The organism is Pelodictyon luteolum DSM 273 (genome assembly GCF_000012485.1).
Classification (GTDB): Bacteria; Bacteroidota; Chlorobiia; order Chlorobiales; family Chlorobiaceae; genus Chlorobium; species Chlorobium luteolum.
The window spans coordinates 125001-179759 of the sequence record NC_007512.1; the positions used below are offsets into that span (position 1 = coordinate 125001).

Below are 54759 nucleotides of genomic sequence, written 5' to 3' on the forward strand. Positions count from 1 at the left end.
TACCCATGAGGGGCTTGCTGTGTTTGGCGCCGAGGGTATCTTCCGTACCTATCGCTTCCCATACGTGCCGCGAGAACTAGCGGTGTCTGCAGACAGTTTTCATACCAAGCCGCTGCTCCGGGTGATGCAGTCGACTGAGCGCTTCCACCTGCTCTGTCTCACGCGCCAGAATATCAAGTTGTATGATGCAGATCGGTACGCCGTTGAAGAGATAGAGCTACCGCCGGATATGCCCCGGAACATGCTGCAGGTACTTGGCAGCGAAACGACGGAACCTGAGATAACTATCGCTTCATTCGGTTCCGCCGGTGCCGGTGGGGTTATCCGCCACGGGCACAGTTCGAAGAGGGATGAGGAAGAGGTGGATAATGAAAAGTTTTTCCGGGCGGTTGATACGGCGGTGCTTGAGCGCTATTCAATTCCTTCCGGCCTGCCGCTCATGCTTGCTGCGCTTCCCGAGCATCAGGGGTTGTTTCGCAAAATCAGCCGTAACGCGTCGCTGCTCGAAGGGGGGATTTCTGCAGACCCGCAGAGCATGACGACAGATGTCCTCAGGGTAAGGGCCTGGGATGTCATGGCTCCGAGTATTGCGGCCCGGATCCGGGCGGCGGCTGAATCCTGCGCGGCTGCCATCGCTTTAGGGACGGGCACCAGCGATCCAGAAGACGCCGCAGTGGCCGCTGTCGGCGGTCGGATTGAACGCCTGCTCATCGACAGGGAGACACTCATTGCAGGAACGGTAGACCCCGTCACCGGCGCCGTGCGGTTTGTTCCGCTGGAAGATCCTGCAGTGGACGACGTGCTGGATGACATTGGCGAAATCGTTCGCCAGAAGGGCGGCGAAGTGCTCGTCCTCTCTGCAACCGAGATGCCATCCGAAACAGGGCTTGCAGCCATTTATCGTTACTGAGCCTGTTTCGGAATCCATCGGGAGTGGGAATTGAGGGAGGACTGTGTTATTTTGTGGCAGTCAGCTCCATGTGGGGCTTCTTTTGCAATCCATGGCCGGGATGCCCGGCCGTGTTGTTTCATGAACAGGAACCGATGTACTGATGCAAAGAGAGCACCATTCGTTCACCCTTGAGATGGACGTACGGGACTATGAGTGCGACATGCAGGGCATCGTCAACAACAGTGTCTATCAGAATTATCTCGAGCATGCCCGGCACGAGTACCTCAAAAGCGTAGGCATCGATTTCAGCGAGTATGCCCGGATGGGGGTCAACCTCGTTGTTGTGCGGGCCGAGCTTGATTACCGCTCCCCCCTCAAGAGCGGCGACAGATTCCTGGTCAACCTCCAGCTTCAGAGAGAATCCACGCTCAAGTTTGCATTCTATCAGGATATCCTCCGTCTTCCCGACATGAAACCGGCGCTGAACGCAAAAGTAATCGGCACAGCCCTTAACGGCAGGGGTCGTCCTGAAATCCCGACGGCGCTTGCTGCTCTCATGAGCGCTGGAGACGCATAATTCAATAACAGTCCGTATTCCCCCTGAAGCATATGAAACCACTGCGTTCGGTCGCTGATGCCTATCTGGCGCTCAGTGTGGGTGAGCGTCAGCTTCAAGACGGCCTCCATGCAGAATCGGCGGCAAGCTGCCGTAGCGCTATGGATGCTGCTCGCTCGATTCCTGCCGAGGAGGCATTTGATCATGCAGGGTTCGATGCATTTGTCCATGCTGTGCTTGCCGGGGCTCTCACTGGACTCGGAGACTATGGCACAGGACTGGAGTCGGCAGACCTTGCGCTGTATTATTTCAATCGTCGTGGCGAATTGGAGGAGGATGGCGGCAAGTTATGGATTCGGGCAGTGTTTTCACGCGGCGCAGCCCTTGAGGGGCTCGGCAGGAGGGATGAAGCGTTCCAGTCGTTCAGGATGGCCTGTGAGATGCTCGACGAGCGGAATGGAGGGATGGGTGGGCTTGAGGCGCTTCGAAACGCCGCCGCCGAGGCCCTGACAAGGCTCGGCCGTGCCACTGAACCCGAAAAACCCGCAGGCTATCGCGCCTGGTGGGAATTCTGGTCCTGAGAGAATGGAGGCTGTGCGCTCGATCTTGGTTGTCCGCTTGAGTTCCATCGGCGACATCATCCTGACCACGCCGGTGGTGCGCTGGCTAAGGGTCCGGTGGCCGGAGGCAAAAATCGATTTCTGCACCAGAGCTCCGTTTCTCCCCCTGCTGGCCGGCAGCCCTCGGCTTTCGGGGGTCTATTCCCCCGAAAGCCTCCCGGCATCTTCGTCTTATGACCTTGTGGTGGACCTTCAGAACAACAGGCGCTCGCATGCGCTCCTAGGGAGGGTCGGGGCAAAAAAAACGGTCCGGTATCATAAAGGCAACTGGAAAAAGTGGATCCTCGTTCACTGGAAGATTGATCTATACGGAGAGGCGCCCTCAGTGGTGGAGCGCTACGGTTCTTCGCTGTTGGGGCTCGGCATCAAGGTCGATGATTCCGGATGTGAGCTTTGGCCTTCAGCATCTGACACGTCTTTAGCTGACGGGATTCTGCCTGGTGAGGGCAAGGTGCTGGCGGTCTGCTTCGGTGCCCGCCATTTTACCAAACGCTGGCCCCCTCGCCGGTTTGCCGAGGTGATTCTTGGTATACTCAATGCTGTCCCCTCTTTACGGGTAGTACTCCTTGGAGGGGAGGATGACGCTGCCCATGCAGAGGAGATCATGGGACTGCTGCCAGCCGGGGTTGCCGGTTCGGTGCGGAATCTTGCCGGAGCCTGCTCCCTCATGGAGACTGGAGCGCTGTTGCAGCGCTCCGATGCAGTCCTGACAAACGATACGGGACTGATGCATATGGCCTCTGCGTTCCAGAAGCGCCTCTTTGTGCTCTTCGGATCCTCGTCGCTGGCCTTCGGATTCCTGCCTTACCGGTCCACGTTTGAACTTTTCGAAGTGTCAGGTCTCGGCTGCAGGCCGTGCTCCCACATCGGCAGGGAGCGCTGTCCGAAAGGTCATTTCCGTTGCATGCTGGATATCCCGCCGGAGCGGGTCTCCGACAGGATAATTGCGTTTCTCGGGGGGGCACAGCGGTGATTGTCGCTTCATGGAATGTCAATGGCATCAGGGCACGTGAGGGTGCGCTCGAATCATGGGTCAGGCAAAGTTCCCCGGATGTCCTCATCCTGCAAGAGGTGAAAGCCTCAGTAGAGGAGATCCCCCTGAGTATCATGTCACTTGACGGCTACCGTTCGTTCTGGAACGACTCTTCTATCAGAAAGGGGTATAGCGGGACAGGAATTCTCATGAAGGAGACCCCCGCACTTGAGGGTGCAACGTTCGAAATCCCGCCCTTCGATATTGAGAACCGGACGGTGGTGCTGCACACCGGAGAGTTGTCCATCATAGGTACCTATGTGCCGCGGGGGGACTCTGCTCAGCATTACGTCCTCAAACTCGGCTACCTTGAGGCCATGCATGAGTATGTTCGGGAACTGCTTGCCTGCGGAAGACAGATACTCGTGACCGGCGACATGAACGTGGCTCACCGCCAGGTCGACCTTCACCGCTCAGAGAACAGGCCCGGAGCAACAGGTATTCGGCCGGAGGAGCGCTCTGCGATTGATCGGCTGATTGCGCTCGGGCTTTCCGACGTGATGCGCGAATTGAACCCGGAGCGGGATGACCTGTTCACCTGGTGGCCTTACTGGCGAATGGCCAGAGAGCGCAACATCGGTTGGCGGATAGACTGTTTTTATCTTTCCGGATACAGAAAAGACCGGATTCTCCGGGCAGCGGTCGACATGCCGGAGAAAAGTTCAGACCATGCACCGATCATTCTTGAATTCGTTCCGGAGTCCGGTTTGCATGAGGATACCCGGTCATTTTCTCGGTGAGTTGCGGCGGTTGGAAAAAAGAATGCAATTCCTTACATTTAAGGTCCAAATTTGCACGCGGTGTTCACGTCTGAACGCGTGAAGCCGTGGGGCCGGTATGCGCAATTCCGGACCCTCGCCGCATGCAAGCAGCTGAGTACTCTCAATCATTATTTACATTGCGCTATGGAAACAAACAAACTGTACGAATGTACGGTCATCATCGATGGCGGGCTTCAGGATGAAGCTATTGCTGCCGCGATGGAGATGGTACAGAAGGTCATCACCGAAAAGGGCGGAAGCATCAGCAGCGTCCTTGATATCGGCAGGCGCAAGACCGCCTATCCGATCAAAAAGAAAACCATCGGGTCCTACGCCCACATTGAATTCACCGCAGCCACTCCTGTCATCGCAGAGATCGAACGGGTACTGCGCTACGAGGAAGTCCTGCTTCGTTATCTCATCGTTCACCTGACGTCCCCTCTCCTCGAGATGCGCAAGCGCGTCGAGAAATACAGCGTGGTCATCGGTAGCCCTGAAGACAACGTAGCCAGCGAAACAGATGCAGCCGACAAGGTTGCCAAGTGAGAATTGTGACTGAGGGTTCGACGCAGTAGAGGATTGATTGGATTTATTGAGAAACAAACGGAGAAGATGTTATGGCTGAATTGAAAATGCCTGAGATTAACAGCGTCATCATTGCTGGCAATCTTACAAAGGATCCTGTTTTCAGGCAGACTGATTCAGGCGGGACTCCGGTTGTCAATTTTTCAATCGCCTGCAACCGCAGGTTCCGCGACAGCAACCACCAGTGGCAGGAAGACGTTTGCTACGTCGGCGTGGTTGCATGGAACAAACTTGCCGAGAGCTGCAGGGACAATCTCAGAAAAAGTTCAGCGGTCCTTGTCGACGGCGAATTGCAGAGCCGGACATGGAAAGCGCAGGACGGAACATCAAGGACAGTGGTCGAGATCAAGGCCAGACGGATCCAGTTCCTCAACAAACGCAAAAAGGACGACGGCGAGGACGATCACGACGGTTTCATCGAGGATGATTTTCATGATGTCCATCATGAAGATGCACACGGTGAGGACAACGACCACATTTATGAATACAAATACCTGTCCTCCGACTGAGAGGCGGGGGCAAGCAAAATCTGCACATGAAACCAATGAGACAGAAAAACACAAGGGCGCAGGGCAATAAGTCCATCAGCAACGCTCTGGCTTCAAAGAGAAAGGTGTCGAAGAATCAGGTCGTGTTCTTTGACTACCGCGACGAGCGCAAGCTGAAAAGATTCATCAACGATCAGGGTAAAATCATCCCCCGCCGCATCACGGGCCTCACCGCAAAAGAGCAGAACCTCTTGACCCATTCAGTGAAGTGGGCACGGTTCCTCGCGGTCATACCCTACGTTGCTGACGAGTACAAATAAAAAATTTCGCAATCCATTGAAACAAGGAAGCTAGACGTGAAAGTCATTTTAAGAAAAGATGTGGCTGCCCTTGGCGATGCAGGTGAAGTTGTTGCCGTGAAGAACGGTTATGCCAACAACTACCTTATTCCGCAGGGTATGGCCACGAGGGCTACCGAGGGAACCCTCAAAGCTCTTGAGACCGAGAAGAAGCAGCAGGCAAGAAAAGTCGAGTTGCAGAGAACGAGTGCTCGTGAACTTGCCCAGAAGATTGAGCAGATGGTGCTGAAGGTGCAGGCCAAGGCCGGCGAATCCGGCAAGCTGTTCGGCACCGTCACCGCCGGTGACATCGCCGATGCCCTGAAGGCAGTTGGCGTAGAGATCGACAGGCGCAAGATCACCCTGGAGGCTCCCGTCAAGCTGCTCGGCAAGTATGAGGCCGAGGCGAAGCTGTTCTCGGACGTCACCGTAAAGGTCACCTTCGAGGTCGAAGCCGAGGGTACCGAGGCTTAAGGACCTCCTCCCGCAGCAGGTTCCTGATGCAGGCATAGCCCTCTCTGGATCCACAATTCGTTCGTTGAAAGCTCCGCATCCCTTGGGACTGCGGAGCTTTTTTCTTTCTGCCAGTCAGTCACTATTATATTGGACAAGAGCATCACTGCGTCAACCCCCCATGCCATGATCCAGACCCTTCTCCAGGAAAAATATCCTGTTTTTACTACGAAATTCGATCGCAGCGAGACCAGCTGCCGAAGCGTGGATGATATCATCGCCCATTTCAAAAGCTGCATCGATGCAAACCCTGCAGTCGCCTATATTGGTGAGTTTGACCATTATGCTCACACGGCAGCGCTGCCGGGTGGGGTCATCGGTAAGGGGATCAAGGCCGCAAGGAATCTTCTGTTCTGCTTCGGCAAAGAGATGCCCACACCTTACGTTCTGGCGGTTCGTCCCCGTTCAATAGGCGTTGGCGAAGTGGAAGACGGGTTTGTGGTGACCTTTCTCGAGGCTCCAAACCCTACAGCCAATGAGGCTATGGAGTCATGGACGAAAGCCCTTCGGGACAGAGTCGTAGATGCGTAAGGGGTTGTTCTTCAGGCCGGGAACTGGCGAAGCATGCGCAGATCGTTCTCGAAGAGGAGCCGGATGTCGTCGATCTTGTATTTGAGCAGGACGGTCCTGTCTACACCCATTCCGAATGCGTAACCGCTCCATACTTCAGGGTCGATGCCTGCGTTCTTCATGACGTTTGGATGTACCATGCCGCAACCCATGATTTCAAGCCAGCCGGATTTCTTGCAGACACGGCACCCTTTGCCACCGCAGAGGTAGCATGTGACGTCTACCTCTGCCGAGGGCTCGGTGAACGGGAAAAAGCTGGGTCTGAAGCGCAGCTGGACATCGCTGCCGAACATCTGACGTGCAAAGGAGTAAATGGTGGCTTTCAAGTCGGCAAAGGTTACCCCTTTATCGATATACAGGCCCTCAAGTTGGTGGAAGACACAGTAACTGCGTGCGCTGATGGCTTCGTTGCGATAGACTTTTCCGGGGCAGATTACCCTGATGGGAGGCTTGCGGTCAAGCATTACCCTGACCTGCACCGGGGAGGTGTGGGTCCGGAGGAGAATGTCGTCTTCCGTGCCGTCGCGTTTGACGAAGAATGTATCCTGCATGTCCCTGGCCGGATGGTCGGGGGGGAAGTTCAGCATATCGAAGTTGTAGCTTCCGAGCTCAAGCTCTGGGCCGGTGGCGACAGTAAAGCCCATGTCGGAAAATATCTGCTTCATCTCACCGAGCACCTTCTGGACCGGATGTTCGCTCCCGGTGAAATGTCGCCGGCCGGGGAGCGAGAGATCGATCGTGGGGGCCGCAGGCGATGTCGTTTTTTCCAGCGACAGGGCAGCTTCTTCTACTCTGGCTTCGGCCTCGGCTTTCAGCTGGTTGAGCATATTGCCGATTTCGGGTCTCCGGGCGGGATCGACCGACTTCAACTGTGAAAAGAGTCCGGCAATCAGTCCCTTGCGAACGGTGTACCGGAGGCGGAACGCCTCAAGTTCATCGGCTGAGCTGATCCTGAATCCGGCGATCTCCTCCCGGAGGCTTCGAATGCTGTTTTCCATGTACTGCTGCGGATCTCAGTCAATGATGGTTTTTACGAGCTGGGTGAACGCCTCGGGGTCCCTTACGGCGATTTCAGCCATGGTCTTGCGGTCAATCTCCACGTTCTTTTTGATCATTGCATCCATCAGCCTGGAGTAGGTTGTGCCGTTCAGGCGGGCAGCTGCATTGATGCGAATGATCCAGAGCGAGCGGAAGCTTCGCTTTTTTGCGCGACGGTCACGGTAGGCGTACTGTTCGCCTTTGTCGACCGCATGCTTGACGACGGTCAGGATATTGCCGCGTGATCCCCAGTATCCCTTGGCTTTCTTTAATACTCTTTTCCTGCGGGCCTTTGAGGCGACAGCGTTATTTGCTTTAGGCATCGTTGTGTAAGGTTAATGTTTAAATGTGTCAGGCAAGGATCATCCGCTTGATCTGTTTCTCCTTGGTCGCGTTGTCCAGCATGGTCGACTGGTGGAGGCGGCGGGTACGTTTCCTGTTCTTCTTCTCCAGGTTGTGCGATCCGTTCATCCGTTCACGCTTGATTTTTCCTGATGCGGTGGCCTTGAATCGTTTGCATGCACCGCGGTGCGATTTCATTTTAGGCATGACTGTCGTTGTTTTTTTATCAAAAGAATGTGCAAAGTTCCTGTCTAGTCCTCGGCATCGGCCGATTCTTCGAGCGGGGCCAGCGGTGTCCCTGTTTTCGAACGGATACGCTCGTAGGCGTCGATCTTTTTCTTGTCGGGTTCGAAGTAGACGAACAGCTTCTTGCCTTCGAACTTAGGTTCTCCTTCACGGTTCCCGACGACGCTGAGCCGTTCCGTCAGGCGGTCGGCCAGTTCAAGTCCCTTGTCCTTGTAAATGATCGAACGGCCAAGGAAGACGATCGTGGCCCGTACGCGGTTCCCTTTGCGGAGGAACTCCTCGAGGTGGGCCGTCTTGAAATCGAAATCGTGCTTGTCGGTGTTCGGATGGAAGCGCAGCTCCTTGAGCGTTGTGGTTTTCTGCTTCTTCTTCAAGTCCTTGTCCCGCTGCGCCATCTTGTAGAGCAGCTTGCCGAGGTTATCGAACTTGCATACGGGCGGTTCGGCGTTCGGCTGCACTTCGATCAGGTCCGTGTTGCGGTCCTCGGCCATCCGGCGGGCATCTATGGTTTTCATGACCTGCTGCGTTCCGTCCGGGAAGATGATCCGGACTTCGGGCACGCGGATCTGCTCATTGACCCGATAGGTGATTTTCGGTTTCTGGGATGTCGCCTTCTGTTTCTTCATGCGTTCTGGTTTGGTTTGTGGTCAGGCTTTTCGGTCGATCTCCTCCCGGAGTCTCTCAATCATGTCCTGAATGCTGAGGGTGCCTTCGTCGCCCTTGCGGTGGCGGCGAAGCGAGACCGCTCCCTTTTCCTCTTCCTTCTGGCCGACAACGACCATGTAGGGGATTTTCGAAAGTTCCGATTCGCGGATCTTCTTTCCGATCTTTTCGCTACGCAGGTCGAGTTCCGTACGTATACCTGCTGCCAGCATAGCATTCCTTACTCCCGCTGCGTAGTCGTGCACGTCCTCAGCGATCGGAAGGACGACTGCCTGAACCGGCGCAAGCCAGAGCGGGAAGTTGCCGGCGGTATGCTCTATGAGCACGCCGATGAAGCGTTCCATGGAGCCGAATGGTGCCCGGTGGATGACGACGGGACGGTGTTTCTGACCGTCGTTGCCGACATAGGTAAGATCAAAGCGCTCCGGCATGACATAGTCAACCTGGACGGTGCCGAGCTGCCATTTTCGGCCGAGCGCATCACGGACGATGAAGTCGATTTTTGGTCCGTAGAAACTGGCCTCGCCAATGCCGATGAAGTACTTGATGCCCATGCGGTCCGCGGCTTCCTTCACATCCTTTTCAGCCTGTTCCCAGACCTCAGGGGTGCCGCCGTATTTTGTCTGATTCTCCGGATCGTGCATGGACAGGCGGGTTTCCACTGCATCGAATCCAAGCGTGCGGAAGACAAACTGCGTGAGGTCGATTGCGTTGCAGATCTCGTCGACCAGCTGGTCGGGGCGGCAGTAGATGTGCGAATCATCCTGCGTGAACCCTCTTGCGCGCACCAGTCCGTTGAGCTCGCCGGACTGCTCATGGCGGTAGACCGTGCCGAACTCCGTCAGCCGGATCGGCAGGTCGCGATAGCTCCGCATTTCGGAGCTGTAGATAAGGTGGTGGTGCGGGCAGTTCATGGGCTTGAGCAGATACTGCTCCTGCTTGCCGTCCTCGTCATGGTATGTCAGCGGAGGGAACTGTGAGTCGCTGTAGTATGGGTAGTGGCCCGAACGCTTATAGAGTTCAATGTTGCCGATGTGCGGCGTATAGACCGGCAGATATCCGCGCCGGCGCTGTTCGTCCTTCAGGAATGTTTCTAGCTCCTGGCGGATGATGGCGCCCTTGGGGAGCCATACCGGAAGGCCGCTGCCGATTTCGGGGGAGAGCATGAAGAGCTTCAGCTCCTGGCCGAGCCTGCGATGGTCGCGTTTTCTGGCCTCTTCGAGGCGCTCCAGATGCTCCTTCAGAAGCTTTTCCGAAGGGAATGCGATGCCATAGATCCGCTGCATGCTCTCGCGCGAGGAGTCTCCGCGCCAGAACGAGGATGAGATGTTGAAGAGCCGCACTGCCTTGAGCCGGGACGTCGAGGGGAGATGCGGGCCGGTGCAGAGGTCGGTGAACCCGCCTTCATGGTAGAGCGATACGGTCGGGACGTTTTTGAGGGTATCCTCAAGGATCTCGACCTTGTAGGGATCGCGGCGGACCGTTTTGAAGAATTCGATGGCAGCCTCGCGCGTCATCTCTTCTCGGACGATCGGGGTATCGCGGCCTGCGATCTCAAGCATTTTCTTCTCGATACTGCGAAGGTCGTCTTCATTGAAGCGGTGGCTGGAGGCTATGTCGTAATAGAAGCCCTGCTCGACTGCAGGCCCAGCACCGAAGCGCGCACCGGGGAAGAGCTCCTCAACGGCCGAGGCCATGATGTGGCTTGCGCTGTGCCAGAACACTTCGTGACCTTCAGCTGAATCGAAGGTGATGATGGAGAGCGTACAGTCCATCCCGATTGGCATGGACAGATCCGCAGCTTTGCCGTCTATCATGACGGCAAGTGCGGCGTCAGCGAGCCTGCGCCCGATGGAGAGTGCTATGTCGAGGCCCGTGCTTCCTTTCGGGAACAGCTTGATGGTTCCGTCGGGCAGGGTGATGGACAGCATAACCTGCGATTCCAGATTGTCAGACATGGTGTGTCTAGTCGTTTCAAGTCCATGGCGGTGCGGCCTCCTTCCGGTTGCCGTCCTCATGGGAAGATATCAATGCAGCCTCTTGTTGATGGTATATCCAGGCCGGGAGGGCTACGGGGCTCTTTGGCCCCTTTTCCCCGGTTCCGTAAAGTGGACTTGAATGGTACGAAGAATTATTTGGATTTCCAAATATGCCAGTCCCTAAGGGCGGCCGTTTGCTACCGGGGCTCCCGCTTAGTGCAGGAGCTGTATGATGTCGGGGGTGACCGTCTCTTTTCCCTGTTTTGCGGCAAGTGCTTCGGCTTTTTTTCTCAGCTCGCGGCCTAAGGAGATCTGGCTGATGAAGGGTGCTTTTGCGACTATCCGGTCGAGGAGTTCACCGGCCTCCGGGCTCCAGGGGATTTCCGGTGCGGGGGCTTCGCCCGATGCAGCGACACGGTTGATTGGCAGGAAGTTGAAGAGCATGTCATAGAGTGCGTTAATGATCTCCTGCAGGATATACACTGCTCCACTGTGGCCCATGAAGGGTGTTCCGAGGGCGCGGCGGACGATGGGTCCCGGAAAGCCAGCAGGGATGAACCGGGTTTTTGCGTCCAGTTCGGCCAGATAGATCTTGTCGATGATCCTGCCAAAGAAGAACTGCGGCTGATTTGCTGCAATCTCCTGTCGAAGTGATGTGTTGTCGGCAACGGCGGAGTCAAGGCTGAACATGCACTGCATCCCCATTTCCCGACCGAGGAACCGCTCGAGTCCTTCCGCATAAGTCCGGGCGGCGGCCACTCCGAAACGCACGGTGGGGAACCACTCCGCCTGGGGGCCGCGCCAGAGGTCCCAGAGCGGTCTGAGGATGGTGCGTTTTTCTTCGAGCAGGAAGGCCGCGGCTTGCTGTTCTTTCTGGATATGGCGCCCGAGCTCCATGATGAATGTGGCGGTGTCGTCAAGGCCCATCGGAGCATAGAGTACCGGCCGCTGGAGCGCTTCAGCAAGGGCAAGCCCGAATTCCCGGTACATGACGATGATGACGTCGGAGTTTTTCAGATCCGAAATGTCTCGAAGAGAGCTTTCAAACGGAAAGACATGCTGCAGGCGGCCGCCCGTTCCGGCAATGAGTCGTTTGAGTTCGGCGAGGTCGGAGGGGCTGTTGAAGCAGCCGTAGGTGGGGCCGATGATGCTGACGGTTCCAGGCTCGATTATCGCGGGTTTAGCGTCGTCGAACTGGCTGTGGAGCCAGAGGAGGGCCCTGTCCCGCCCCTGCCACTCGTTCTCGCCGAGCGAGTCGGAAGGGAAGAACCGGACCTCGGGGAAGTGCATCTGGAGCATATGCTCGTGGTCGCTGCCGATCATTTCGCTTTCGGCGCTTGAGACGAGGATGAGTTGCCGCCCGTTGCCCCGAAGCTTTTCAATGGTATCCCGAACAACTTCAGTGGTGCCTGACGATGCGATCTCTTTTTCGGTGAGGCTTGTCGGGGTGAAGTTTTCCAGGTAGGGGATCGCGTCAGTGTAGTCCATGACCGCCACGCCGACCAGATTGTAGCACCCTACCGGCGCATCGGCGATGACGTGTATGTCGCTGAGCGGGCAGAAAGTGTTGACGGCTGCCCAGTAGGCGCTTGCGGTTGATTCGTCACGAATGGTCTTTCCCATGGGGCGGTGGTTATGGTGTGGTGATGTCCCCGGGTGCATCCATCCGAAGCACGACGGGCAGTTTTCCTTTTGGTTCCAGCCGGCCGGTAAGCACCTTGAGGGCGTTTTGTTCACTGGTTTTTTCAGCATCGTAGGTGCAGATGCAGTTTTCCAGCCCGGGGAAGCTCCGGAGCATGTAGGGAGAGCCGAACGCCACAAAGACGACAGGCCGTTTTCCCCGGGAGAGTTTCTGGATCGAATGGATGAATGCCAGCTGAGGGGCGGTGAGCTTTGAGGGGGCCGTAATGTAGGCCGCAATGACGATTGCCGGAGCGGTTTCGGCGAGGCGTTCTGCCTCGATGAACTTTTCCGGGTCGGTGTCGGGTGTTATCCGGAGGTGGTGCGATTTCCAGGTGCTGTCAATTCCCGCCATGAACGCACTGCCGACATCCGGATCTGTGCGGTCCTGCAGAATGATATGAAGCATGGACGGTCCGGCCTTTTTTATGCGGAAAGGGATGATATGGCGATCTTTTCCGGTGAATGTGACGGAGCGGGCGGCAATTGCTTCCGCCAGTTCGATGTGCCGGGCAGGTGAAGCCATTTCGGGTACCCGGTTCAGGTCGACAAGGCTCTTGGGCCGGAGGCCCGCCCAGCGCTTTGCCTGCAGGATCCTGCGCACCGATTCATCAATGCGTGCTTCACTGATGACACTATCCCGAACGGCATTCACAATGGCATGGAACGATCGCTCGGGATCGGGCGAGAAGAGCAGGACATCGTTGCCCGCAGCTACGGCCCGGACAGAAATCTCTTCGACGTTATGTCCGTCATAGAGGGCCTTCATGTTTAACGCATCAGTGACGATGAGTCCCTTGAAGCCCAGCCTTTTTCGCAGGAGTCCAGTCACGATGGGGGCGGAGATCGATGCCGGATCCATGGTACCGGTCAGTTTCGGAACGGCGAGATGACCGGTCATTACCGCCATGACGCCGCAGCGGATGGCGGAACGGAATGGTTTGAGCTCGTATTCCTCAAGCCTGAGGCTGTCGGCTTCGAGTACGGGAAGGGCGAAGTGGCTGTCGACCGTCACATCGCCATGGCCGGGGAAGTGTTTTGCTGTGGCAAGAAGCCCCTTTGACTGCATTCCTTCGATGAGGGCATCGGCCATTCGTGAAGCGCCCTCGGAGGTATCGCCGTAAGAGCGGGTGTTGATGACCGGGTTCAGGGGGTTGCTGTTCAAGTCCGCGCTCGGAGCGAAGTTCCATTGCAGACCGGCGGCTTTGGCCTCAAGAGCAATGGCTTCCCCCATCTTGCCTGAGAGTTCGCTGCTGCCTGCCGCAGATACCGCCATGGCGGATGGGAACCGGGTGGCGCCTTCAAGGCGCATGGCCAGGCCTCGTTCCATGTCGGCGCTGATGAGAAGCGGGTTTGGGGCGATGGACTGGAAGTGGTTGGCCAGCATGGCGGCGCTGAACATACTGCCTTTGAGGAACATGATGCCGCCGACCTTTCCTTCCGAGACAAGCCGGTCAAGTTTCATGCGGGCAGGGTCGTCTTTTTCCGTATAGGCGCCGGGGCTGTCGGCCATGAGCATCTGGCCGACCTTTTCTTCAAGGCTCATCGCCTGAAGGGCCGCATCGATGCCGGAGTCTACTTCTCGGAAGACGGCTTCGGCATGCCAGGGCGGCAGGGCAGGTTCCGCATGGAGACTTCCGCCCGCAAGCGCCGAGAGAACGATGAGGGCTATAAGCCAGCGGGCAGGGAGACGGGGCTGTTCGGGTTGCATGCAGCGGGTCCAGAGTTCTTCAGGTGAAACGGCATTGTTTCTTGAAAGTAAAAAAAATCCCGTGAATATGTCCGCTTTCAGGGTGGCGTGAAGCGATGCGTGTCAGCTCATGTAGAGGTAGGGTTTCCAGTCTTCGGAAGCTGAAGCGGTGAGCAGCTGCATGAACATGAGGTGATTGGGGCGTTCGGCCTGCTTCATGAGGGGCATGCCGGCCTCTTTCGGGGTGCGGCTCCCTTTCTTTGCATTGCATTTTCTGCAGGCGGTAATGAGGTTTTCCCATGAATCCTCGCCGCCACGGGAACGGGGGGTAATGTGGTCTATGGTGAGCTGCTGGTCGGTCCTGCCGCAGTACTGGCACTGGAAGCGGTCGCGGCGGATGATGTTCTTGCGGTTCAGCATGATGCGCTTGTAGGGGACGCGGACAAAGACCGTGAGGCGGACGATGCTCGGCATGGGGTAGCTTTTGCTGACAGTGCAGATGAAGCGTTCAGGGTGATGGGTGACCGGGACGGCTTTGCCGCCGAAGAGGAGGAGGATGGCTTTCTGGGGATCGCAGATGCTCAGGGGCTCATAGCTGCTGTTCAGCACCAGGACTTTCGATCGGGTCATTGCTCTCTCCCTGATGGTTAGTTGCGGCGCGGGCCCGCTGTATAACTATACACGCATTGCTGGGTACTTCAAAAGGTGTTGTGTAAATTTTCTGTAAAGATCGCCGCAGCAGCAGTCCACTGCAGCTGCGGCGATGAGTATGGCATCTAGATACAGCAGATATTGAGCTGGCGCGACGCCATGGCTTCGTCAAGCCGTGAGACCGGGGTGGTCACTGGAGCTCCCTTGACTGTCTCAGGGCTCTTTTCCGCCTCATCGGCAATTTGCAGGAGCGCATCGGCGAAGAGATCAAGCGTCTCCCTGGATTCCGTTTCCGTCGGCTCGATCATGAGTGCTTCGCTGACGATGAGCGGGAAGTAGATGGTCGGTGCATGGAACCCGTAGTCGAGCAGCCGTTTTGCGATGTCGAGCGTCTTGACCCCGTGCGATTTCTTCTGCCTGTCTCCTGAAAGACAGAACTCGTGCAGCACCTGTTTCGGGAAGGGGAGTTCATAGGCTCCGGTGAGGCGGCTGAGCAGGTAGTTGGCGTTTATGATGGCGTTTTCCGACACTCGTTTGAGCCCTTCTGCGCCAAGCATCCGGATGTAGGTGTAGGCCCGCACCAGAACAGCGAAGTTTCCGTAGAAATTCATCATCCTGCCGATGCTTTCCGGACGGTCCGAAACGAGCCGGTAGACGGGGCCGTCGGCGCCCTCCGTCTTTTCGACGACGGGAACGGGGAGGAACTCAACAAGCTTTTCCGAGACTCCGACCGGTCCGCTGCCGGGTCCGCCTCCTCCGTGGGGTGCCGAAAAAGTCTTATGGAGGTTGTAGTGGACTACATCGAAGCCCATGTCGCCGGGGCGGGCAATGCCGAGCAGGGCGTTCATGTTGGCGCCGTCCATGTAGAGAAGACTGCCGTTCCTATGCACCATTTCAGATATCCTGACAATCTCCTTTTCAAAGAGGCCGATGGTGTTCGGGTTGGTGAGCATCAGCGCGGCAACCTCACCGTCAAGCTTTGCTTCAAGGTCCTGAAGGTCGGTGCGTCCGATCTCGTTGCTTTTCACCGAGACGATCCGGTATCCCGCGAGGGCTGCAGATGCAGGGTTGGTCCCGTGGGCGGAATCGACAACGAGAAGTGTGGAGCGTTTCGAGCCCCGCGACTCATGGTATTTCTTGATGAGAAGAATGCCGGTCAGCTCTCCGTGGGCACCGGCGGCGGGCTGGAGGGTGACGGCCTTCATGCCTGCGATTTCAGCAAGCATAAGGGAGAGCTCGTACATCAGCTGGAGCGCACCGCCGGCAGTTTCCTCCGGCTGGAGCGGGTGCAGGGCGCTGAAGCCCGGAAGGTCGCAGGTATAATCGTTGATTTTCGGGTTGTACTTCATCGTACAGCTTCCTAACGGGTACATGTTCTTGTCGACATGGTAGTTCATGTTCGACAAGCGGATGAAGTGGCGCACCACTTCGCTTTCGGGAACCTCCGGAAGCATGGCAGGCTCCTTTCGCAGGAACTTGGAGGGCAGGAAGCTCCCTGGTGCTGCCCCGGGCATGTCTTTTCCGGAGAAGCTGTAGCCTTTGCGGCCGCTTGCCGAAAAATCGAAAATCAGTTTTTCTTTCATGGTGATGCTGTGCGACGGTGATGAACTGTCTCTCTGGCGAGTGTGCTGTTTATCCAATATAGCAGACATCGCCCATATGCTCAAGCGCCGCCCGCTTAATTTGTTCAGCCCCGTCCTGTCTCTTCCGGTGCTGGTGTGTCCTCAGCCACATCCCCGGTAAGTGCCCTCTCCAGGGCGCCCATGGCTTCTTCAGCGGCCAGCTGTTCTGCATCCTTTTTCCTTAGGGCCGTGCCACGTCCAAGCCGACGACCGTTGCAGGAAACTTCGATGGTGAAGGTCTTTTCGTGCTCGGCCCCCTCTTCCGATAGGACGGTGTAGACGGGAGGCGGAAGCTGATGTGACTGGGTATGCTCGATGAGGCGGCTTTTGTGGTTGTTTTCTGTGCTGACCATCGCCTCAAAAGCGGGGCTGTCGATGATCTGCTCCTCTATGAACTCACGGACGGCATCAAGCCCCCTGTCGAGGTATATGGCACCGGTGAGGGCTTCAAAGGCATCGGCGAGCGTTGAGGTGCTGGTGCGGATGCGCTGCTGGTCTGCAGATTCGCCGATGATGAGGTGAATGCCGAGATCGAGGTTTCGCGCGAAACCGGCCAGGGACTTGCCGTTCACGATCTTTGCCCGGTAGCTTGACAGCTCACCTTCGGTCCCCTCGGGGAATCGGCGATAGAGGTATTCGGAGATGATGAGTCCGAGGACGGAGTCTCCAAGGAACTCAAGGCGCTGGTTGGAGCGGGTGATTTCTGGTGCGGTGGTGTCATGCACCATCGAACGGTGGGTGAGGGCTGTGGCGTAAAGCTCCAGGCTGAGCGCTTTTCCCTTGAAAAGGCTACGGATGAATGCTGTGAGAGATGGGGGGGCTCCCGACCCCTCCCATTTTTCGGGTCTGCTGCTGAAAAATGGGAGAGCGGAGAGTTTATGCCAGAGTGGCTCCATGGCCGAAGGGCTCAGAGTGAGGCGCCGTTGCGGAAGATCAGCGATGCGTTGTGGCCGCCAAAGCCGAACCCGTTGTTGAGGGCGTACTCGATGCTGCGTTTTTTCGGCTCGTTCGGCGTGACGTCCACATCGATTTCCGGGTCGAGGTTCTCGCAGTTGATGGTCGGCGGTACTGTCTGGTTCTGCATTGCAAGAATGCATGCGATCGATTCCACTACGCCGGCTGCGCCGAGCAGATGTCCGGTCATCGACTTCGTGGAGCTGATGCTGAGCTTGTAGGCGTGTTCTCCGAACAGCTTCTTGATGGCTGTGACCTCCGCAATGTCGCCAAGCGGGGTCGCTGTGCCGTGGGTATTGATATAGTCGATCTTCTCGGTGCCGATGCCGGCGATCGAGAGTGCTGTCTTCATTGCGTTGAGTGCACCCTTTCCTTCAGGATGGGGGGCGGTGAGATGGTGCGCGTCGGCTGTTGCGCCGATGCCGACCAGCTCCGCATATATCTTTGCGCCGCGGGCTCTGGCCGAGTCGAGGCTTTCCATGATAAGCGATCCGGCACCTTCGCCCATGACGAAGCCGTCGCGGTCACGGTCGTAGGGACGCGATGCTTTCGTAGGGATGTCGTTTGCTGTTGAAAGTGCCCGTGCGGAGTTGAAGCCTCCGACACTCATCGGGGTGATCGGAGCTTCCGATCCGCCGCAGACCATGTAGTCGGCCAAGCCGGTCTGGATGAGCATGTAGGCGTCTATGATGGCGTGCAGCGAGGTCGCGCATGCCGATGCTGTGGCATAGTTAGGTCCCATCAGCCCGTGCCGCATGGATATCTGTCCTGCTGCGATGTCGGGGATGAGCATGGGGATGAAGAAGGGGCTGATGCGCCGTGGCCCGCGGTTCAGGTACTGCCTGAACTGCTGGTCGTACACGGTCATTCCCCCGATGCCCGAGCCGTGCACGACGCCGATCCTCAGGGGATCGATCGCCTGCAGGTCAAGGCCGGAATCTTTGATTGCCTGGTCTGAAGAGACGATGGCATACTGGCAGTAGGGGTCCATGCGGTCGGCCGTTCTCTTGTCGATATAGTCTTCGACAACGAAGTCCTTCAGCTCGCATGCGAAGGTGGTTGCAAAATCAGCAGTGTCAAAGTAGGTGATCGGTGCCGCACCGCTTTTTCCTGCGATGAGTGCGCTCCAGAAATCCTCTTTTGTCTGGCCTATGGGGGTGAGCACCCCGATGCCGGTAATGACAACCCTTTTTCGTTCCTGACCCATCTGTAGTGGTTTGATTTATTGCGTCTGTCAACTGCATGTACCTGCTGCCGGCGTTCTGCTTGCAGCAGGTACGCAGTGTTTCCGTCTGTGTCGTATATCCCTCTTCGGAGGAATTACTTCTTGACGATGTAGTCGATTGCCTGCTGAACGGTGCCGATCTTTTCTGCGTCTTCGTCGGGGATCTGCACGTCGAATTCATTCTCGAGTTCCATGATCAGTTCAACGGTGTCGAGCGAGTCGGCGCCGAGGTCGTCGGAAAACTTGGATTCCGGCTTGATCTGGTCTTTGTTGACGCCCATCTTGCTGACGATAATATCGTATACTTTGTCTCTGATTTCTGCTTCAGTCATGTTCTTTCTCCGGTGTTGATTGTTGATAAAAAAAAATGAAAAAAATGTCGTGCAATATACAAAGAAAATGAGCTTGCCCAAATCACATCACCATGCCGCCGCTGATGTTGATGACTTCACCCGTGATGTAGGCTGAGCGGTCGCCGGCAAGGAATGAGACCACGTCGGCCACGTCCTCGGGATTGCCGAAACGGCTGAGCGGAATGGCTTCGAGCATTTTCTGGCGCACATCGTCGGAAAGGGCATCGGTCATTTTCGAGGAGATGAACCCCGGCGCGACGGCGTTGACGCGGATATTGCGCGAGGCAAGCTCCTTGGCGACTGATTTGGTGAAGGAAATGACCCCGCCTTTCGAGGCGGCGTAGTTGGCCTGGCCGGCATTGCCCATGAGGCCGATGATTGATGCGATGTTGACAATCGAGCCGGAGCGCTGCTTCATCATGATGCGGCTGACCGCCTTGGTGCATGAGAAGGTTCCCTTCAGGTTGACGGTGAGCACCGCGTCCCAGTCCTCTTCGCTCATACGCATGAGGAGGCCATCACGGGTGATGCCCGCGTTGTTGACGAGGATGTCGATGGTGCCTGTTGCAGCTGCGATGTCGTTGAATGCCTTCTGGACTGCATCGGTGTTGGTGACGTCAAGCTCGAAGCACCAGACCTTTCGGCCGGCTTTCCGGACCCCTTCGGCCGTGTCCTGGAGCCACTCTTCCTTGATGTCGCAGAGAACGATGTCGGCTCCGCCGGCGGCGAGGTTCCAGGCGATGGCCTGTCCAATCCCCCTTGCGGCTCCGGTGATGACTGCGATTTTTCCTTCAAACATGGTTGCTCTCTTTTAAAGGGTTACGGTAATCTCTCTTGGTTCTTTTCATGCGCCCTGAATGTCGGCGGCGGTATCTTTGCCTTCGAGCTCTGCACCTTTGCTGATCCTCTTGATCAGCCCCTGCAGCACTTTCTGCGGACCGACCTCGACGAAACGGGTGATGCCGGCTGTTGTCATTTCTTCTATGGACTGGGTCCAGAGGACTGAGCTGGTGAGCTGGAGCACCAGATTTTTGCGGATTTCAGCAGCATCGGTCACAGTTCGTGCAACAGCGTTCATGCAGACCGGGATTGTAGCATTTTTGATGTCGACGGCCTCCAGTGCCGCAGCAAGCTTTTCCTCTGCAGGCTTCATGAGCGGTGAGTGGAAGGCTCCCGAGACTACCAGTTCTTTAGCCATGCGGGCTCCGTGAGCGGGGGCAAGCTCGACTGCTTTTTTTACTGCCGCGATATCGCCTGAAATGACGATCTGGCCCGGAGAGTTGAAGTTGGCTGCCTGAACAATGCCTTCAGCGCCGGCTTCAGCAAGCAGCGCGTCGAGTGCGCTGTCCTGCATGCCGATGATGGCTGCCATCGTGCCGGGTTTTTCTGTGCCGGCCTGCTGCATGAGGCGTCCACGTTCGGCGACTATCTTTACAGCATCCTCAAAGCTGATGGCGCCTGCAAAGCAGAGTGCGCTGTATTCTCCGAGGCTGTGGCCTGCCGTCATTGCAACACCTTCCGCATTCAGCTGCGAGGCTGCCGCCATGCTGTGGAGGAAGATGGCCGGCTGGGTATGCATGGTCTGGCGGAGCTCCTCCTCGCTGCCGAGGAACATGATGTCGGTGATGCGGTAGCCGAGGATGTCGTTGGCCTGCTCCATGAGGGCTTTCGCTGCGGGGAATGTATCGTAGATGTCTCTGCCCATGCCGCAGTACTGGGATCCCTGCCCGGGAAATACAAATGCTTTCATTGCTGTTTGATCTTCGTCCGTTGTTCGCCTGTCTGTGCCACTCAGATTCTTACTGCCATTTCACATAGACGCCGCCCCATGTGTAGCCGGCACCGAAGCTGACGAGCACAAGGTTCGAGCCGTGTTCGAGGTGGCCGCCGTCATCGAGTTCGGAGAGGCAGATCGGGATGGTGCCGGCTGTCGTGTTGCCGTAGCGGCCCACATTGGAAATGACCTTTGATTCATCAATGCCCATGCGCTCAGCCGTTGCGCTGATGATGCGCTGGTTTGCCTGATGCGGGACGAGCCAGGAGACGTCGTCGGAGGTGAGGCCGTTGCGCTCCATGATTTCTGCTGCAACATCGGCCATCGAGGTGACTGCCGACTTGAAGACCATGCGGCCGTCCTGATAGATGTAATGGAGGTGCTGGTCCACGGTGTCGTGGGTCGCGGGGTGGAGGCTTCCGCCTCCTTTCATGAGGAGGTGATCTTTGCCGTTGGTTCCATCGCTGTACATGCGGGCGTCAAGAACCCCGAAGCCTTCGCTTTCAGCGGCTTCAAGAATGACGCCGCCGGCGCCGTCGCCGAACAGGATGGCTGTCGAGCGGTCGGTATAGTCGATTATGGAGGACATCTTGTCTCCGCCAATCACCATGACGTTTTTATGGGTCCCCGCCTTGATGAACTGCGATGCAGTGTTCAACGCGTAAAGAAACCCGGAGCATGCGGCGTTGATGTCGAATGCCCATGCGTTTTTCGCTCCGATGATATCCTGCACGAGGCATGCGGTCGAAGGAAACATCATGTCGGGCGTCATGGTTGCGACGATGATGAGTTCCAGCTCCTCAGCCGCGAGTCCGCGTTTCCGGAGCAGCTGGCTGGCGACCTCGCCGCACATGTATGATGTCGCTTTCTTCGGGTCCCTGAGAATCCTGCGTTCACTGATGCCCGTCCTCGAGCGGATCCACTCGTCGTTCGTGTCGAGCATACGCTCAAGGTCCAGGTTGCTGAGCACGCCTTCAGGAAGATATCTGGCGGTTGCGGAGATTGCAGCGTTCATGCGGTTGGGTGGGGTTATAGTGTGGTTTGCGGTCCCCGTCCAAGCAAGAGGAGGGGGGGGCGCCGGCGGCTACTTGTCCGCCAGAACCTCGGCAATGTGTTCGTTGACCTTTCTCTCGACCATATGCTCAGCCATGTATATCATGTTCTTGATCGCCCGTGAAGATGAGCGGCCATGGCCGACGATGGAGATGCCATCGACACCGAGGAATGGGACGCCTCCGAATTTCTCGACATCGAAGGGTTCGAACATGCCTTTGAACATGGCGGTTGCCGCGGCTGCAGCGTTTTGGTCCAGGCTGCCGGATGCGACGTTTTTTTCGAGGGCCTGCTTGAAGAGTACGCCGAGGAATTCAGGGATGCTTTCGCCGAACTTCAGAATGGTGTTTCCGACAAGCCCGTCGCAGACCACCACGGTTGCCTTGCCTTTGAGAATGTCGTGGCCTTCGATGTTGCCGATGAAGTTTATTTTGCCTGCAGCGTGGGCCGCTTTCAGGAGCGGATGGGTCTGCTTGAGAGTGTCCGATCCCTTGCCTTCTTCCTCGCCGATGTTGAGGAGGCCGACCTGCGGGTTTTCGATGCCTGCGCCGTAACGCTGATAGATGGAGAGCATTTCGGCGAACTGCACCAGATGTTCCGGCTTGCAGTCCATGTTTGCGCCAACGTCGACCATGTTGGTAAGCCCTTCCTGCAGGCGCGGGAGATAGGCGTAAATGGTCGGGCGGAGCACGCCGGGGATGCGGCCGAGAATGAACAGCGATGCGGCCATCTGCGCGCCGGTGTTGCCTGCGCTGACAAATGCCTCGGCCTCTTTTGCCTTGCAGAGCTGCAGGCCCTTGACAAGGGATGAGTTCTGTTTGGTTTTTACCGCTGTGGCGGGGACATCGTCCATGGTGACGGTCTCAGGGGCGTGCATGAATTTCAGGTTCAGGCCCGCAGTGTCATGCTTGCCGAGCAGGGGCTCAACCTTTTCCGACTGCCCGATGAGGATGATTTCAAACCTGTTGCCGCTTTCCCGCAGGGCCTCCAGGGCCCCGTCTATGACACATGCCGGGGCATGGTCTCCGCCCATGGCATCAACAGCAATGGTCAGCATTGTGGAGTGGTCTTGGAGGTTGTCGGTCAGCTGTTCGCCGATTTGGTGACGACAGCGCGTCCGCGGTACTGTCCGCAGTGACGGCAGGCGCGGTGCGGCAGTGTCGGTTCACCGCAGTTCGGGCATATGACGGTGGTTGCCGCCTTTGTCCGGGCGTTGAACTGGGCACGCCTTTTGTCGCGCCGTGATTTGGACATTTTGGCTTTCGGGTTTGCCATGGTTGTCTCTCTATGTTATAGTCGGTTAACGATACTTCTTTTTCAGTTTCGCCAGGCTGTCCTTCCAGGAACTGCCGCTCCCTTCCGGTTCCTGTATATCCAGCTCTTCCTTTGCTCCGCTGTACAGTCTGCAATCGGGGTTGCCGACGCAGGTCACCTTCATCGGGACCGAGAGGAGCAGTGTTTCTCGAACGTCTTCAGTCAAATCAATCTCTGTCGCATTACTGTCGAGGATCCGGTATTCGTCGTCATCCGCGTCCGGCGTTGCTTGCACTCCACTGTCGCTGCAGTCGAAAAAGACCCTGTAGGATCCGTTGAGTTCCCTATGAATGGGTGCAAGACAGATATCGCAGGCGAAGTCGCACCCGGCCACCGTCTCGATCAGGAGTGCGATTTCGCTGCCACCCCTCTCTGCGGTCACCTTTACCCGGATTGGCCCGGAAAAACCCGCGGCCTCAATTTCCGGATCATTGAAATCGCCTGCCGTACAGGTAATCTCAAAATCCCGGGTCTCCTGCATAAGGCCCGTAGTGGGGATCGCTATCAGCGCGTGTTCTTTATGCATGCCTACCCATCATTTCTCAATAAAAGAACACCAATGTACAAAAATTCCGATGGAAAATGAAAAAGCAGAAGAGCCGCGGATCTTCTGCTTTTTCATTTGCTCCGCGAGTAGGACTCGAACCTACAACCCTGCGGTTAACAGCCGCATGCTCTACCATTGAGCTATCGCGGAATGCGATCTCTGCATCGAGGCAGATGGGTGGTAAATATACACCGGTTTTCATTAAATCCAAGTCCCGTGAATGTTTTTTTTGAGGTCCCGAAAACGCCGCGCTGGGGGGCTGCAGTTTGATTCGGGCGGTAGAGGTGTTACCATAGAGAGGGAGCCCTGCTGTTACGGGGGGCGGATGTTTTTCAGTTGAATCAGAGATGAACGGGGAGGAAGACTATGATTATGATGATGAAGATGAGGATGATGATGTTCGGGGGGCGGATGTTCATTGGCATCCTGATTGTTGCGGCGTTTGCAGGCTGTGCCCGCCACCGGGCGGCGCTTCTTCCGGACGTACGACTACAGGGGACGCAGTGGCGGGCCATTGAACTCGATGGGTCAAGGGTGGAGTTCATTCCGGGCCAGAAGCTTGATGTTTCTCTTGTCTTATACCGGAGTGGCGCCTTCCGGGCAGCTTCGGGGTGCAGCAACCTGTCCGGGTCCTACACGATGACTGCCGCGCGGATGGCATTTGCTTCGATCAAGGTCGACCGGCGGCCGTGCCCGCCAAAGATCAAGGCCCGCGAAAAAGCCTTCCTCTCAGCCCTCTCGAGGACGGCAGGGTACCGGAAGCGGGGAGGGAGTCTCTCGCTCTTCGACCGTAGCGGCCGGAGAGTGGCCGCATTCATGGCGGTGCAGACCCGCTGAATATGTGGGAACGGCCTCTTTTCGGCCGGTGTTGTAAGAAAAGAGAGTGAATTGATTGCTTTGTGCATTTTATTATATTTTGACGGGTACGGCGCCACTGACTGCCGCATGAACTTCTCTTATTATATAGACTGATGACCGCCACCCAGCACATCCTGTTGCTTCTTCTTGCCAAGCCCCTTCAGCTTCTCTGCAGGGCTTGGGGTGTTGGAGGGGCGTTTTAGTCTGTCTCTGCCGCTTGTTTGGCAGGACCGTTTTGAAGCCGCCGCCCTCCGGGGAAAGGCGGCTTTTTCTGCTTTAAAGGAAAAAGGAGGTACACAGCTGTTATGAAAACGATGAACTTCAACAAATATTCGGCTTATCCTGCTGTCGGGCTTACCGACCGAACCTGGCCCGACAGGACCATCAACGAAGCACCGGTATGGTGCAGCGTGGACCTGCGCGATGGCAACCAGGCACTTCCTGTCCCGATGAGCGTGGACGAGAAGATCGCCATGTTCCGCCTTTTGGTGTCTGTCGGTTTTAAGGAAATAGAGGTCGGCTTTCCCTCGGCCTCGGCCACCGAGTTCGCTTTCGTCCGGCGCCTTATTGAGGGCGGCCTCATTCCTGACGACGTTACTATCCAGGTACTGACCCAGGCCCGCGAGCACCTCATCCGAAAAAGCTTCGATGCAATCAGCGGGGCAAGGAGCGCCATCGTCCACCTTTATAATTCAACCTCCACCCTGCAGCGCGAAGTGGTGTTCCGGAAGAACATGGAGGAGGTGAAAGCGATCGCCATCGAGGGCACCCGTCTTGTCAGGCAGCTGAAGGACGAAAGCCGAAACAGCGGCATCCGTTTCGAGTACAGCCCGGAAAGCTTCACCGGCACGGAGCTTGAGTATGCGCTCGAGGTATGCCACGCCGTGATGGACACCTGGGGGGCATCAAAGGATGAAAAAATTATTCTCAACCTGCCCTCCACGGTGGAGATGTCGCGCCCGAACCTGTATGCCGACCGCATCGAGTGGTTCTGCAGGAACATCAAGGACCGTGATGCAGTTCTGATAAGCGTCCACGCCCACAACGACCGCGGTACAGCTGTCGCTACGGCTGAGTTTGCCGTGATGGCAGGTGCTGACAGGGTAGAGGGTGCACTCTTCGGCAACGGAGAGCGGTGCGGGAACATGGACATCGTGACCATGGGGCTGAACCTCCTGACTCAGGGGGTCAATCCCGGTCTTGACTTTTCAGACCTGCCCCGGATCCGCGAGGTATACAGCCGCTGTACCCGCATGGATGTGCATCCCCGTCACCCTTATGCGGGTGAACTGGTCTATACCGCGTTTTCCGGGTCGCATCAGGATGCCATCAGCAAGGGGATGAAGGCCCGCGGCCAGAAAGGCGACGGACTCTGGGCGGTGCCCTACCTTCCGATCGACCCGGAAGATGTGGGATGCACCTATGAGGCGATAGTGCGCATCAACAGTCAGTCTGGCAAGGGTGGGGTGGCCTATGTTCTGGAGAAGGAGTATGGCATCCAGATCCCGAAATGGATGCAGCCCGATTTTGCCGAAGCGGTCCAGGCGGTAGCAGACCGGACGGGCGAAGAGCTTTCTGCAACACAGATCCATGACCTGTTCCACTCGGAGTATGTCAGGCTTCAGGGTGCGCTCGCATTGAAGAAGTGCAACATCAGCTGGGCTGAGGGCGACGGGGAGTCATCCGGCGCTGCAACCACCCTCATCAGCAGCGTAGTCGCCTATGGTGACAGAGAACTGTCATTCAAGGCCGAAGGCAATGGCCCGCTCGACGCGTTCGTCAAGGGGTTCATTCGGGAGGGCGGCCTTGAGTTTACGGTGGAGGAGTATGCCGAGCACGCCATCGGCCACAGTGCCGGGGCAAGTGCCATCGCCTATGTCCGTATCTGCTGCCCCGACGGCAGGATCTCATTCGGAGCGGGCATCGACTCCAACATCAGTCTGGCTTCCATCCGTGCCACCCAGAGTGCACTCAACCGTCTGCACTGATGAAGAGGGTGTTATGGATCTTTCTGGCCTCCCTTCTTGCCCTCACGTCCGGGTGCAACACTCAGCCACCAGATGAGCGCATGCAGGTTGTTGTGTCCATCCAGCCGCTTGCATGGTTTGCCGGCAGGATTGCCGGCAGCCGTGCTGTGGTGCAGGTCATGGTGCCGCCGGGCGGAAGTCCACATACCTATGAACCCCTTCCCCGGCAGATGGCCTTGCTCAGGCATGCGGCCCTCTTTCTGAAGGCCGGTTCGGGCGTGGAATTCGAGCTTGACTGGATGCCGCGTTTCCTCAAACTCAATCCCGCCCTCATGGTATGCGATGCTTCGGAAGGCGTGCAGCTGCTGGAGATGGGCGGCGAGGGGCATGATGGCAGTAACGACCATACCCACAACCACAGGATGGATCCGCATTTCTGGCTCGACCCGTCCAACGGCCTCATGATTGCAGACAATGTCGCCCGCTGCATGGCTGAGGCGGACCCGGAGCATGCCGGGGAGTATCTGGCCAACGCCGGGGTTCTCAAGGCGGAGCTCCGGGAGCTTGATGCTTCGATCCGCACTATCCTCGGCCCTTTTCAGGGATGCAGCTTCCTTGTGTTCCATCCTGCCTGGGGCTATTATGCCCACGCCTACGGGCTGAGGCAGATCGCAGCTGAATCGGGGGGAAAGGAACTCACACCCCGCCAGATGCAGCAGGTCATCGACCAGGCCAGAAGTGAAGGCATCCGGGTGGTATTCGTCTCGCCCGAATTCAGTTCGTCACAGGCTTCGACCATCGCTACCGGGATCGGTGGACTCACCCGCAGTGTCGATCCGCTTGCATTGGACTATCCGGGGAACCTCCGCCTTGCCACAGAGTCGTTCCGGGAGGCGCTCAGGTGAAGGACCCTGTCATTGCTTCTGAGGGCCTCATGGTCCGCCTCGGTGGCGTCGACGTGCTGAAAGGGTTGAGCCTTTCGGTTTATGAGGGGGATTTCATCGGCATCGTTGGTCCGAACGGCGGGGGGAAGACAACCCTGCTCCGCTGCATTCTCGGGCTTGTTCGTCCCTCGTCGGGCAGCATCCGGGTGTTCGGAGGCCGACCGGGCGCTTCGCCAGGCAGGATCGGGTATGTGCCGCAGCGCCTGTTCTTCGACCGTGATTTTCCTCTGGACGTCGCCGGTCTGGTGCTGATGGGCAGGTTGTCGCGGAAACGCCTGCTGGAACGCTACGGAACAGCCGATAGGCTGAAGGTGGATGAGGTGCTTGAGCTTACCGGGCTCAGTGCCATCCGCCGTCGGGCTGTCGGTGCGCTCTCGGGCGGGGAACTGCAGAGAGCCCTCATAGCCCGTGCGCTTGCCGGCGATCCCGAACTGCTTCTGCTCGATGAGCCGACCGCCAGTGTCGATCCCGACATGAAGATGAGCGTCTACGATCTCCTGGACCAGCTACGCAGGCGGATGACCATCATGCTGGTCAGTCATGACATCGGGGCCATCAGCCGGCGGGTGACGAGAGTCGCCTGCCTCAACTGCACCCTTGACATGCATGAAGATGGTTCGTCCCTCCCGCGCGGGGCTCTTGACGACCTCTACTGCTATCCTGTCGACGCCATCCACCATCATGAGCCGGTTTCTCCGGACAGAAGAGGAGACTGAACCCATGCTGCACGACATCCTTACTTATGAGTTCATGCAGAACGCGCTCCTTGCCGCCCTTCTTTCAAGCGTGGCCTGCGGCATCATTGGGAGTTTCGTGGTTGTGAAGAAAATCGGGTTCATCAGCGGAGGTATCGCACATACGGCGTTCGGCGGCATAGGTCTCGGCTACTGGCTCGGGGTGAACCCGCTCCTCGGCATCATTCCATTCAGCCTTGCCGCAGCGCTCGGCATCGGCCTGCTCAGCAAAAAGGCGAAGGTGCCGGAAGACACTGCCATCGGGACCTTCTGGGCAGCGGGCATGGCCATCGGGGTGATCCTGATCGGGTTGACGCCCGGGTACGCCCCGAACCTGTTCAGCTACCTGTTCGGCAATATTCTCACCGTGCCATCCTTTGATCTCTGGATGATTTTTCTGCTTGATGTCGTGATTGTCGGTACGGTGTTTCTCTGCCAGAAAGAGCTGCTCGCCATAGCCTTCGACGAGGAGTATGCAGCCGTGTCGGGGGTGCCTGCACTGCTGTTCTACCTGCTTCTTCTCTGCCTGATTGCCTTGACGGTGGTGGTGATGGTGCGGGTGGTGGGGATCGTGATGGTCATAGCGCTCCTGACAGTGCCGGCAGCCATCGCGCGGAACTTCAGCCGAAGCCTGCCCGCCATGATGGCCATCGCTACCCTGCTTTCTCTTGTGTTCAGCACCCTCGGCCTCATGCTCTCTTATCTTTTCAACCTCGCATCAGGCGCCACCATCATCCTCGTTGCAACCACTGCATTCATGCTGGTTCAGGTGGCGCAGATATTCATGAGGTCCGCCGCGGCACGATGAGGACCGGACAGGGGGCCTTTTTTACGACCCCTTCCGAGACGCTGCCGACCAGCAGGTGGAAAAGCGAACCGTGGCCATGGGATCCGACGATAATCATGTCGGCCTTGATCCGACGCCCTTCGCCGACGATTCCCTCGACTTCATCGCCCTCAATTGTTGACCCCGTGGCGCGGATGCCCTCCCGGCGAAACTTATCCGCCATAGTCTCAAGTTTGTCCTTTCCGTTGCCCTGCCTGCCGTCGGGCAGTGCTGCTCCGCCGGCAGGCAGGGGGATGACCTCGGTTTCCGGATAGAGGTCGAAAGCCGGAGAGGCTGGAGGATGTACGTGGAGCAGTACGGTTTCGGCTGAGAGTGCCTTTGCCAGCTTCGCCGTTTCCTCAAGGACCGACCCGGTCAGTTCGGAGAAATCGATGGCGGCGAGAAGTTTCATTGTCGTGTGTTCTTTGTTCCTGAAAACGCCATTGCTGCACGGGAGCGTTCCCCGGGGGTATTGATGTTTTTCATGATATCTGGTTCCGGCGATTCCAGTTCCTCTATACCGGTGGTTGCCAGAAAGCCGGACAGCGCGTTGAGGCCCGCGGCATGGCGGAGAAGCAGGGGTTCGCGTGATTTCGGTTCATAACAGGCCGCAAGCGGCTCGAACCTCCCCGACAGAGGATCGCGCCACGCGGTGGCGAAGCGAAACGGGTTACGGCCGGCTACGAGTTTCCCAAGAGTCCCGGCATCAAGAAATGGAAGGTCGCAGGCAACGACGAGGAACGCCCTTTCCGGCAGCGCCCGCTGGGCGGAGAGCAGCCCTCCGAGCGGACCCATGTCGAGGTAGCTGTCGGGGATCAGAGGAATGCCTGATGCTGCATACTTCTCCGCCTGCTCTATGCGGCAGGAAAGATGGACTTCACGGCAGAACGGGGCGAGCAGGTTTCGGGCATGCAGTATCTGACTGGTGCCGTGGTAGTCTATAAGGGCCTTGTCTTCGCCCATTCTGGAGCTTTTTCCGCCTGCGAGCACGAGGCCTGTCAGCGGCGCCGATACAGCAGCGCGCTCCATGAGGTGCTGTTCAACAAAGGATGCAACGGCGGCAGTCTCGTCGCGGTGGAAGACGGGGACTCCGGGCAGAGATGGCAGGCGGTACGATGAAGGGTCGTCGGGGACGGCGAGCGCCGCAACCATGGATACACTGCCCTCCTCGATGCGTTCGAGGATCTTTTTTCCCTCGTCGACGAGGATGATTTTGGGAATGGGGAGTTCCTTGAGGCCTTCGACGATCAGGATGTCGCAGCTGCTGAAGGCGAAACGCTCAAAGTCAGCGGGTTCAGGCGGTGCGTGCGAAATAACGGCCTTTTTGCCGGGTCCCGACACCATGACGGTTACAGCTCCGGCACTGGCGGCAAGGTCGGAGTCTTTCCCTTCACGGTCGATATCGAAATGATGGCAGCCGTGTTTATAGTAGCCGACGGTGTGCTTGCCCGCAAGGTGACGAACCACCGCGGTGGCGAGCATTGTCTTTCCTGAGCCGGAATAGCCGCAGAATGCAAGTTCGTAGGGATGGAAAAGCATGGCTGCAGCTTCTCTGGCGGTGCGGTTCAGGCTTTCACTTGGCGCTGTTCCTGCGCCATCATCACGAGAGCCGCGACCACTCCCGGCACCCAGCCGAATACCGTAAGAATGCCTGTGAGCATAATCGTGCCCGCTTCCTTGTTCATGACAGCTGCGGGAGGAAGGACGAAGGCGAGGATAAGTCTTTTGGTGTCCATAAAGCGCTCCGTGATTGTTTGTTGTTCGGTGAAGGGTATGTGCCGGTAATATATGAAGCGGGGGTCTGCAATGCAAAATTGCCGGGGGCCGGGGCGCTTCTTGCAAATTGAGTTGAAAATGGTAAATTAGACTCCCTTCAGCATAATTCCTGGCGTCAACAGGCATGCTTTCGTTCTCTTGAACATAAATTGCAATCAACTTGGTGAATACAGTTCATCCCGACATTGTGTTGGATGATTTCGACGAGGCTGTCGACGAGCCGAATTTCAACAACCCCAATACCTCGCCAGACCCTCCCAGTCCTTACGCCGACCTTGAAAAAAAGTATCGCAAGAACCGTTTCAACAAAAGCAGGAACCGGACATCGGCCGGAGCACCGGGCGTGAACGGCCAGACATCCAGAACCGCACCGGGCGGCGCTGAGGGCAACCGGGTCCAGAAACGAAAGCCGAAAAAGAAGTCCGCCCAGAAATCCTTCCGATCCCCTTCAGGCCGCCGTAACGCCTGACTTGGAGCATAGCAGCGGTTGTTCCTTCCCCGGCTTGGGGGGCCCTCTCCCTATGGATTCATTCCCCCGGTTTTATTTGAACTCTTCACGGAAGATGCGTAGCTTTTAGATGTAGGCGGGTTCATACCTGCATTCATCATAAAACGCGATCGCCATGCTGCTCATCAACCGTTTCATCCGCCTCATCGAAAACCATGCCGAAACCCTTTCGGCCAAATGGGTTGAGGCTGTCCGTACCAGCCCCCTGACGGGCGGGTATGCAAAGCTCCCGAAACAGGAACTACACGATATTGTCTACAGTCGTTTCCGCAAGCTGGGAGAGTGGGTGGAGAAGAAAGAGGGGCAGGACCGGCAGATTGCCGGGCATTTTCTCGAGATAGGCGCCCGGCGTGCAGCTTCAGGCATCAAGGTGAGCGAGATGACTTACTCCCTCTTGCTGGAGCGCGATCTTATCTGGCGTTACATTCTTGATGAGGGCATCATTACCGAGGGCATCGATTTGAATCGGGCCATCGAGTTTTCGCACCGCCTGAACCACTTCTACGAAAAAGCGGTCTATTTCGCCCTGGTCGGCCATGAGAACTACGGCGATCCGGAGCCCCGGACGAAGGATGAGGGCTTTTTCGAGAGCATCTTCGAAGGCTTCCGCCACTGGCTGGTGGTCGAGTAGTTTCTTCTGCCATGACTGTTGTTCCTGCGGGGCCGCCGGTCCCGCGACCGCTTTCGGGTTCCTTTGAAATACAGGCGCACCGGGGGGCCCGTTCTCTGTTCCCCGAGAACACCATTGCGGCATTCATCGGCGCGGCAGATCTCGGCATCCGGGTTGTCGAACTTGACCTCATCGTGTCTGCCGACCTGCAGCTTGTCGTTTCCCATGACCCGTGGATCAACGTTCACGGTGGCCGCCGACCCATTTACGCCATGCATTCGGAGGATGTAGCCGGATACGACTGCGGTGCCCCCGATCCCCGTTTTCCCCTGCAGCAGCGAATCAGGGCATCACGCCCCCTGCTCTGCGACGTGTTTCGTGCAGTCGATATCCACCTTGCCGGTGCTGGGCCGGGGGAGCTCATGGCCTACAATCTCGAACTGAAGTCGTGGCCCTCGAGGGACCGGCTGTTCCATCCACCTCCGGCCCTGTTCGCCCGGCTGGTGCTCGATGCCGCCCTCTCCGCCGGAGTGCTGGGGCGGATCCGCATCCAGTCGTTCGACTGGCGCGTGGTCCGGGAGGCCTGGAAACGCATGCCTGCCATCCCATACGGCATACTGGTTGAACGGGCCGGGGCGATCCGTCCGTCTCTGCGGCATCTGGGTTTCCGGCCTCAGTGGCTCAACCCTCATTACTGCCTTGCCACCCCGGCTCTTGTCCGCCATCTCCATGCCAGCGGCATACAGACGGCGCCCTGGACCGTCAATGACCCCGGCCTTATGCTTCGCCTGCGGGACATCGGAGTTGACGGCATCATCACCGACCATCCCGAACGGGCTCTCCGCTTTGCATCTGAAGGGGGCAATCGCTATCTATACTCCAGCTCAGGCCAGACCGAAGGCCCAACCAACCTGCACCCTTATGGCATTCACCCATCTTGACGACGACGGAAACGTCGCCATGGTCGACGTTTCCTCCAAGCCCGGAACGCTCCGCACTGCACGAGCAGAGGGCCGCATTTCCCTGCACCCCGATACCCTGCTTCAGTTGCAGGGGGAGGGCATGCCGAAGGGCAATGTACTGACGGCAGCCAAGATCGCCGGTATTCAGGCGGCCAAGCAGGCCTCCGCCCTTATTCCGCTCTGCCACCAGCTCAACCTCTCCTGGGTCGACCTTTCTTTTTCGGTCGGGCCGGAAGGGATCGACATTACGGCTACGGCAAGGACGAAGGAGGCGACCGGCGTCGAAATGGAGGCACTTACGGCGGTTTCGGTCGCTGCCCTGACCATCTACGACATGTGCAAGGCTGTCGACAAGGGGATGGAGATCGGCGGTATACGGCTGGTGTCGAAGACCGGAGGCAAGAGCGCGGCCCCGGGCTACAGGCCGCGGACAGCCATCCTTGTTCTTTCCGATTCGATTGCTGCCGGCACTGCCCGGGACCGATCCGGAGAGATCCTTCGGGAGGGGTTTATGGCTGCAGGGTGCCGGGTGGAGGGTGTGCGGATCATTGCAGATGACCCGGCAGAACTCGAGGGGGCCGTCGATGCCTTTGTGGCTGAGGGTATGGAGCTCATCGTCACCTCTGGCGGTACGGGTCTCGGCCCGCGCGACATCACCGTCGATACCCTCACACCGAAGTTTTCGCGTCGTCTCCCCGGTATAGAGCAGGCTCTCTTCAGCTGGGGGCAGGGCAAGACCCGCACGGCGATGCTGTCGAGGCTTGCTGCCGGAGTGATAGGCGACTCCATCGTGGTATGCCTGCCGGGAAGCGCGGGTGCTGCTTCCGATGCACTTGAGGTCCTCGTGCCGAGCATGTTCCATGCATTTTCAATGATGAAGGGGGAGGGACACTGATGCTGACAAGCGTAGATGATGCCCGCCGCATCGTTATGGAGTCACTTCCTCTGCCACTGATCGAGGAGTGCAGGCTCAATGCTCTGCAGGGCCGGGTTCTGGCGGGCGATGTCGCAGCCCCTTTTCCAATGCCCCGGTTCACCAATTCTGCGATGGATGGGTTCGCCTTCCGTATTGCCGATGCGGCCGGAGGCTCTCCCGATGATCATGTCCACCTACCGGTCAGCCTCCGAATTCCTGCCGGCAGCAGCGCTGCCGGTGCGCTGCCTCCGGGGAGTGCTGCCGAGATCATGACCGGTGCGCCGATGCCCGAGGGTGCCGACACGGTCGTGCCGTTTGAGAACACCAGCGGGTTTGGTGGGGACGGGGTTGAAATCTATCGCCTGCCGAAAGCCGGTGCCAATGTCCGGTATCGGGGGGAGGAGATTGCAATGGGCCAGCGGGTGCTTGATGCGGGCCGTCGGATCTCTCCGTCAGAGATTGCCGTTCTGGCATCTTTCGGGATTGAGTCGGCCCGGGTATGGCGCCTTCCTTCAGTTGCACTCGTAGTGGTCGGCGATGAACTGCAGAAGCCGGGCGGAATGCTGAGGGATGCTGCCATCTATGATTCCAACAGCCACATGCTGCGAGCCGCATGCCGATCGGCGGGCATCGAGCCGGTCGTCGTTCTCCATGCCGAAGATGATCCGGAGGCTGTCCGGAAGGTGCTTGCTGTGGCGCTTGCCACGGCCGACGTGACGGTCACCTCAGGGGGAATTTCAACAGGAGAGTATGATTTCGTGCAGGAGGTGCTCACGCGGCTCGGCGTCGAAAAGAAGTTCTGGTCGGTGTCGCAGAAGCCGGGCAAACCGTTCTACTTCGGCTGTTCTCCAGATGGGAAGGTTGTATTTGCACTTCCAGGCAATCCGGTTTCATCGCTGGTCTGTTTCACGGAGTACTGCGTGCCGGCGCTCATGAAGATGCAGGGTCTTCCCCGGCCGGCGAAGCTGCATGCCACCCTCGACGCTCCCTTTCCGGCCGACAGGAAAAGGCATCGGTTCCTGCCTGGCGTGCTTCGTGAGGAAGGGGGGAGACTTTTCTGCCGGACCGCCGCACTCACCGAGTCGCATATGGCCACGTCGCTCGTCGGGGCGAACTGCCTTATCGAGTCACCTCCGGCCGACACGCCGGTGCCGGCCGGAGATACGATTGCCTGTTCGCTCCTGCCCTGGGCATCGCTGCCCGGCTGAGCATGCTTACTTCCGCAGCTCCCTTGAACGGGCGTCGGCTGCGGCGACGGCATCAATGAGAATGGCGCGGATGCCTCTCTCGTCCATCACCCTCAACCCGGCTTCGGTTGTGCCCCCCGGGGTGGTGACCTCCCGCTTCAGTTCTTCCGGGCTCCGCGTTCCCGAGAGCACCATTCTGGCGGCTCCGAGCATGGTCTGGGCTCCGAGGAGCAGTGCCTCCTCTTTCGATAAGCCGCAACGAACCCCTCCTTCAGAGAGCGAGTCGAGGATGTTGAACATGTAGGCCGGGCCGCTACCGGACAGTGCGGTCGCTGCATCCATCTGCGATTCTTCAAGCACAGCAACCCTTCCAATGGTGCTGAACAGCCCTCTCGCCACAGCGATGTCCTCTTCAGTCGCCATTTTCCCCCTGCAGAGAGCCGTCATTGCCTCTCCTACAAATGCCGGGGTATTGGGCATGACGCGTACCACCCGTGTCTCTTCAAGCGCGTTCTTCCTGATGAACTCCGATGAAATGCCTGCCGCAACGCTGACGATCAGGTGGTCGGACGAGAGCGACGGCCGGAGTTCAATGAGGACCTCTTCGATCTGGTAGGGCTTGACGGCAAGGATAATGACTTTCGCCTCTCGAGCCAGTGCTGCGGGAGATGGACACCCTGTGATGGGGTGGGCGGCAGCGATGGCTTCAACCGCCCCGGGGTCGCGGTCGTAGCCAAACATGACGGCATCTTTCTGTCTGCCGAGTCCTGCAATGATGGCGCGGCCGATCCTGCCCGTTCCAATGAATCCTATCCGGAGGGGTTCCATGGTGCGTATCGTCTAGTGGTTGTTTATCCGTACCTGAGCTTGAGCAGGAGGATGATCATGAGGAGAATGAGGGAGCAGCCGTTGGCCGCGATCATCGGCAGGTCATTTTGTGCGATGCCGTAGAGGAGCCAGAGAATGATGCCGGCATTCATGGCGAGCGCCCAGATGAGGCTGATGTCCCGGGTATGGCGGGTTGAGAGGATTTTGATCGCCTGCGGAAACAGCGCCAGCGTGGTGATTATGCCTGCAGCGTAGCCGATGTATTCGGATTGGTGCATATGGAGCTTTTCCTCTGTGTCATGGTGATGCCCCGATGCTTTCCGGGGTGCCGCAGAAAGATACGCTCCAGCCTCCATTTTACCCAAAAAAAGAGAGGGCGGGAATCACCCCGCCCTCTCATAGGCTTCAATAGTAGAGTGCCGGAGTGTTACTTGCTCAGCTGCACCATGTAGGCGACGGCATTGCCGACTTCCACGTTGGTGAGTTTCGCGTTGCCGCCTTTGGCTGGCATCATTCCTTTGGTGCCCTTGAAGCCCGCGATTGATTTGGCGGCCATCTTGTCGACGCCCTGGCCTATGCGGGAAGCCCATGCAGTCTTATCACCGGCTTTCGGCGCACCAGCCATGCCTGTGTTATGGCACATGGCGCAGCTTCCGTCATAGACGGCTTTGCCTGCGGCTGCATTATAAGCGGCATTGGCGTCCACGGTGAACGATGCGGCGATCAGTACGCAGAAGGCTGCGGTAAGGAAACGAGACATAGCGGTTTCTCCCTTGAAATATTGGTGGTTACTGGTTTCGTCTGTATGAGCATATGCTGATCTGCTCAATCGGGTTATTTTAGCATTTCGGAGCCATCCTTCCAAACAGTTTCGGCTCCATTTGCAAAAAAGGAGCCGCCTATCCGGCAGCTCCCTGTTTGTGCATCTTTTATGGATGGGTTTCTTACTTGACGGTGTCGGTCATCCATGCCACGGTGTTGGCGACCTCTTCATCGGTGAGGTTCGGGTTGCCGCCTTTTGCCGGCATTCCGGCGAAGCCTTCGATCGATTTCTTGACCATGACGTCGAGTCCCTGTGCAACACGTGCTTCCCATGCGGCTTTGTCGCCGGGTTTGGGTGCGCCCATCATGGCGGAGTCATGGCACATTGCGCAGTTGGCCGTATAGATTTCTTTGCCAGCTGCGAGCTTAGGATCTACGGGTGCTTCTTCGGCTGCCGGTGCGGCCACTTCGGCTTCAGTTTCTTCACCGGGGAACTCAAGTGTTGCCGGGGGTTTCTCAAGGCCGCATCCGCCGAGGAAAAACAGGCCGAGGGTCAGAAGGGGAAGGAATTTTTTCATGGTCGTCTCCGTGTGCTGGTTTGATGTTGTGGCTGCCGATTCGGGCGGCTCCGGCAGGCAGCGCCGTAAAATTGCAAAGGTACAGTTTATGAATTATTCACCGGATGGCAAAATGGTTTTTTTGGTGGAATTGACCGGCCTGCCGCTTGAGGTCATGGCGCGACAGGCTGTAGAGGTGAGTGTAGAAGAGGTTGAAGATGCCGACTGCCGTTTTGGCCGATGGGGCTGAGATGGCTCGCTTGAGTGATGCCGGTACGGTGAATATCCTGCTCGTGAGCTCCCCGTAGCTTTCAATGAATCGGTCGAGCGGTATCTGTTTGGGTCGATAGAGCATCTCCTGGCCGAAGGTGTAGCGGAAGGCCGCCGGGTCATCGGGATCGAAGAGGAGGCGCCCTTCTTCCCTGAGGCGAAGGAAGAGCTGGGTGCCGGGTGTCGGACGGAGGATGTTGATGCCCGGTACGTCAAGTTCCGTCTGGTTGATGAAGTCAAGGATCGCCGCCGGTGTTTCCAGCGTGTCGCCGTCCAGGCCGTAGATGAAACTCCCGTAAAGGCTGATGCCGGCGCTGCGGATGTTTCTGACGGACTGTACCAGTTCATCGCTCCGGCTCTGGTTCTTATGGTGTGCCTTCCTGCTTGCAGGCTCTACGCTTTCAATGCCGACAAGGAGGGCGCTGCAACCTGAACGGGCGAAGGTTTCGAGCAGGCTCTGCTGCATGCCGAGTGCTGTCGTGGCCTGGCCGAACCAGGTGATCCGGAGCGTGGTGAGGCGCCTGAAAAGTTCTTCGGCGTAATCGGGATCGGCATTGATGGAGTCGTCGACGAAGAAGAATATTCTCCCGTCATGTTCTCTGAAGCGTGCAACCTCCCCGACGATCTCCTCGATAGGGCGTTGGCGGAGCCTGTGGCCGTTAAGCACATGCACATTGCAGAAGTCGCAGTTGTGGGGGCACCCCCTGCTGGTCTGGATGAGGTTGGTCGTGAAGTAGCGGCCGGCATCGAGGTGTTCCTTGAAGACCGGCCTCGGCAGGGAAAGATCGGGGCGTTCTTCCTGTCGATACGTTTTCCCGAGCGTCCCCTGCCGCAGATCGGTCAGCACCCGCCGCCAGAGGTCATCGGCTTCTCCCTCGACGATGAGGTCGGCGTGCCGGGCCGATGCCTCAGGAAACATAGTGACATGAGGTCCTCCGAGCGCCACCAGAGTGCCTTGGCTCCTTAGCCTGTCGGCCAGTTCGAACGCTTCCGATGCTGTGCCCGTCTGCACGCTTATGCCGATGAGGTCCCATTCCACATGGTCGGGAAACAGCTCCAAGCGAAGGTCGCAGATAGTCTGTTCGACGCCCTCAACCCGTATGGATGCAAGGATCATCAGTGAAAGCGGGGGGATGGAGAAGGGACTTTTCCTTATCAGCGTGCGGAGCGGTCGGGCGAGCATTCTGGCAGGCAGGCTCTGCTCCCGCTCTGCGTAGATGGAGCGGGCTCCGTCAACGCCGCTCCGGGTGGGAATGAATACGAGCAGTACCTTTTTCAGTGTACCCATGGGGTAATAAGACCGGGCTTCTTTGCCCGATACTGCACCCTCAGCGGCCGAGGAATGCCTGTTGGACGGCCGTTACGCCTGCACCGACCGGGAAGCAGTAGCCGATTTCCTTCAGCGCCCGCTCCATGGCTCCGACGATAGTGAGCATATCGAGTTCATCGTAGTATCCGAGGTGGGAGATGCGGAAGATCTTTCCTTTGTAGTCATCCTGACCGGCGGCCACAGTGATGCCATTGCTGTACTTGAGAGCCTTGTTGAAAGCGTTCCACTCAACCCCTTCAGGGAGCCATACCGGCGTAACGGCGAACGATGGCGAAGTGCTGAAGAGCTCCATGCCGAGTGCCGTGCAACCGGCCCTGCATGCCGCCGCAAGGCTTTCGTGCCGTGCCCATGTGGTTTCGATGCCCTCCTGGCGTATCATCTTGAGTGCTTCGTCGAGGCCGATTACCAGCGATACGGCGGGCGTGAACGGGGTATCGTCACCGGAGTGCGCCTTGAGGGCTTTGGCGAGGCTCAGATAGAAGTTTTTCGCCGAGTCTTCCGCTGCATTGATGACGTCCTGTGCCCGTTCCGAGACGGCTATGAGCGCCAGACCGGGAGGCATCATCAGTCCCTTCTGTGATCCGGTGATGCAGATGTCGATGCCCCAGTCATCGAAATGGAACTCATGGGCGCCGATTGCGGTGATGCCATCGACGAGCACGAGCGCGTCCGACTCTTCGCGGATGACGGCGCTGAGCGCCCGGATGTCTGCTGCGGTGCCGGTGGATGTTTCCGAGTGGGTGAGGCAGACGCCTTTTGCATCGGGGTGCTCTCTGAGGAGCTCCTTCAGCCGGCCGGGTTCGATTGCCCGGCCCCATGGTACGGTTTCCTCGATGCAGCCGCCGGTGTAGAGCCGTACGAGCTCTCCCCAACGTTCCCCGAACTTGCCTGCGTTGATGGCGATGACCTTGTCGCCTTCCCTGAAGATGCTGGAAATGGCGGATTCCATGCCGCCAGTTCCCGAGCAGCTGAGTACCACGACCGGCTGGGTCGTCTGGAACAGGTACTTGAGGTTTTCATGGACCCGCTGGAGGATCTCCATGAACTCCGGATTCCTGTGGTGGATTATGGGGGCTGCCATGCTGAGCATGACGTTTTCAGGCACCGGGGTCGGCCCGGGGGTGAAGAGTCTTTTTTTCATTCCGGTCAGTTTTTCGCCCTCTCCATCATGGCGGTGAACTCGTCGAAGAGGTAATGTGAGTCGTGCGGGCCCGGTGCGGCTTCGGGGTGGTACTGCACCGAAAAGCAGGGGAGCTCTGAGTGCCGGATGCCCTCGATGGTCTGGTCATAAAGGTTGAGATGTGTCATCTCGACCGATTCCGGGAGCGAGTCCATGCCGACGGCGAACCCGTGGTTCTGCGAAGTGATCTCGATGCGCTTCGAGGCCATGTTCTTCACCGGATGGTTGCTTCCGTGATGTCCGAACTTGAGCTTGTATGTGTCCGCTCCGAGCGCCAGGGCGAGAAGCTGGTGCCCGAGGCAGATGCCGAAGATCGGGAGCGGCCGGGTTGTCCGGCTGTATTCGGCCAGCGTGCGGATTGTGTCGATGGCATAGTCCACCGCGGCCGGGTCGCCGGGCCCGTTCGAGAGGAAGACGCCGTCTGGATTGAGCGCAATCACCTCATCTGCCGTGGTTCCGGCCTTGAGGACCGTCACCCGGCATCCAGCGTTCTGGAGCAGACGCAGGATGTTCGTCTTGATGCCGTAGTCAAAGGCAGCTACATGAAAGCGGGCTCCGGGTGTTTCTAGCGTGTAGTTCTTGTCCGTGGTGACGGTTTTCACCAGATCCAGCCCGGTCATTTCAGGGATCGCAAGGGCCTTGTCCTTCAGGCTGGCTTCGTCGGTATCAATGGTCGAGATTACACCCCGCATGGCGCCCTTTTCCCTGATCTCACGGACCAGTTTGCGGGTGTCTATGCCCGACAGTCCGATCACTCCCGCCTTCTTCAGGGTGTCGTCGAGGCTCGTGGATGCTTCGAAGTTGCTGTAGACGTTCGAGACTTCGCGGACGATGAATGCCCGAGCCCAAACCCTTGATGATTCGTTGTCATCGGGAGTGATGCCGTAGTTGCCGATGAGGGGGTAGGTCATGACGACCATCTGGCCCGCATAGGAGGGGTCGGTGAGGATTTCCTGGTAGCCGGTGTGCGACGTATTGAACACTACCTCGCCGGCAGCTTCGCCTGCTTGGCCGAACGCAGTCCCTCTGTAGACGGACCCGTTTTCCAATACCAATACTGCTGGTGTTGACTGCATGTGCCTGTTATTCTCCGGTCGTAAGTTTGTCGCCAGATTCCTGTTTCTCGATGTTGGCCACCGCCGAACGGTCGAACTTGATTTTCGTGTTCTCGGAGACCTGCACGAGGACAGTTTTTTTCTCAGTGTCGATGCCTGCTACGGTTCCATGGATGCCGCCGATGGTTACAACCCTGTCGCCGCGCTTGAGGCTCTCCAGCACTTTCTCACGGTCTTTCTGCTTTTTCTGCTGCGGCCGGATCATGAAGAAGTAGAAAACGACGAAGATGAGGACGAGCGGAACGAGCTGGACAAGCGGGTTTGGTGCCGGGCCTCCCTGCGTGGGAGGAGCGAAGAGGAGTATGGTCTGGATGAGGTCGTGCATGGGAGCGTTATTCTGTAGTATTATGAAAAGGCAGTAAGCTTCAGTAGTCGGTTGAATTGGTCTGAAATGTAATGCATTTGCCGAACTATTTCAATCACGGATTAGTTCCCTGCCGCACTGAACGATGCAAAGGGTGCCGTGTCGTACCGGCAGAGGGGCTGGAGCCCACGGGAGAGTTTCAGTCCGGCGAGCGTCGCAATCATGGCGGCGTTGTCTGTCGAGTAGGTCGCTGAAGGGATGAAGAGCGCAATGCCGTGCTTCCGGCAGGCCGCATCCATGGCTCGTCGGAGTTCCGAGTTGGCGCTCACGCCGCCGGCAACGGCGATGGCCCCGATGTTGTGGCGGCGTGCTGCTCCGACCGCTTTTTCGACGAGCACGCCGACGATTGCATCCTGGATGGATGCCGCAATGTCTGCCCGGTGCTCGTGGATGAACTCCTCTTTCTGGCTCCTGAGCCAGGTGAGGACGGATGTTTTCAGACCGGAAAAGCTGAAGTCGAAGTTGTCGCGGTAGCTTCTGCTGGTCTGCGACTGACTTGTGAGCGCCCGCGGGAACCGGTGGAAGCCGGCATCGCCCTCTTTGGCGAGCCGGTCGATGGCCGGTCCTGCCGGATAGGGGAGTCCGAGCATCTTGCCGGTCTTGTCAAAGGCTTCTCCGGCCGCATCGTCGAGGGTGCGGCCGATGATCCGGTAGGTGAGATCCTCCCGGACGATGGCCAGCAGCGTATGTCCACCCGATACCGTGAGCGAGATGAACGGCCCTATTGGACCTCCGCCGGCAGTCTCTTGGTCGATGAACGGAGAGAACATATGGGCTTCGACATGGTTGACCGCCACGAACGGCACGCCGAGTGCCCAGGCCATCGACTGGGCGAAAGAGAGTCCCACCATCACAGCACCGATGAGTCCCGGTCCGGCGGTGGCGGCTATGACATCGATATCCTTTTTTGTTATATTTGCTTCGGCGAGGGCGGCTTCGGTGATCGGAACGATGAGCCGTTCATGCTCCCTTGAGGCCAGTTCGGGAACGACGCCGCCGAACCCTTTGTGGCAGAGTTGCGAACTGACGACGTTAGAGCGTACCTCCCCATCGACAAGGACTGCGCCAGAGGTTTCGTCACAGCTGGTTTCCAGGCCGAGTATTATCATCCAGGGCTAATTTTTTTTCAAGTGATATGCAGAAAGCTAACAAACAGGGCGGCAATAGCAATGGCAAACCCCGGGTGAAGATCGGTATCCTCAATGTTCTGCTCATTCTTGCGGGTGCGGATCTTATTCTGCTTCTGTCTCCGGAAGTAGGTTTCCTCAACGGCCTGTTTTATATCCCCGGCATCTACACATGGCCGGCGCTTCTCCTCGGCGTCGCCCTCCTGCTCTTCGGATTCCGGCACCTCTACCGGCCCCGATGAGGCTGCGGTCGTAAAAAATGTTACATTTTCTTTTTTAAGGTAGACTCCCAGAGACCATAAACCGTACCAGCCATGGAACAGCAGAACAGCGCAAAGAAGATTCTTGATCCCATCGAACGGGCAAAGCTCGGCGTAAAGGTGTTGAGCCTTCCCTACAGCGAGGCTGAGCGGGTGATCGACGAATATGTATCCGGGGGAGATTACGACCCTGCGAGCGTTGATTTCTTCAAGGATCAGGTTGAGACCCAGAGCCGCATTGTTGAAAAGGGTTCCGAGCTGCTCTCGACCGGCAGCGAAATCCTTCGGGTCGTGGCCGGTGCGGTAGTCAAGAACTGGCCGAAGCCTCCTGCCGAACAGGCTGCGCCGCGGTCCTGAGCAACAGCACCCGCATCTGCGGGGAATAGTGCGCGTCATTCCAGCCGCGGATCCATTATGGCCCCGCGGCTATTTTTTTGCCCTCCCGTACGACCGGTTGCAGGGATAACTTTTATTGCGTTTACATTGTTATACAAGATGAGGCTACATGAACCATAAATCTTGAAGAACCATGCAGTTTGATCCTAACAGATTCACCATCAAGGCCCAGGAGGCCCTTCAAGCGGCTGCTTCATCGGCATCCAGCCGCCAGCACCAGCAGGTTGAACCGGAGCATCTGCTTCTGGCCATGCTTGACGACCGGCAGGGTATTGCCGTCCAGATAGCCCAGAAGCTGGAAGTATCACCTGAAACCCTTGCCGCCGCGCTTGACCGCGAACTTGAGCGGATGGCGAAAGTCACCGGCGCCTCGGCATCGGGCCAGTACATGTCGCAGAACCTCGGAAAAGTGTTTGACGCCGCCCTGAAAGAGGCCGAGGGGCTGAAGGACGAGTACATCAGCTCGGAGCACCTTCTCATCGCGATGAGCGAAACCGGAGCGACGGCCTCTCGTCTGCTGACGGATGCCGGCGTCACTCGCGATGCCATCCTCAAGGTGCTGGCCTCCATCCGTGGCACCCAGCGGGTTACGAGCCAGAGTGCCGAGGAGACATACAATTCACTGAAGAAGTATTCACGGAACCTGAACGACCAGGCCCGGAAAGGCAAGCTCGATCCGGTGATCGGGCGCGATGAGGAGATCCGCAGGGTGCTGCAGATTCTCAGCCGCCGGACGAAGAACAACCCTGTGCTGATCGGTGAGCCCGGTGTGGGCAAGACGGCCATCGTTGAGGGTATCGCCCAGCGGATCGTGGCTGGCGACGTGCCGGAAAACCTGAAAAGCAAGCAGATTGCCGCGCTCGACATCGCCCAGCTGGTCGCCGGAGCGAAGTTCCGCGGTGAGTTTGAAGACCGCCTGAAGGCCGTGGTGCGCGAAGTGCAGGCTGCCGACGGCGAGGTCATCCTCTTCATCGACGAGATACACCTTCTGGTGGGAGCCGGGTCTGCGGAAGGCTCGATGGACGCGGCCAACATCCTGAAACCCGCCCTCGCCCGCGGAGAACTTCGCTGCATCGGTGCCACGACGCTCGATGAGTACAGGAAGCACATTGAGAAGGATGCTGCCCTCGAACGGCGGTTCCAGACGGTGGTGGTCGACCAGCCGAGCGTCGAGGATACGGTCTCAATCCTTCGCGGCCTCAAGGAGAAGTACGAAATCCACCACGGGGTGCGCATCAAGGATGCAGCAATCGTGGCGGCCGCGGAACTTTCGAACCGCTACATTTCCGACCGGTTCCTGCCGGACAAGGCAATCGATCTCATCGACGAGGCCTCCTCGCGCCTCCGGCTGGAAATCGACAGCAGCCCGGAAGAGCTCGATCGGCTCAACCGGGAGATCCGCCGCCTGGAAATCGAGCGGGAGGCCCTGAAGCGCGAACTTGAGGCTGGCAGCGCCCGTTAATTTGTTGCAGGGAAATCGTATATTAGAGGTTGTATCGTTATTGTATGTTTGAGGCCGTTTGGTTTTATTGCAACACAAAAAAAATCAACAGATATGATGAAAATGATGAAGATGGCCCTTCTTGCCCTGTTCCTGCTCGGAACGGTTGGCGGAGCGGCACATGCGGGTTGGGACCCTGATGAGGCAGAGAAGGGGCGGAGCGCTGTCGCCTACCTGAAAAAACATGATCCTTCGCTGGAAAGATTTTTTTCCAAAGCCTATGGCTATGCGGTATTCCCTGATGTATACAAGGGCGGCCTGTTCCTGTTCGGCGGCGGCCATGGCCGTGGTTATGTCTATGAGTATGGTCGGCTGGTTGGCCGTTCCACCATCACGCAGCTGAATGTGGGTCCGCAGTTCGGCGGGCAGTCCTTCACGGAGGTCATCTTCTTCAAGGACCGGAAAGCCCTCGAGGATTTCAAACAGGGCAATTTCGAGATCAACGCCCAGATGACGGCCGTGGTTGTGACTTCGGGCATTGCGACGAATGCGGATTACTCGGACGGCGTAGCTCTCTTCGTTCTCCCCAAAGCCGGCGTCATGGCCGATGCCACCGTAGGCGGGCAGAAATTCTCCTATGACCCCCTGCAGCAGTCCGCTGCCCCTGCAGCAGTCCCTGCTCCCGCCCAGCAGGATGTCACTCCGCTCCAGCCTTATCCCGGTGCGGCGTCGTCCTCAGTGGCAAAGCCTTATGAGGAGTCGCGTCCCTATGACGACACGCCGCTTGAGAAGGCAGATCAGGGCGCATCCCAATATTAACAACATCGGGCTGAAAAGCCCGAATGTCAAGCGTATCATGAAGTATGAATTAGTCGTGGGCCTGGAGGTTCACTGTCAGCTCAATACCGCAAGCAAGGCTTTCTGCAGTTGCTCGGCACAGTTCGGCAAGCCGGCCAACAGCAACGTCTGTCCGGTCTGCCTTGCCCTTCCCGGGGCGCTGCCGGTACTCAACCGCCGTGTGGTGGAGGATGCTGTGAAGCTCGGCCTTGCAACCGGTTGCGCCATCGCCCCCCATTCTGTCCTGGCCCGCAAAAACTATTTCTATCCCGATCTCCCGAAGGGATATCAGATCTCCCAGTTCGAGGAGCCCATCTGTATCGAGGGGCACCTGATGGTCGACGCCGGAGAGGGTGAGAAGCTGATTCGGCTGATAAGGATACACATCGAAGAGGATGCGGGGAAGTCCATCCATGATATCGGCGACGACACCTACATCGACGTCAACCGTTGCGGGGTGCCCCTGCTGGAGATCGTCAGCTACCCCGATATCCGGACTGCAAAGGAGGCTTCGACCTACCTGCAGAAGCTGCGCCAGATCGTAAAGTACCTCGGCATTTCCGACGGCAATATGGAGGAGGGCAGCCTGCGCTGCGATGCCAACGTCTCCCTCCGGCCGGTCGGGGATGAGGAGTACGGTACCCGCACCGAGATCAAGAACATGAACTCCTTCAAGAACGTCGAGAAGGCCATCGAATTCGAGGCTGAACGCCATCGGGGAATTCTGGAGGAGGGAGGCACCATCGTACAGGAGACCCGGCTCTGGGATGCCGATAAGGGCGAGACCCGTTCGATGCGCGGCAAGGAGTTTGCACATGACTATCGTTACTTCCCCGATCCGGATCTCGTGCCGGTGCTGGTGGACGATGAGATGCTCAGGCGTATACGCCTTGAGCTGCCGGAGTTCCCTGAAGCCCGTGCCTCCCGATTCGTGGAGCAGTACGGCATTCCGGTTTATGATGCCGCTGTCCTGACTGTCGAGCGAGAGATGGCCGACTATTTTGAGGCGGTCGTCGAGGTTGCCGGGGACGGAAAAGTATCCTCGAACTGGGTCATGGGAGAAGTGATGCGGACCCTGAAGGAAAAGTATCTCGACATCACCGCTTTCTCTGTTGCGCCCTCCCGGCTCGGCGGGCTCATCAAGCTCATCGGCTCAGGCGCAATCAGCAATACGATTGCCAAACAGGTATTCGAGCTGATGCAGCAGTCGGAGGCGTCGGCGGAGGAAATTGTTCAGCGTGAAGGACTCGCGCAGGTTTCGGACACCGGCGAGATCGAACGGGTGGTCGATGAAATCCTTGCGGCAAACCCTGACCAGCTGGCGGGCTACCGCGAGGGCAAAGTGAAGCTGTTCGGCTTTTTCGTGGGCCAGTGCATGGCGCGTATGAAAGGCAAGGCGAACCCGAAAGTGGTCAATGAGGTCCTGCAACGGAAGCTGGAGGGGTAGACCGGTTCAGGGTTCCAAGTCGAACAGCCCTTTTGGTTGACCGGCTTCAGGACGGGACGGCGCCGTGTCGGGGTTGATGACTTCGATTTTGGCCCGCGCTTGCTGCAGTCTCTTTTTGCACTGTTCTGCAATCGCGATTCCCTCTTCATAGAGGGCAATCGAGCGCTCCAGCCCGGTATCGGGGGTTTCCATGGTGCGGGTGATCTCTTCGAGGCGGCTTATGAGGGACTCGATCGATGTTTTTTTTGCTGAGGTTTCGGCCATATGGCGGCGGTGTTCTGAATTGAAGTTCCACTCATAATAGGTAAAGAGCAAGAGTATTTCAAAAAGGTAGGTGTATCGTTGAAGTTTGTTGATAGCGCATCCATATTTGTTCAGGCCGGCGAGGGTGGTAGGGGCTGTGTAAGCTTCCGCCGCGAGAAGTTCGTGCCGAAGGGCGGTCCCGACGGCGGCGACGGCGGAAACGGCGGAAACGTCTGGCTGCGGACGAACAGCCACTTGACGACGCTTCTGGATTTCAAGTACAGGAAGAAGTATCTCGCCCCCCGCGGATCCCATGGGCAGGGCTCCCGAAAATCAGGCCGGAAAGGGGCCGACATCTACATTGACGTGCCGTGCGGTACGCTGGTGCGCAACGCCGCAACCCAGGAGTTACTGGCTGACATGACCGGGGATGGAGAAGAGGTGATGATTGCCCGCGGCGGTCACGGAGGACGGGGGAACCAGCATTTTGCAACATCCACCAATCAGGCTCCCCGACGTTCCGAGCCGGGCTGGAAGGGTGAGGAGCTGCAGCTTGACATGGAGTTGAAACTGATGGCCGATGTGGGTCTTGTCGGTTTTCCCAATGCAGGCAAGTCCACTCTTATATCGGTGCTCAGCGCCGCCCGTCCGAAGATTGCCGACTACCCGTTCACGACGCTCGTGCCGAACCTCGGCATCGTCCGCTACGAGGAGTACAAGTCATTTGTGATGGCTGACATTCCCGGCATCATCGAGGGCGCGGCAGAGGGCAGGGGGCTGGGACTGCAGTTTCTCCGCCATATTGAAAGAACCAAGATTCTTGCCGTTCTGGTATCGGCTGATGCAGAAGATGTTGAGGCCGAGTACCAGACACTGGTCGGCGAACTGGAGAAGTTCGGTCGCGGCCTTGACGAAAAGCCAAGGATTCTTGTGGTCACAAAGATGGATATCGCACCCGAAGATTTCACCCTTCCCGCGCCCGGTGACGAGGTTCATGTTCTTGCGATTTCAAGCGTTGCCGGAATGGGGCTGAAGGAGCTCAAGGACGAACTCTGGCGTGAAGTTTCGATGCGTGACCGGCCCGAGGAATCATCGGACCCGGAGGGGGAAGGAGACGGCGGTACGCCATGACGCAGGCTGAAATCACGGTCCGCAGCGCCACGCTTGATGACGCCTCGGCAATTGCCGCGCTGACGAAGGAGTATGCCGGCGAGGGCATTATGCTTGAGCGCCCTCTGGAGAACATCATTGAGAATATCCGCAACTTTTTTGTTGCCGAGTACGGCGGCGAGGTCATAGGGTGCTGCGCCATTGCCTTCTATACGCCGACGCTGGCCGAGATTCGCTCGCTTGCCGTGCTCAGCCGCTGGAAGCTGAAGGGAACCGGCCGCCAGCTTGTTGAAAAAGCTGAATCCATTCTTCGGGATGAAGGAGTGCCTGAAGTGTTCGTTCTGACCCTCAGCCGTCAGTTTTTTCTCCGTCTCGGGTATAGTGAGGTTGAAAAAGAGTATTTTCCGCAGAAGATATGGCGTGACTGCACCCACTGCCCGAAGCTGATGGCGTGCGACGAAATCGCCATGATGAAAACACTGGTTCCGTCAACAACAAACAGTAGCCTGCAGTGATTGTCCATGAAGTCATAGTAAAAAACAGGGCGGGGCTGCATACCAGACCTGCTGCCGCGGTCGTCAAGCTTGCATCACGCTTCAAGGCTGATTTTTTCATCGAGATGCAGGGCGTTGAAATCAACGCCAAGTCGATCATCGGCGTCATGAGCCTGGCCGCTCCGAAGGGGACCAAGCTTACCCTTAAGCTTGCCGGCGAAGATGCCGATGAAGCCGCCCGCCAGCTTGTCGAGTTTTTCGAACAGGGGTTTGGGGAACAGTAGCCAACGTGTCTCCGGGGAGGTTCATTGAAGCAGCTGCAGATCGCCCTCGTCAGCCCCTTTCCTCCGCTGAAGGGGGGCATTTCCCGTTTCACCGCTGAACTCTCCCAGGCACTCAGCGCCGCGGGCCACAAGCCGCTCCACATCGGGTTCCGTTCCCTCTATCCACGATTCATTCTCCGCGGCCGTGCCGCAGCTCCCTCCGCGACCAGCTTCCCGCAGGATGCCCTCCTTGTCCTTTACAATCCGCTTACATGGGTCAGGACTGCCATCATGCTCCGACGCCTTCGTCCCGACGTTGTGCTGATTGCCTACTGGGCGGGCTTTCTCGCGCCGCTCTGTTTCGTGCTCCGCCGACTGACAGGTCTCAGGACCGTGCTTCTCCTCCATAATCTTTCCTCCCACGAATCTTTTTTCTTCGAGCCACTGATGCGGCGCATCCTCAAGCGTTCGGCTGACCGGGTCATTACCCTGTCACCGACCGTCGACCGGGATGTGGCAGCGTACCTGCCCTCCATGCCTCGCCTGCTGCTTAGCCATCCCGACTACCTTCCGGCAGCAGAACTTCCTCCGCCAGAGGAAGCGCGCCGGGCTCTGGGGCTCAAGCCGGACGGTCATCTGCTCCTGTTTTTCGGCTACGTCCGCCGTTACAAGGGGCTCGACCTGCTGCTTGAATCGCTCGCACTTCTCCATGCATGCACCGACCTCCACCTGGTTGTTGCCGGAGAGTTCTATGAACCGCTGGAGCCATACCGGGCGATGGTTTCGAGACTGGGCATCGAGGATCGGGTCACACTGCATCCCGGGTACGTCCAGCCGGAGAGGAGCGTGCTGTATTTCGCGGCGGCTGATGCCTTGGTGCTTCCCTACCGGAGTGCAACGCAGTCGGGCGTTGCGGGGCTTGCCCGCGGATGCGGTCTGCCGCTTATCGTCACTCCTGCAGGATCGCTGCCCGAAGCCGTTCCTCCCGGGTCGGGAGGCGTCGTTGCCGACGAGTGTTCCGCAGCAGGAATAGCCCGTGCGATCAAAGCGTTTCTTGACGCTCCCGGCGGCGGGCAGCGGATTCTGGCAGGAAGCTGGACCATCTCATGGGCGGAGTTCGCCGATGCAGTGGCGGTTTTTCTCAGAGCTGCAGCCGAGGACGGCCGATGAACAGTCCTGCCTGCATCGTGGTGGTCAACTGGAACGGCGCTGACGATACCATCAGATGCCTGCGTTCGCTCGAGCCGGTTCGCTCGTCTGCCTGCATGGTGCTGGTCGTCGACAACGGCTCCGATGACGGATCAGCCGCGCGGATCCGCAGTGCCTGCCCGGGGACGGAGGTCCTGGAACTGCCATTGAACATCGGTTACGGTGCCGGGTGCAATGCGGGGTTCCGCCGTGCGGAGGAGCTTGGTGCCAGGACGATGATCTTTCTGAACAACGACACACTGGTGGACCCGTCGTTTGCAATGGCGCTCCTGCTGGTGCTCTCCGAAGATCCGACGGCGGGGATGGCGGTTCCGAAGATCCTCTACGCCGACAGGCCGGGCACCATCTGGTATGCCGGCGGCGAGGTCAATCTGGGTTGCGGTCTTGTGCAACACACGGGGATCCGGCGGAATGACGGCCCCGGTTACAGCCGGCCCGGCCATACCGGTTATGCAACGGGCTGCTGCTTTGCCATGCGCACACGGGATTTTAGGGCTGTCGGCGGCTTCGACGAAGGGTTCGGCATGTACGCCGAAGATGTCGATCTCTCACTCCGTGTCCGGCAACTCGGCCTCAGCATCGAGTACGAACCCTCTTCAGTGGTCCTGCACCGGGTATCGGCCTCCTATAGAGGGCGCCCCCTCAGGAAGCTTTGGCTTCGATCGAAGGGGATCCTGCGCCTGCTCCGGAAGCATGGTTCGTGGATGGGTATGCTGATGTTCCTGCTTCTGGAACCATTTCGTCTTGTCCGGGGGGCTGCTTCCATGGCAGCGCTCAGCGTGACCGAGGTTCTTCATTCAACACGATGCAGGGAAGAAGGGGGGGCGGTATGAGTGCTGCAAGGATGTTCAGAACCAGTATTGACGGACGATATCTTGCTGAAGAAGCCCACCGGGTGCGGTGGGAGAAGAGTGTGCGGTTTCTTGAGAAGTGGCGGGTTCCTGCCGGGCTCCATCCTTCCGGGCTCGATCTGGGTGACCGGACCCCGATGACTGAGCTCGCCGAAGCGCTGTTCGGCTTTACATTCGACTCGAGCAGGGTGGACCTTGACGAAGGATCGCTTTCTGGCTGCTACGGGGTGGTGACCGCATTTGAGGTGCTGGAGCACCTGTTCAACCCTCTGCACGCACTGCTTGAGGTGAAAAAGGTGATGGCGGGTTCCGCGGCGCGCCTGTTCGTTTCCATGCCGCTTCGTCAGCCGGAGCTGCTAAGGAGTCCCGAGCATTTTCATGAAATGAGCCGCACAGCCGCACTCGCCCTGTTTGGGCGGTCCGGCTTCAGGGTGGAGCGGAGTGCGGAATTCCGTATCCGCCGCCCGCTCTTCTACCTCAGTGGCTTCAAGCCGCTCCTGCGCTTCTTTTTTGAACGGGTGCAGGTGTATGAATTATCAACAGCCGAAGTCCAGAGAGAAACAACAGCCGAAGTCCAGAGAGAAACAACAGCCGAAGTCCAGAGAGAAACAACAGCCGAAGTCCAGAGAGAAACAACAGCCGAAGTCCAGAGAGAAACAACAGCCGAAGTCCAGTGGGAATCAGCAGCCGCAGTCCGGGGGGGTGGCGTGTGATGGATCAGCAGCCGCAGTCAGGAGTGGAGCGGAAGCCGGAAGCCTTGAGGCGCCTGGTGTGGTTTTCCGAGGTGCAGTGGGATTTTCTTTCTACCCGGAAGCAGCGGCTTCTTGCCCGGTTCCCTGAACACTGGAAAATCCTCTTCATCGAGCCATTTACACTCGGCCGCCGGAACCACTGGCTGCCGGTTCGACGGGGCCGGGTGTGGGTTATCTGTGTTCCATTTCTCAAACGGGTCCCGTTTCAGATCGGCCGGCTGCTCGATGTATCTGCCATTCGCATGCTTGCAGGCCTTCCCGGCCTGCTGCTGATGCGTTTCTGGATATCCTTTCTGGGGTTCGGCGGTCGCCGGCGCATCATCGGACTGAGCAACCTCTACGCGGCGGGTCCTGCCTCTCGTCTCCAGAGCAGCCTTCGATTCTACGATGCCAACGACGACCATCTCGCCTTTCCCGGGACTCCTTCCTGGCTGAATCCGGAGCTCAAACGCTGGCTTGACTGTTCACAGCTGGTTTTCAGTGTCAGCCGGACTATGACAAAGCGTCTTCAGCTGTCCTCTGGAACGAAGGTCATCGAGCTTGGCAACGGTGTGGAGTTCAGTCATTTTGCGACCCCCCGGACGGTTGTTCCTGCATTGCTCGCCGGCACGGGCGGACCCATTCTCGGGTATGCCGGTGCCATGGACTGGCTTGATGTCCCGCTTCTTGTGCGGACTGCGGCAGCATGGCCGGACTGCCGTATCGTGCTGGTCGGGCCCGCCTATGAACGGGGGTGGTGGGAGCGCCAGAACGCGCTTCGGGCCGCAGGGAACGTCACCTATGCCGGCCTGGTGGGGTACAAAGAGCTTCCCGCCTGGGTGCAGCGTTTCGATCTTGCGCTGCTGCCGCTTGAGCGGAGCCCGCTCAAACGGGCATCAAACCCTAACAAACTGTACGAATATGCTGCCGCCGGCGTGCCGGTGCTCGCCATCAACTACTGTGATGCCGTCTATGATGCCCGCGAGGTGGTGATGGTCGCCGAAACGGAAGAAGAGTTCGTCAGGATGGTCCCTCTGGCACTCGGGGACAGCCGGCGGGAGCTTCGCCAGAAGTTTGCGCGCAGCCATAGCTGGGACACGATTGCTGCCGCCATGGTGGACGAACTTCTGCGGACTTCAGGGGAGGGGACGCTGTGAGCAGAAGTCTTGCGATAGCTGCTGGCGCGGGGTTCTCTTTTGGCGGATACATCATCGGTCAGGCGGTTCGTTTCATGTTCAGTCTTGCTGTGGCCCGTCTGCTCGGCGCCGATGCTCTCGGAACCTATGCGCTCGCGATGGCCGTGATTCAGATTGCCGAGGTGGCGGCTCTCGCCGGCCTGGATTCTGCTCTGCTCCGTTTTTCGGGCATGCACCGTAATGATCCCGTCCGGAGGCGCCGGCTCATCGGATTTGTGCTGAAAACCGGGTTCTTCCTCTCCCTTGCGGTCATGCTGCTGCTTGAGCTCCTTGCCGGCAGCCTTGCCGGTATGCTCAACGGCGGCAGGATGCTCCAGCTGGCCATCGCCTGCTATGCTGCTGCGGTGCCGTTCAATGCCGCCACCATGCTCTACGGTCACGCCATGCAGGCGGCGGGGCGCATAGAGCCGAAAATCATCGCCACCCAGGTGCTGAGCCCTCTGCTGCTCCTCTCTTTCACGTTGCTCCTCAACGCCTCCTCAGGACGGGAGGCTGCACTGCTCTTTCCCTTCGCCCTCTCGGCAGCTTCGGCGTTTTTCTGGATCAGGCCCCGGCTCAGCGACCTTACCGGGATGGAGCCGGGAGACTGGCGCAGGGCACCGTTCGAACGCTCTGTCCTCTCATATGCGATGCCGTTTCTTCTTGTGTCGCTGCTCAGCATGACAGCCCACTGGCTTGATATTGTCATGCTCGGTATGCTGACAGATCCCGGGACGGTGGGTCTCTACCACCCCGCGGCACGGACCGCCGGCCTCATCAGGGCTGTGCTTCCGGCCTTTGCCGGTATGGCGGCGCCGATGTTCGCAGAACTCCATGCGGCAGGGAGTACAGGCGAACTGGAACGCATGTACCAGCTCGTCACGCGCTGGATGGTGACGGTTGTCGTGCCGCCGGTTCTGCTGTTCCTGCTGTTTCCCGCTCCGGTGCTCTCTGTGTTCGGAGCACATTTCACCAAGGCAGCACCCGTGCTCGGGCTGCTGACGGCGGGGGCATTCCTCCAGGCGCTGTTCGGGATCTCCGCTACGCTGCTCGCCATGGCCGGGCACTCCCGCCTCAGCCTCCTGAATGCACTTTCAGCCCTGACCCTGCAGGTCGCGCTGAACCTTCTCCTGATCCCCCGGATGGGGATCGAGGGCGCAGCCTCTGCCGGCCTCATAGTATTCGGCGTGCTGGCTCTGGCGAGGCTTGTCGAGGTCCGCCTGCTCCTCGGCCTGCACCCATTTTCCCGTCCCCTCCTGAAGCCGTTTGTCGCGGGGTCGGCCGCGGGCATGCTGCTTATCATTAGTCGCGGGTGGCTCCTGACGCTGCCCTTTCCCGCACTTCTTGCCGTTGCCGCAGGGGCCGCAGTTGCAGTCTATATGGGGGTTTTGCTGATTCTCGGGTTGGAAGAGGAGGACCGGGAGATTATTTTACGTGCAGGTTTCCTCATCGGGAGGGGCCGCTGACCGCCGCAATGCTTTTCAGATATCCAAGAGGCTTGAAAAACAGGATCGTTCCATTGATTGCCGCTACGTTCGGCTACACTTTCCTTGCTATCGCAATGTACTGGCCGGTGGCAATTCTTTCCTATGTCCCCGCGGTCCCGGACAGTCTGGTGCCCGGCGCTACCGCCCTTGCGCTCAGTCAACTGCAGGAAGCCTCGGGCCAGTATCCGCTATGGCAGCCGTGGGTGTTTTCCGGGATGCCGACAGTCGGAGCCTTCAGCTACCTCAGCGGGCTCTATTTTCCCAATGTGCTGTTTTCCCTCTTCAGTCTAGGGGGCATGCAGCTGCAGCTCCTGCATCTGGTTTTTGCCGGGCTCGGAACATTCCTGTTTCTCCGGAGGGCGGGTCTGGAGCCTCCGGCATCGTTTTTCGGCGGCGCGGCGTTCATGCTGAATCCTTATCTCTCAGCCATGCTGGTCCATGGCCACGGCAGCCAGCTGATGACGGCGGCATACATGCCCTGGATGCTCTGGGCGCTCATGCGGGTGG

The 54759-nt window shown here is 58.2% G+C and carries 65 protein-coding genes and 1 tRNA gene (2 of these 66 running past the window's edge); 34 read left to right on the plus strand and 32 right to left on the minus strand.

The window, feature by feature from the left end; all coding sequences use genetic code 11:
- The 10 genes from PLUT_RS00595 to PLUT_RS00640 form a co-directional block, all read left to right on the plus strand.
- A protein-coding gene (locus PLUT_RS00595; RefSeq protein WP_011356875.1) for a hypothetical protein crosses the window boundary here: on the plus strand, positions 1-910 show its 3' portion. The gene continues 239 nt to the left of window position 1, outside the view; 910 of the gene's 1149 nt are visible here — the last part of the coding sequence; its start codon lies off the left edge, out of view; it ends in the stop codon at positions 908-910.
- Positions 911-1052: 142 nt separating this feature from the next.
- Complete coding sequence (locus tag PLUT_RS00600; protein WP_011356876.1) at positions 1053-1469, plus strand: acyl-CoA thioesterase; 417 nt, start codon at positions 1053-1055, stop codon at positions 1467-1469.
- Positions 1470-1501: 32 nt separating this feature from the next.
- Positions 1502-2029 (plus strand): DUF3856 domain-containing protein, encoded by a 528-nt coding sequence (locus PLUT_RS00605; RefSeq protein ID WP_011356877.1) that lies wholly within the window; start codon positions 1502-1504, stop codon positions 2027-2029.
- A gap of 4 nt (positions 2030-2033) precedes the next feature.
- Entirely contained in the window at positions 2034-3041 is a 1008-nt protein-coding gene (locus tag PLUT_RS00610; protein WP_011356878.1) for a glycosyltransferase family 9 protein, read from the plus strand.
- The gene (locus tag PLUT_RS00615) at positions 3038-3841 is read left to right on the plus strand and encodes an exodeoxyribonuclease III (RefSeq protein WP_011356879.1); all 804 of its coding nucleotides are present in this window, start codon (positions 3038-3040) and stop codon (positions 3839-3841) included. Before PLUT_RS00610 ends, PLUT_RS00615 begins: the two co-directional genes overlap by 4 nt.
- A gap of 165 nt (positions 3842-4006) precedes the next feature.
- Positions 4007-4408 (plus strand): 30S ribosomal protein S6, encoded by a 402-nt coding sequence (gene rpsF / locus PLUT_RS00620; RefSeq protein WP_011356880.1) that lies wholly within the window; start codon positions 4007-4009, stop codon positions 4406-4408.
- Between the two features lie 71 nt (positions 4409-4479).
- The gene (gene ssb / locus PLUT_RS00625; protein WP_011356881.1) at positions 4480-4956 is read left to right on the plus strand and encodes a single-stranded DNA-binding protein; all 477 of its coding nucleotides are present in this window, start codon (positions 4480-4482) and stop codon (positions 4954-4956) included.
- Between the two features lie 26 nt (positions 4957-4982).
- Positions 4983-5255 carry a 30S ribosomal protein S18 gene (rpsR, locus tag PLUT_RS00630; RefSeq protein WP_011356882.1) on the plus strand — a complete coding sequence of 91 codons (273 nt, stop codon included), beginning with the start codon at positions 4983-4985 and terminating at the stop codon, positions 5253-5255.
- A 36-nt stretch (positions 5256-5291) separates the two neighbouring features.
- Complete coding sequence (gene rplI / locus PLUT_RS00635; RefSeq protein ID WP_011356883.1) at positions 5292-5747, plus strand: 50S ribosomal protein L9; 456 nt, start codon at positions 5292-5294, stop codon at positions 5745-5747.
- A 165-nt stretch (positions 5748-5912) separates the two neighbouring features.
- Positions 5913-6317 carry a DUF6858 family protein gene (locus PLUT_RS00640; protein ID WP_011356884.1) on the plus strand — a complete coding sequence of 135 codons (405 nt, stop codon included), beginning with the start codon at positions 5913-5915 and terminating at the stop codon, positions 6315-6317.
- An 11-nt stretch (positions 6318-6328) separates the two neighbouring features.
- Here PLUT_RS00640 and pheS read toward each other — a convergent pair whose 3' ends face one another.
- From pheS to PLUT_RS00735, 19 genes are all read right to left on the minus strand, one after another.
- The gene (gene pheS, locus PLUT_RS00645; RefSeq protein WP_011356885.1) at positions 6329-7354 is read right to left on the minus strand and encodes a phenylalanine--tRNA ligase subunit alpha; all 1026 of its coding nucleotides are present in this window, start codon (positions 7352-7354) and stop codon (positions 6329-6331) included.
- 15 nt (positions 7355-7369) lie between these two features.
- Positions 7370-7717 carry a 50S ribosomal protein L20 gene (gene rplT / locus PLUT_RS00650; RefSeq protein ID WP_011356886.1) on the minus strand — a complete coding sequence of 116 codons (348 nt, stop codon included), beginning with the start codon at positions 7715-7717 and terminating at the stop codon, positions 7370-7372.
- A 28-nt stretch (positions 7718-7745) separates the two neighbouring features.
- Positions 7746-7943 (minus strand): 50S ribosomal protein L35, encoded by a 198-nt coding sequence (rpmI, locus tag PLUT_RS00655; RefSeq protein WP_011356887.1) that lies wholly within the window; start codon positions 7941-7943, stop codon positions 7746-7748.
- A 44-nt stretch (positions 7944-7987) separates the two neighbouring features.
- Positions 7988-8608: a translation initiation factor IF-3 gene (gene infC / locus PLUT_RS00660; RefSeq protein WP_011356888.1), complete on the minus strand. Its 621-nt coding sequence runs from the start codon at positions 8606-8608 to the stop codon at positions 7988-7990.
- Positions 8609-8629: 21 nt separating this feature from the next.
- On the minus strand, positions 8630-10603 hold the full coding sequence (thrS, locus tag PLUT_RS00665) for a threonine--tRNA ligase (protein ID WP_041463712.1): 1974 nt from the start codon (positions 10601-10603) through the stop codon (positions 8630-8632).
- 234 nt (positions 10604-10837) lie between these two features.
- Positions 10838-12247 (minus strand): chlorophyllide a reductase subunit Z, encoded by a 1410-nt coding sequence (gene bchZ / locus PLUT_RS00670; RefSeq protein WP_011356890.1) that lies wholly within the window; start codon positions 12245-12247, stop codon positions 10838-10840.
- 10 nt (positions 12248-12257) lie between these two features.
- Complete coding sequence (locus PLUT_RS00675) at positions 12258-14015, minus strand: glycoside hydrolase family 3 protein (RefSeq protein WP_011356891.1); 1758 nt, start codon at positions 14013-14015, stop codon at positions 12258-12260.
- 102 nt (positions 14016-14117) lie between these two features.
- A complete protein-coding gene (locus tag PLUT_RS00680; protein WP_011356892.1) occupies positions 14118-14624 on the minus strand; it encodes an HNH endonuclease in 507 nt (168 codons plus the stop codon).
- Between the two features lie 146 nt (positions 14625-14770).
- Positions 14771-16228, minus strand: coding sequence for an aminomethyl-transferring glycine dehydrogenase subunit GcvPB (gene gcvPB / locus PLUT_RS00685; protein ID WP_041463713.1), 1458 nt, complete (start codon positions 16226-16228; stop codon positions 14771-14773).
- 104 nt (positions 16229-16332) lie between these two features.
- Positions 16333-17163, minus strand: coding sequence for a ribonuclease III (gene rnc / locus PLUT_RS00690; protein ID WP_011356894.1), 831 nt, complete (start codon positions 17161-17163; stop codon positions 16333-16335).
- Positions 17164-17174: 11 nt separating this feature from the next.
- On the minus strand, positions 17175-18428 hold the full coding sequence (fabF, locus tag PLUT_RS00695) for a beta-ketoacyl-ACP synthase II (protein ID WP_011356895.1): 1254 nt from the start codon (positions 18426-18428) through the stop codon (positions 17175-17177).
- Positions 18429-18541: 113 nt separating this feature from the next.
- Entirely contained in the window at positions 18542-18778 is a 237-nt protein-coding gene (gene acpP, locus PLUT_RS00700) for an acyl carrier protein (protein ID WP_011356896.1), read from the minus strand.
- Positions 18779-18860: 82 nt separating this feature from the next.
- Complete coding sequence (gene fabG / locus PLUT_RS00705) at positions 18861-19598, minus strand: 3-oxoacyl-[acyl-carrier-protein] reductase (RefSeq protein WP_011356897.1); 738 nt, start codon at positions 19596-19598, stop codon at positions 18861-18863.
- A 45-nt stretch (positions 19599-19643) separates the two neighbouring features.
- Positions 19644-20549 carry an ACP S-malonyltransferase gene (gene fabD, locus PLUT_RS00710; RefSeq protein ID WP_011356898.1) on the minus strand — a complete coding sequence of 302 codons (906 nt, stop codon included), beginning with the start codon at positions 20547-20549 and terminating at the stop codon, positions 19644-19646.
- A 49-nt stretch (positions 20550-20598) separates the two neighbouring features.
- Complete coding sequence (locus PLUT_RS00715) at positions 20599-21588, minus strand: beta-ketoacyl-ACP synthase III (RefSeq protein ID WP_011356899.1); 990 nt, start codon at positions 21586-21588, stop codon at positions 20599-20601.
- A gap of 69 nt (positions 21589-21657) precedes the next feature.
- Entirely contained in the window at positions 21658-22683 is a 1026-nt protein-coding gene (gene plsX / locus PLUT_RS00720) for a phosphate acyltransferase PlsX (RefSeq protein WP_011356900.1), read from the minus strand.
- Positions 22684-22709: 26 nt separating this feature from the next.
- Complete coding sequence (rpmF, locus tag PLUT_RS00725; RefSeq protein WP_011356901.1) at positions 22710-22901, minus strand: 50S ribosomal protein L32; 192 nt, start codon at positions 22899-22901, stop codon at positions 22710-22712.
- 25 nt (positions 22902-22926) lie between these two features.
- Positions 22927-23466 (minus strand): YceD family protein, encoded by a 540-nt coding sequence (locus PLUT_RS00730; RefSeq protein WP_011356902.1) that lies wholly within the window; start codon positions 23464-23466, stop codon positions 22927-22929.
- A 99-nt stretch (positions 23467-23565) separates the two neighbouring features.
- Positions 23566-23637 (minus strand) — tRNA-Asn (locus tag PLUT_RS00735).
- Positions 23638-23859: 222 nt separating this feature from the next.
- Between PLUT_RS00735 and PLUT_RS00740 the strand changes: the two genes are divergently transcribed.
- The 5 genes from PLUT_RS00740 (at position 23860) to PLUT_RS00760 (ending at position 28798) form a co-directional block, all read left to right on the plus strand.
- Positions 23860-24324 carry an META domain-containing protein gene (locus PLUT_RS00740; RefSeq protein ID WP_157858109.1) on the plus strand — a complete coding sequence of 155 codons (465 nt, stop codon included), beginning with the start codon at positions 23860-23862 and terminating at the stop codon, positions 24322-24324.
- Between the two features lie 326 nt (positions 24325-24650).
- Positions 24651-26333, plus strand: a complete 1683-nt coding sequence (leuA, locus tag PLUT_RS00745; RefSeq protein ID WP_011356904.1) for a 2-isopropylmalate synthase — start codon at positions 24651-24653, stop codon at positions 26331-26333.
- Positions 26333-27217 (plus strand): metal ABC transporter solute-binding protein, Zn/Mn family, encoded by an 885-nt coding sequence (locus tag PLUT_RS00750; protein WP_011356905.1) that lies wholly within the window; start codon positions 26333-26335, stop codon positions 27215-27217. The genes leuA and PLUT_RS00750 overlap by 1 nt, the downstream gene beginning before the upstream one ends.
- Positions 27214-27972 (plus strand): metal ABC transporter ATP-binding protein, encoded by a 759-nt coding sequence (locus tag PLUT_RS00755; protein WP_011356906.1) that lies wholly within the window; start codon positions 27214-27216, stop codon positions 27970-27972. Before PLUT_RS00750 ends, PLUT_RS00755 begins: the two co-directional genes overlap by 4 nt.
- Before the next feature lie 4 nt (positions 27973-27976).
- Positions 27977-28798: a metal ABC transporter permease gene (locus tag PLUT_RS00760; protein WP_011356907.1), complete on the plus strand. Its 822-nt coding sequence runs from the start codon at positions 27977-27979 to the stop codon at positions 28796-28798.
- On the opposite strand, the gene PLUT_RS00765 is transcribed toward PLUT_RS00760, so the two are convergent.
- Genes PLUT_RS00765 through PLUT_RS11190 form a run of 3 tightly spaced genes read right to left on the minus strand, consistent with a single transcriptional unit; the run spans position 28773 to position 30552 of the window.
- Complete coding sequence (locus PLUT_RS00765) at positions 28773-29228, minus strand: universal stress protein (RefSeq protein ID WP_011356908.1); 456 nt, start codon at positions 29226-29228, stop codon at positions 28773-28775. The genes PLUT_RS00760 and PLUT_RS00765 overlap by 26 nt on opposite strands.
- A complete protein-coding gene (gene mobAB / locus PLUT_RS00770; protein WP_011356909.1) occupies positions 29225-30355 on the minus strand; it encodes a bifunctional molybdenum cofactor guanylyltransferase MobA/molybdopterin-guanine dinucleotide biosynthesis adaptor protein MobB in 1131 nt (376 codons plus the stop codon). Before mobAB ends, PLUT_RS00765 begins: the two co-directional genes overlap by 4 nt.
- 26 nt (positions 30356-30381) lie before the next feature.
- Complete coding sequence (locus PLUT_RS11190; RefSeq protein WP_011356910.1) at positions 30382-30552, minus strand: YqaE/Pmp3 family membrane protein; 171 nt, start codon at positions 30550-30552, stop codon at positions 30382-30384.
- A gap of 200 nt (positions 30553-30752) precedes the next feature.
- Between PLUT_RS11190 and PLUT_RS00775 the strand changes: the two genes are divergently transcribed.
- The 5 genes from PLUT_RS00775 to glp all read left to right on the plus strand — a co-directional run bounded on the left by PLUT_RS00775 (position 30753) and on the right by glp (position 34796).
- On the plus strand, positions 30753-31061 hold the full coding sequence (locus PLUT_RS00775; protein WP_011356911.1) for a hypothetical protein: 309 nt from the start codon (positions 30753-30755) through the stop codon (positions 31059-31061).
- A gap of 154 nt (positions 31062-31215) precedes the next feature.
- Positions 31216-31731 carry a hypothetical protein gene (locus PLUT_RS00780; protein WP_011356912.1) on the plus strand — a complete coding sequence of 172 codons (516 nt, stop codon included), beginning with the start codon at positions 31216-31218 and terminating at the stop codon, positions 31729-31731.
- An 11-nt stretch (positions 31732-31742) separates the two neighbouring features.
- Positions 31743-32651 (plus strand): glycerophosphodiester phosphodiesterase family protein, encoded by a 909-nt coding sequence (locus PLUT_RS00785; RefSeq protein ID WP_011356913.1) that lies wholly within the window; start codon positions 31743-31745, stop codon positions 32649-32651.
- Entirely contained in the window at positions 32632-33567 is a 936-nt protein-coding gene (gene moaCB, locus PLUT_RS00790; protein WP_011356914.1) for a bifunctional molybdenum cofactor biosynthesis protein MoaC/MoaB, read from the plus strand. The genes PLUT_RS00785 and moaCB overlap by 20 nt, the downstream gene beginning before the upstream one ends.
- The gene (gene glp, locus PLUT_RS00795) at positions 33567-34796 is read left to right on the plus strand and encodes a molybdopterin molybdotransferase MoeA (protein ID WP_011356915.1); all 1230 of its coding nucleotides are present in this window, start codon (positions 33567-33569) and stop codon (positions 34794-34796) included. The genes moaCB and glp overlap by 1 nt, the downstream gene beginning before the upstream one ends.
- 6 nt (positions 34797-34802) lie before the next feature.
- Here the strand turns inward: glp and proC are convergent, their stop codons facing one another.
- The 9 genes from proC to tsaD all read right to left on the minus strand — a co-directional run bounded on the left by proC (position 34803) and on the right by tsaD (position 42290).
- The gene (gene proC, locus PLUT_RS00800; protein ID WP_011356916.1) at positions 34803-35603 is read right to left on the minus strand and encodes a pyrroline-5-carboxylate reductase; all 801 of its coding nucleotides are present in this window, start codon (positions 35601-35603) and stop codon (positions 34803-34805) included.
- 23 nt (positions 35604-35626) lie between these two features.
- A complete protein-coding gene (locus PLUT_RS00805; RefSeq protein ID WP_011356917.1) occupies positions 35627-35881 on the minus strand; it encodes a SemiSWEET family sugar transporter in 255 nt (84 codons plus the stop codon).
- A gap of 149 nt (positions 35882-36030) precedes the next feature.
- Complete coding sequence (locus PLUT_RS00810) at positions 36031-36363, minus strand: c-type cytochrome (protein WP_011356918.1); 333 nt, start codon at positions 36361-36363, stop codon at positions 36031-36033.
- A 184-nt stretch (positions 36364-36547) separates the two neighbouring features.
- Positions 36548-36943, minus strand: coding sequence for a c-type cytochrome (locus PLUT_RS00815; protein WP_011356919.1), 396 nt, complete (start codon positions 36941-36943; stop codon positions 36548-36550).
- A gap of 97 nt (positions 36944-37040) precedes the next feature.
- Positions 37041-38480 (minus strand): B12-binding domain-containing radical SAM protein, encoded by a 1440-nt coding sequence (locus tag PLUT_RS00820; protein WP_011356920.1) that lies wholly within the window; start codon positions 38478-38480, stop codon positions 37041-37043.
- A gap of 40 nt (positions 38481-38520) precedes the next feature.
- On the minus strand, positions 38521-39663 hold the full coding sequence (locus PLUT_RS00825) for a pyridoxal-phosphate-dependent aminotransferase family protein (protein ID WP_011356921.1): 1143 nt from the start codon (positions 39661-39663) through the stop codon (positions 38521-38523).
- A 5-nt stretch (positions 39664-39668) separates the two neighbouring features.
- A complete protein-coding gene (carA, locus tag PLUT_RS00830) occupies positions 39669-40778 on the minus strand; it encodes a glutamine-hydrolyzing carbamoyl-phosphate synthase small subunit (protein WP_011356922.1) in 1110 nt (369 codons plus the stop codon).
- 7 nt (positions 40779-40785) lie between these two features.
- Positions 40786-41142 (minus strand): preprotein translocase subunit YajC, encoded by a 357-nt coding sequence (yajC, locus tag PLUT_RS00835; protein ID WP_011356923.1) that lies wholly within the window; start codon positions 41140-41142, stop codon positions 40786-40788.
- A 101-nt stretch (positions 41143-41243) separates the two neighbouring features.
- Positions 41244-42290, minus strand: coding sequence for a tRNA (adenosine(37)-N6)-threonylcarbamoyltransferase complex transferase subunit TsaD (tsaD, locus tag PLUT_RS00840; protein WP_011356924.1), 1047 nt, complete (start codon positions 42288-42290; stop codon positions 41244-41246).
- A 26-nt stretch (positions 42291-42316) separates the two neighbouring features.
- Here tsaD and PLUT_RS00845 point away from each other — a divergent pair, with 26 nt between their 5' ends.
- The 5 genes from PLUT_RS00845 (at position 42317) to gatB (ending at position 46689) form a co-directional block, all read left to right on the plus strand.
- Entirely contained in the window at positions 42317-42550 is a 234-nt protein-coding gene (locus tag PLUT_RS00845; protein ID WP_011356925.1) for a hypothetical protein, read from the plus strand.
- Positions 42551-42622: 72 nt separating this feature from the next.
- A complete protein-coding gene (locus tag PLUT_RS00850; RefSeq protein ID WP_011356926.1) occupies positions 42623-42925 on the plus strand; it encodes a hypothetical protein in 303 nt (100 codons plus the stop codon).
- Positions 42926-43097: 172 nt separating this feature from the next.
- Positions 43098-44426 (plus strand): Clp protease N-terminal domain-containing protein, encoded by a 1329-nt coding sequence (locus PLUT_RS00855; protein WP_011356927.1) that lies wholly within the window; start codon positions 43098-43100, stop codon positions 44424-44426.
- Positions 44427-44519: 93 nt separating this feature from the next.
- Positions 44520-45224 (plus strand): YSC84-related protein, encoded by a 705-nt coding sequence (locus PLUT_RS00860; protein ID WP_011356928.1) that lies wholly within the window; start codon positions 44520-44522, stop codon positions 45222-45224.
- Positions 45225-45261: 37 nt separating this feature from the next.
- Positions 45262-46689 carry an Asp-tRNA(Asn)/Glu-tRNA(Gln) amidotransferase subunit GatB gene (gatB, locus tag PLUT_RS00865; protein ID WP_011356929.1) on the plus strand — a complete coding sequence of 476 codons (1428 nt, stop codon included), beginning with the start codon at positions 45262-45264 and terminating at the stop codon, positions 46687-46689.
- 6 nt (positions 46690-46695) lie between these two features.
- Here gatB and xseB read toward each other — a convergent pair whose 3' ends face one another.
- On the minus strand, positions 46696-46953 hold the full coding sequence (gene xseB / locus PLUT_RS00870) for an exodeoxyribonuclease VII small subunit (RefSeq protein ID WP_041463967.1): 258 nt from the start codon (positions 46951-46953) through the stop codon (positions 46696-46698).
- Between the two features lie 78 nt (positions 46954-47031).
- Here xseB and obgE point away from each other — a divergent pair, with 78 nt between their 5' ends.
- The 9 genes in view from obgE to PLUT_RS00915 are tightly spaced (at most 32 nt apart) and all read left to right on the plus strand, a layout consistent with a single transcriptional unit that may run on beyond the window.
- Positions 47032-48063: a GTPase ObgE gene (obgE, locus tag PLUT_RS00875; protein ID WP_011356931.1), complete on the plus strand. Its 1032-nt coding sequence runs from the start codon at positions 47032-47034 to the stop codon at positions 48061-48063.
- Positions 48060-48557, plus strand: a complete 498-nt coding sequence (locus PLUT_RS00880; protein ID WP_011356932.1) for an N-acetyltransferase — start codon at positions 48060-48062, stop codon at positions 48555-48557. Before obgE ends, PLUT_RS00880 begins: the two co-directional genes overlap by 4 nt.
- Positions 48554-48820: an HPr family phosphocarrier protein gene (locus PLUT_RS00885; RefSeq protein WP_011356933.1), complete on the plus strand. Its 267-nt coding sequence runs from the start codon at positions 48554-48556 to the stop codon at positions 48818-48820. The genes PLUT_RS00880 and PLUT_RS00885 overlap by 4 nt, the downstream gene beginning before the upstream one ends.
- A 24-nt stretch (positions 48821-48844) precedes the next feature.
- Positions 48845-49969, plus strand: coding sequence for a glycosyltransferase (locus tag PLUT_RS00890; RefSeq protein WP_011356934.1), 1125 nt, complete (start codon positions 48845-48847; stop codon positions 49967-49969).
- Positions 49966-50841, plus strand: a complete 876-nt coding sequence (locus PLUT_RS00895) for a glycosyltransferase family 2 protein (RefSeq protein WP_011356935.1) — start codon at positions 49966-49968, stop codon at positions 50839-50841. Before PLUT_RS00890 ends, PLUT_RS00895 begins: the two co-directional genes overlap by 4 nt.
- The gene (locus tag PLUT_RS00900; RefSeq protein WP_011356936.1) at positions 50838-51572 is read left to right on the plus strand and encodes a hypothetical protein; all 735 of its coding nucleotides are present in this window, start codon (positions 50838-50840) and stop codon (positions 51570-51572) included. Before PLUT_RS00895 ends, PLUT_RS00900 begins: the two co-directional genes overlap by 4 nt.
- The gene (locus PLUT_RS00905; protein WP_011356937.1) at positions 51572-52747 is read left to right on the plus strand and encodes a glycosyltransferase family protein; all 1176 of its coding nucleotides are present in this window, start codon (positions 51572-51574) and stop codon (positions 52745-52747) included. Before PLUT_RS00900 ends, PLUT_RS00905 begins: the two co-directional genes overlap by 1 nt.
- A complete protein-coding gene (locus PLUT_RS00910) occupies positions 52744-54231 on the plus strand; it encodes an oligosaccharide flippase family protein (RefSeq protein WP_011356938.1) in 1488 nt (495 codons plus the stop codon). The genes PLUT_RS00905 and PLUT_RS00910 overlap by 4 nt, the downstream gene beginning before the upstream one ends.
- A 32-nt stretch (positions 54232-54263) precedes the next feature.
- Positions 54264-54759, plus strand: the beginning of a protein-coding gene (locus tag PLUT_RS00915; protein ID WP_041463972.1) for a hypothetical protein. It continues 1862 nt past the right edge of the window; only the first 496 of its 2358 coding nucleotides appear in the window; the start codon lies at positions 54264-54266; the stop codon falls past the right edge of the window.

Bases quoted from the DNA above. Each gene is read 5' to 3' on its own strand.
- PLUT_RS00600 (WP_011356876.1), top strand. From the start codon at position 1,053: ATGCAAAGAGAGCACCATTCGTTCACCCTTGAGATGGACGTACGGGAC.
- PLUT_RS00605 (WP_011356877.1), top strand. From the start codon at position 1,502: ATGAAACCACTGCGTTCGGTCGCTGATGCCTATCTGGCGCTCAGTGTG.
- PLUT_RS00610 (WP_011356878.1), top strand. From the start codon at position 2,034: ATGGAGGCTGTGCGCTCGATCTTGGTTGTCCGCTTGAGTTCCATCGGC.
- rpsF (WP_011356880.1), top strand. From the start codon at position 4,007: ATGGAAACAAACAAACTGTACGAATGTACGGTCATCATCGATGGCGGG.
- ssb (WP_011356881.1), top strand. From the start codon at position 4,480: ATGGCTGAATTGAAAATGCCTGAGATTAACAGCGTCATCATTGCTGGC.
- rpsR (WP_011356882.1), top strand. From the start codon at position 4,983: ATGAAACCAATGAGACAGAAAAACACAAGGGCGCAGGGCAATAAGTCC.
- PLUT_RS00640 (WP_011356884.1), top strand. From the start codon at position 5,913: ATGATCCAGACCCTTCTCCAGGAAAAATATCCTGTTTTTACTACGAAA.
- pheS (WP_011356885.1), bottom strand. From the start codon at position 7,354: ATGGAAAACAGCATTCGAAGCCTCCGGGAGGAGATCGCCGGATTCAGG.
- rplT (WP_011356886.1), bottom strand. From the start codon at position 7,717: ATGCCTAAAGCAAATAACGCTGTCGCCTCAAAGGCCCGCAGGAAAAGA.
- rpmI (WP_011356887.1), bottom strand. From the start codon at position 7,943: ATGCCTAAAATGAAATCGCACCGCGGTGCATGCAAACGATTCAAGGCC.
- infC (WP_011356888.1), bottom strand. From the start codon at position 8,608: ATGAAGAAACAGAAGGCGACATCCCAGAAACCGAAAATCACCTATCGG.
- thrS (WP_041463712.1), bottom strand. From the start codon at position 10,603: ATGTCTGACAATCTGGAATCGCAGGTTATGCTGTCCATCACCCTGCCC.
- bchZ (WP_011356890.1), bottom strand. From the start codon at position 12,247: ATGGGAAAGACCATTCGTGACGAATCAACCGCAAGCGCCTACTGGGCA.
- PLUT_RS00675 (WP_011356891.1), bottom strand. From the start codon at position 14,015: ATGCAACCCGAACAGCCCCGTCTCCCTGCCCGCTGGCTTATAGCCCTC.
- PLUT_RS00680 (WP_011356892.1), bottom strand. From the start codon at position 14,624: ATGACCCGATCGAAAGTCCTGGTGCTGAACAGCAGCTATGAGCCCCTG.
- gcvPB (WP_041463713.1), bottom strand. From the start codon at position 16,228: ATGAAAGAAAAACTGATTTTCGATTTTTCGGCAAGCGGCCGCAAAGGC.
- rnc (WP_011356894.1), bottom strand. From the start codon at position 17,163: ATGGAGCCACTCTGGCATAAACTCTCCGCTCTCCCATTTTTCAGCAGC.
- fabF (WP_011356895.1), bottom strand. From the start codon at position 18,428: ATGGGTCAGGAACGAAAAAGGGTTGTCATTACCGGCATCGGGGTGCTC.
- acpP (WP_011356896.1), bottom strand. From the start codon at position 18,778: ATGACTGAAGCAGAAATCAGAGACAAAGTATACGATATTATCGTCAGC.
- fabG (WP_011356897.1), bottom strand. From the start codon at position 19,598: ATGTTTGAAGGAAAAATCGCAGTCATCACCGGAGCCGCAAGGGGGATT.
- fabD (WP_011356898.1), bottom strand. From the start codon at position 20,549: ATGAAAGCATTTGTATTTCCCGGGCAGGGATCCCAGTACTGCGGCATG.
- PLUT_RS00715 (WP_011356899.1), bottom strand. From the start codon at position 21,588: ATGAACGCTGCAATCTCCGCAACCGCCAGATATCTTCCTGAAGGCGTG.
- plsX (WP_011356900.1), bottom strand. From the start codon at position 22,683: ATGCTGACCATTGCTGTTGATGCCATGGGCGGAGACCATGCCCCGGCA.
- rpmF (WP_011356901.1), bottom strand. From the start codon at position 22,901: ATGGCAAACCCGAAAGCCAAAATGTCCAAATCACGGCGCGACAAAAGG.
- PLUT_RS00730 (WP_011356902.1), bottom strand. From the start codon at position 23,466: ATGCATAAAGAACACGCGCTGATAGCGATCCCCACTACGGGCCTTATG.
- PLUT_RS00740 (WP_157858109.1), top strand. From the start codon at position 23,860: ATGATGATGAAGATGAGGATGATGATGTTCGGGGGGCGGATGTTCATT.
- leuA (WP_011356904.1), top strand. From the start codon at position 24,651: ATGAAAACGATGAACTTCAACAAATATTCGGCTTATCCTGCTGTCGGG.
- PLUT_RS00750 (WP_011356905.1), top strand. From the start codon at position 26,333: ATGAAGAGGGTGTTATGGATCTTTCTGGCCTCCCTTCTTGCCCTCACG.
- PLUT_RS00760 (WP_011356907.1), top strand. From the start codon at position 27,977: ATGCTGCACGACATCCTTACTTATGAGTTCATGCAGAACGCGCTCCTT.
- PLUT_RS00765 (WP_011356908.1), bottom strand. From the start codon at position 29,228: ATGAAACTTCTCGCCGCCATCGATTTCTCCGAACTGACCGGGTCGGTC.
- mobAB (WP_011356909.1), bottom strand. From the start codon at position 30,355: ATGCTTTTCCATCCCTACGAACTTGCATTCTGCGGCTATTCCGGCTCA.
- PLUT_RS11190 (WP_011356910.1), bottom strand. From the start codon at position 30,552: ATGGACACCAAAAGACTTATCCTCGCCTTCGTCCTTCCTCCCGCAGCT.
- PLUT_RS00780 (WP_011356912.1), top strand. From the start codon at position 31,216: ATGCTGCTCATCAACCGTTTCATCCGCCTCATCGAAAACCATGCCGAA.
- PLUT_RS00785 (WP_011356913.1), top strand. From the start codon at position 31,743: ATGACTGTTGTTCCTGCGGGGCCGCCGGTCCCGCGACCGCTTTCGGGT.
- moaCB (WP_011356914.1), top strand. From the start codon at position 32,632: ATGGCATTCACCCATCTTGACGACGACGGAAACGTCGCCATGGTCGAC.
- glp (WP_011356915.1), top strand. From the start codon at position 33,567: ATGCTGACAAGCGTAGATGATGCCCGCCGCATCGTTATGGAGTCACTT.
- proC (WP_011356916.1), bottom strand. From the start codon at position 35,603: ATGGAACCCCTCCGGATAGGATTCATTGGAACGGGCAGGATCGGCCGC.
- PLUT_RS00805 (WP_011356917.1), bottom strand. From the start codon at position 35,881: ATGCACCAATCCGAATACATCGGCTACGCTGCAGGCATAATCACCACG.
- PLUT_RS00810 (WP_011356918.1), bottom strand. From the start codon at position 36,363: ATGTCTCGTTTCCTTACCGCAGCCTTCTGCGTACTGATCGCCGCATCG.
- PLUT_RS00815 (WP_011356919.1), bottom strand. From the start codon at position 36,943: ATGAAAAAATTCCTTCCCCTTCTGACCCTCGGCCTGTTTTTCCTCGGC.
- PLUT_RS00820 (WP_011356920.1), bottom strand. From the start codon at position 38,480: ATGGGTACACTGAAAAAGGTACTGCTCGTATTCATTCCCACCCGGAGC.
- PLUT_RS00825 (WP_011356921.1), bottom strand. From the start codon at position 39,663: ATGAAAAAAAGACTCTTCACCCCCGGGCCGACCCCGGTGCCTGAAAAC.
- carA (WP_011356922.1), bottom strand. From the start codon at position 40,778: ATGCAGTCAACACCAGCAGTATTGGTATTGGAAAACGGGTCCGTCTAC.
- yajC (WP_011356923.1), bottom strand. From the start codon at position 41,142: ATGCACGACCTCATCCAGACCATACTCCTCTTCGCTCCTCCCACGCAG.
- tsaD (WP_011356924.1), bottom strand. From the start codon at position 42,290: ATGATAATACTCGGCCTGGAAACCAGCTGTGACGAAACCTCTGGCGCA.
- PLUT_RS00845 (WP_011356925.1), top strand. From the start codon at position 42,317: ATGCAGAAAGCTAACAAACAGGGCGGCAATAGCAATGGCAAACCCCGG.
- PLUT_RS00850 (WP_011356926.1), top strand. From the start codon at position 42,623: ATGGAACAGCAGAACAGCGCAAAGAAGATTCTTGATCCCATCGAACGG.
- PLUT_RS00855 (WP_011356927.1), top strand. From the start codon at position 43,098: ATGCAGTTTGATCCTAACAGATTCACCATCAAGGCCCAGGAGGCCCTT.
- PLUT_RS00860 (WP_011356928.1), top strand. From the start codon at position 44,520: ATGATGAAAATGATGAAGATGGCCCTTCTTGCCCTGTTCCTGCTCGGA.
- gatB (WP_011356929.1), top strand. From the start codon at position 45,262: ATGAAGTATGAATTAGTCGTGGGCCTGGAGGTTCACTGTCAGCTCAAT.
- xseB (WP_041463967.1), bottom strand. From the start codon at position 46,953: ATGGCCGAAACCTCAGCAAAAAAAACATCGATCGAGTCCCTCATAAGC.
- PLUT_RS00880 (WP_011356932.1), top strand. From the start codon at position 48,060: ATGACGCAGGCTGAAATCACGGTCCGCAGCGCCACGCTTGATGACGCC.
- PLUT_RS00895 (WP_011356935.1), top strand. From the start codon at position 49,966: ATGAACAGTCCTGCCTGCATCGTGGTGGTCAACTGGAACGGCGCTGAC.
- PLUT_RS00900 (WP_011356936.1), top strand. From the start codon at position 50,838: ATGAGTGCTGCAAGGATGTTCAGAACCAGTATTGACGGACGATATCTT.
- PLUT_RS00905 (WP_011356937.1), top strand. From the start codon at position 51,572: ATGGATCAGCAGCCGCAGTCAGGAGTGGAGCGGAAGCCGGAAGCCTTG.